The sequence below is a fragment of the Pantoea sp. Cy-639 genome, from assembly GCF_011752525.1.
Lineage (GTDB): Bacteria > Pseudomonadota > Gammaproteobacteria > Pseudomonadales > Pseudomonadaceae > Aquipseudomonas.
This window is the reverse complement of record NZ_VWXI01000005.1, coordinates 225461-282205: the sequence shown is the minus strand read 5'-3', so window position 1 is coordinate 282205 and position 56745 is coordinate 225461. Positions and strand designations below refer to the sequence as shown.

Annotated in this window: 54 protein-coding genes and 1 other RNA gene (2 of these 55 only partly in view); 41 read left to right on the top strand and 14 right to left on the bottom strand. The window is 63.9% G+C overall.

All coding sequences use genetic code 11. The features are described 5' to 3' along the window. Both F3J43_RS09055 and yaaA read right to left on the bottom strand, forming a co-directional pair. Positions 1-1150, bottom strand: partial view of a nucleotide sugar dehydrogenase gene (locus tag F3J43_RS09055; protein ID WP_166884930.1) — the 5' portion only. Its footprint begins 167 nt before the window's first position; the window shows 1150 of its 1317 coding nt (coding positions 1-1150); the start codon lies at positions 1148-1150; its stop codon lies beyond the left edge, outside the window. A gap of 773 nt (positions 1151-1923) precedes the next feature. Next, positions 1924-2703 carry a peroxide stress protein YaaA gene (gene yaaA / locus F3J43_RS09050; protein WP_166884928.1) on the bottom strand — a complete coding sequence of 260 codons (780 nt, stop codon included), beginning with the start codon at positions 2701-2703 and terminating at the stop codon, positions 1924-1926. 111 nt (positions 2704-2814) lie between these two features. Here yaaA and F3J43_RS09045 point away from each other — a divergent pair, with 111 nt between their 5' ends. The 5 genes from F3J43_RS09045 (at position 2815) to moaE (ending at position 6971) form a co-directional block, all read left to right on the top strand. After that, positions 2815-3957: a polysaccharide deacetylase family protein gene (locus F3J43_RS09045; protein ID WP_205297723.1), complete on the top strand. Its 1143-nt coding sequence runs from the start codon at positions 2815-2817 to the stop codon at positions 3955-3957. A gap of 313 nt (positions 3958-4270) precedes the next feature. Continuing rightward, a complete protein-coding gene (locus tag F3J43_RS09040; protein ID WP_166884926.1) occupies positions 4271-5671 on the top strand; it encodes a PhoH family protein in 1401 nt (466 codons plus the stop codon). Between the two features lie 114 nt (positions 5672-5785). Beyond that, a complete protein-coding gene (moaC, locus tag F3J43_RS09035; protein WP_166884924.1) occupies positions 5786-6256 on the top strand; it encodes a cyclic pyranopterin monophosphate synthase MoaC in 471 nt (156 codons plus the stop codon). Then, the gene (locus F3J43_RS09030; protein WP_166884922.1) at positions 6256-6501 is read left to right on the top strand and encodes a MoaD/ThiS family protein; all 246 of its coding nucleotides are present in this window, start codon (positions 6256-6258) and stop codon (positions 6499-6501) included. The genes moaC and F3J43_RS09030 overlap by 1 nt, the downstream gene beginning before the upstream one ends. Beyond that, on the top strand, positions 6498-6971 hold the full coding sequence (gene moaE / locus F3J43_RS09025; protein WP_502706601.1) for a molybdopterin synthase catalytic subunit MoaE: 474 nt from the start codon (positions 6498-6500) through the stop codon (positions 6969-6971). Before F3J43_RS09030 ends, moaE begins: the two co-directional genes overlap by 4 nt. 183 nt (positions 6972-7154) lie before the next feature. Here moaE and rhlB read toward each other — a convergent pair whose 3' ends face one another. Further along, positions 7155-8624, bottom strand: coding sequence for an ATP-dependent RNA helicase RhlB (rhlB, locus tag F3J43_RS09020; RefSeq protein WP_166884918.1), 1470 nt, complete (start codon positions 8622-8624; stop codon positions 7155-7157). A gap of 93 nt (positions 8625-8717) precedes the next feature. Beyond that, entirely contained in the window at positions 8718-9374 is a 657-nt protein-coding gene (locus tag F3J43_RS09015) for an alpha/beta hydrolase (protein ID WP_166884916.1), read from the bottom strand. 335 nt (positions 9375-9709) lie between these two features. Between F3J43_RS09015 and F3J43_RS09010 the strand changes: the two genes are divergently transcribed. From F3J43_RS09010 to F3J43_RS08995, 4 genes are all read left to right on the top strand, one after another. Next, positions 9710-10738, top strand: coding sequence for an amino acid ABC transporter substrate-binding protein (locus tag F3J43_RS09010; RefSeq protein ID WP_166884914.1), 1029 nt, complete (start codon positions 9710-9712; stop codon positions 10736-10738). Positions 10739-10804: 66 nt separating this feature from the next. Beyond that, the gene (locus F3J43_RS09005; RefSeq protein WP_166884912.1) at positions 10805-11983 is read left to right on the top strand and encodes an amino acid ABC transporter permease; all 1179 of its coding nucleotides are present in this window, start codon (positions 10805-10807) and stop codon (positions 11981-11983) included. Between the two features lie 37 nt (positions 11984-12020). Then, positions 12021-13091 carry an amino acid ABC transporter permease gene (locus F3J43_RS09000; protein WP_205297745.1) on the top strand — a complete coding sequence of 357 codons (1071 nt, stop codon included), beginning with the start codon at positions 12021-12023 and terminating at the stop codon, positions 13089-13091. Positions 13092-13149: 58 nt separating this feature from the next. Continuing rightward, on the top strand, positions 13150-13866 hold the full coding sequence (locus F3J43_RS08995; protein WP_502706605.1) for an amino acid ABC transporter ATP-binding protein: 717 nt from the start codon (positions 13150-13152) through the stop codon (positions 13864-13866). 30 nt (positions 13867-13896) lie between these two features. On the opposite strand, the gene algW is transcribed toward F3J43_RS08995, so the two are convergent. Further along, a complete protein-coding gene (gene algW, locus F3J43_RS08990; RefSeq protein WP_166884906.1) occupies positions 13897-15057 on the bottom strand; it encodes a Do family serine endopeptidase AlgW in 1161 nt (386 codons plus the stop codon). Between the two features lie 289 nt (positions 15058-15346). On the opposite strand from algW, the gene F3J43_RS08985 reads away from it, so the two are divergent. The 3 genes from F3J43_RS08985 to cysN all read left to right on the top strand — a co-directional run bounded on the left by F3J43_RS08985 (position 15347) and on the right by cysN (position 19109). Then, a complete protein-coding gene (locus tag F3J43_RS08985; RefSeq protein ID WP_166884904.1) occupies positions 15347-16105 on the top strand; it encodes a Nif3-like dinuclear metal center hexameric protein in 759 nt (252 codons plus the stop codon). Positions 16106-16274: 169 nt separating this feature from the next. After that, the gene (gene cysD, locus F3J43_RS08980; protein WP_166884901.1) at positions 16275-17192 is read left to right on the top strand and encodes a sulfate adenylyltransferase subunit CysD; all 918 of its coding nucleotides are present in this window, start codon (positions 16275-16277) and stop codon (positions 17190-17192) included. A gap of 15 nt (positions 17193-17207) precedes the next feature. After that, positions 17208-19109, top strand: coding sequence for a sulfate adenylyltransferase subunit CysN (gene cysN / locus F3J43_RS08975; RefSeq protein ID WP_166884899.1), 1902 nt, complete (start codon positions 17208-17210; stop codon positions 19107-19109). Between the two features lie 155 nt (positions 19110-19264). On the opposite strand, the gene F3J43_RS08970 is transcribed toward cysN, so the two are convergent. Further along, positions 19265-19744: an Lrp/AsnC family transcriptional regulator gene (locus F3J43_RS08970; protein WP_166884897.1), complete on the bottom strand. Its 480-nt coding sequence runs from the start codon at positions 19742-19744 to the stop codon at positions 19265-19267. A gap of 127 nt (positions 19745-19871) precedes the next feature. Between F3J43_RS08970 and F3J43_RS08965 the strand changes: the two genes are divergently transcribed. Further along, entirely contained in the window at positions 19872-21068 is a 1197-nt protein-coding gene (locus F3J43_RS08965) for a methionine gamma-lyase (protein WP_166884895.1), read from the top strand. A 36-nt stretch (positions 21069-21104) separates the two neighbouring features. Then, positions 21105-23783 (top strand): alpha-ketoglutarate dehydrogenase, encoded by a 2679-nt coding sequence (gene mdeB / locus F3J43_RS08960; RefSeq protein ID WP_286184406.1) that lies wholly within the window; start codon positions 21105-21107, stop codon positions 23781-23783. Positions 23784-24072: 289 nt separating this feature from the next. Here the strand turns inward: mdeB and F3J43_RS08955 are convergent, their stop codons facing one another. Next, positions 24073-24510: a Z-ring associated ZapG family protein gene (locus F3J43_RS08955; RefSeq protein WP_166884892.1), complete on the bottom strand. Its 438-nt coding sequence runs from the start codon at positions 24508-24510 to the stop codon at positions 24073-24075. Between the two features lie 135 nt (positions 24511-24645). Here F3J43_RS08955 and F3J43_RS08950 point away from each other — a divergent pair, with 135 nt between their 5' ends. From F3J43_RS08950 to zapE, 3 genes are all read left to right on the top strand, one after another. Next, positions 24646-25281: an alpha/beta hydrolase gene (locus tag F3J43_RS08950; protein WP_166884890.1), complete on the top strand. Its 636-nt coding sequence runs from the start codon at positions 24646-24648 to the stop codon at positions 25279-25281. Between the two features lie 25 nt (positions 25282-25306). Continuing rightward, a complete protein-coding gene (locus tag F3J43_RS08945; RefSeq protein ID WP_166884888.1) occupies positions 25307-26656 on the top strand; it encodes a tryptophan--tRNA ligase in 1350 nt (449 codons plus the stop codon). 127 nt (positions 26657-26783) lie between these two features. Beyond that, positions 26784-27878, top strand: a complete 1095-nt coding sequence (gene zapE, locus F3J43_RS08940) for a cell division protein ZapE (protein WP_166884886.1) — start codon at positions 26784-26786, stop codon at positions 27876-27878. 74 nt (positions 27879-27952) lie between these two features. On the opposite strand, the gene F3J43_RS08935 is transcribed toward zapE, so the two are convergent. Next, positions 27953-28948 carry a GlxA family transcriptional regulator gene (locus F3J43_RS08935; RefSeq protein ID WP_166885012.1) on the bottom strand — a complete coding sequence of 332 codons (996 nt, stop codon included), beginning with the start codon at positions 28946-28948 and terminating at the stop codon, positions 27953-27955. A gap of 135 nt (positions 28949-29083) precedes the next feature. Then, a complete protein-coding gene (locus F3J43_RS08930; protein ID WP_166884884.1) occupies positions 29084-30124 on the bottom strand; it encodes an NADP(H)-dependent aldo-keto reductase in 1041 nt (346 codons plus the stop codon). Positions 30125-30381: 257 nt separating this feature from the next. Between F3J43_RS08930 and rplM the strand changes: the two genes are divergently transcribed. From rplM to F3J43_RS08895, 7 genes are all read left to right on the top strand, one after another. After that, on the top strand, positions 30382-30810 hold the full coding sequence (rplM, locus tag F3J43_RS08925) for a 50S ribosomal protein L13 (protein WP_003260798.1): 429 nt from the start codon (positions 30382-30384) through the stop codon (positions 30808-30810). A gap of 14 nt (positions 30811-30824) precedes the next feature. After that, positions 30825-31217 carry a 30S ribosomal protein S9 gene (gene rpsI, locus F3J43_RS08920; RefSeq protein ID WP_003260797.1) on the top strand — a complete coding sequence of 131 codons (393 nt, stop codon included), beginning with the start codon at positions 30825-30827 and terminating at the stop codon, positions 31215-31217. A gap of 266 nt (positions 31218-31483) precedes the next feature. Then, positions 31484-32077 carry a ubiquinol-cytochrome c reductase iron-sulfur subunit gene (petA, locus tag F3J43_RS08915; protein WP_166884882.1) on the top strand — a complete coding sequence of 198 codons (594 nt, stop codon included), beginning with the start codon at positions 31484-31486 and terminating at the stop codon, positions 32075-32077. Beyond that, positions 32074-33288, top strand: coding sequence for a cytochrome b (locus F3J43_RS08910; RefSeq protein WP_205297722.1), 1215 nt, complete (start codon positions 32074-32076; stop codon positions 33286-33288). Before petA ends, F3J43_RS08910 begins: the two co-directional genes overlap by 4 nt. Further along, a complete protein-coding gene (locus tag F3J43_RS08905) occupies positions 33288-34067 on the top strand; it encodes a cytochrome c1 (RefSeq protein WP_166884878.1) in 780 nt (259 codons plus the stop codon). Before F3J43_RS08910 ends, F3J43_RS08905 begins: the two co-directional genes overlap by 1 nt. A gap of 117 nt (positions 34068-34184) precedes the next feature. Beyond that, positions 34185-34808, top strand: a complete 624-nt coding sequence (locus F3J43_RS08900) for a glutathione S-transferase N-terminal domain-containing protein (protein ID WP_166884876.1) — start codon at positions 34185-34187, stop codon at positions 34806-34808. Positions 34809-34819: 11 nt separating this feature from the next. Then, complete coding sequence (locus F3J43_RS08895) at positions 34820-35239, top strand: ClpXP protease specificity-enhancing factor (protein WP_166884873.1); 420 nt, start codon at positions 34820-34822, stop codon at positions 35237-35239. Between the two features lie 66 nt (positions 35240-35305). On the opposite strand, the gene F3J43_RS08890 is transcribed toward F3J43_RS08895, so the two are convergent. From F3J43_RS08890 to F3J43_RS08870, 5 genes are all read right to left on the bottom strand, one after another. Further along, positions 35306-35524 carry a YgdI/YgdR family lipoprotein gene (locus F3J43_RS08890; RefSeq protein WP_166884871.1) on the bottom strand — a complete coding sequence of 73 codons (219 nt, stop codon included), beginning with the start codon at positions 35522-35524 and terminating at the stop codon, positions 35306-35308. Positions 35525-35584: 60 nt separating this feature from the next. Beyond that, positions 35585-36163, bottom strand: a complete 579-nt coding sequence (locus F3J43_RS08885) for a BON domain-containing protein (RefSeq protein ID WP_166884868.1) — start codon at positions 36161-36163, stop codon at positions 35585-35587. Further along, complete coding sequence (locus tag F3J43_RS08880) at positions 36160-36747, bottom strand: phosphoheptose isomerase (protein WP_502706604.1); 588 nt, start codon at positions 36745-36747, stop codon at positions 36160-36162. Before F3J43_RS08880 ends, F3J43_RS08885 begins: the two co-directional genes overlap by 4 nt. A 94-nt stretch (positions 36748-36841) precedes the next feature. Further along, positions 36842-37213 carry a YraN family protein gene (locus F3J43_RS08875; protein WP_166884865.1) on the bottom strand — a complete coding sequence of 124 codons (372 nt, stop codon included), beginning with the start codon at positions 37211-37213 and terminating at the stop codon, positions 36842-36844. Continuing rightward, positions 37213-39030: a penicillin-binding protein activator gene (locus F3J43_RS08870; RefSeq protein WP_166884863.1), complete on the bottom strand. Its 1818-nt coding sequence runs from the start codon at positions 39028-39030 to the stop codon at positions 37213-37215. The genes F3J43_RS08875 and F3J43_RS08870 overlap by 1 nt, the downstream gene beginning before the upstream one ends. Positions 39031-39217: 187 nt before the next feature. On the opposite strand from F3J43_RS08870, the gene rsmI reads away from it, so the two are divergent. The 17 genes from rsmI to ftsZ form a co-directional block, all read left to right on the top strand. After that, entirely contained in the window at positions 39218-40093 is an 876-nt protein-coding gene (rsmI, locus tag F3J43_RS08865; protein ID WP_166884861.1) for a 16S rRNA (cytidine(1402)-2'-O)-methyltransferase, read from the top strand. 67 nt (positions 40094-40160) lie between these two features. Then, an RNA gene (gene rnpB, locus F3J43_RS08860) (RNase P RNA component class A) lies at positions 40161-40520 on the top strand. Between the two features lie 310 nt (positions 40521-40830). Beyond that, on the top strand, positions 40831-41286 hold the full coding sequence (mraZ, locus tag F3J43_RS08855) for a division/cell wall cluster transcriptional repressor MraZ (RefSeq protein WP_011535546.1): 456 nt from the start codon (positions 40831-40833) through the stop codon (positions 41284-41286). Positions 41287-41288: 2 nt separating this feature from the next. Next, on the top strand, positions 41289-42230 hold the full coding sequence (gene rsmH, locus F3J43_RS08850; protein WP_502706603.1) for a 16S rRNA (cytosine(1402)-N(4))-methyltransferase RsmH: 942 nt from the start codon (positions 41289-41291) through the stop codon (positions 42228-42230). A 41-nt stretch (positions 42231-42271) separates the two neighbouring features. Beyond that, complete coding sequence (gene ftsL, locus F3J43_RS08845) at positions 42272-42520, top strand: cell division protein FtsL (protein WP_286184405.1); 249 nt, start codon at positions 42272-42274, stop codon at positions 42518-42520. Continuing rightward, positions 42517-44250, top strand: coding sequence for a peptidoglycan D,D-transpeptidase FtsI family protein (locus F3J43_RS08840; protein WP_166884855.1), 1734 nt, complete (start codon positions 42517-42519; stop codon positions 44248-44250). The genes ftsL and F3J43_RS08840 overlap by 4 nt, the downstream gene beginning before the upstream one ends. Continuing rightward, positions 44250-45713 carry a UDP-N-acetylmuramoyl-L-alanyl-D-glutamate--2,6-diaminopimelate ligase gene (locus tag F3J43_RS08835; protein WP_166884853.1) on the top strand — a complete coding sequence of 488 codons (1464 nt, stop codon included), beginning with the start codon at positions 44250-44252 and terminating at the stop codon, positions 45711-45713. Before F3J43_RS08840 ends, F3J43_RS08835 begins: the two co-directional genes overlap by 1 nt. Then, positions 45706-47073 (top strand): UDP-N-acetylmuramoyl-tripeptide--D-alanyl-D-alanine ligase, encoded by a 1368-nt coding sequence (locus tag F3J43_RS08830; RefSeq protein ID WP_166884850.1) that lies wholly within the window; start codon positions 45706-45708, stop codon positions 47071-47073. The genes F3J43_RS08835 and F3J43_RS08830 overlap by 8 nt, the downstream gene beginning before the upstream one ends. Further along, the gene (gene mraY / locus F3J43_RS08825) at positions 47073-48155 is read left to right on the top strand and encodes a phospho-N-acetylmuramoyl-pentapeptide-transferase (protein ID WP_166884848.1); all 1083 of its coding nucleotides are present in this window, start codon (positions 47073-47075) and stop codon (positions 48153-48155) included. The genes F3J43_RS08830 and mraY overlap by 1 nt, the downstream gene beginning before the upstream one ends. A 12-nt stretch (positions 48156-48167) precedes the next feature. Further along, on the top strand, positions 48168-49508 hold the full coding sequence (murD, locus tag F3J43_RS08820; protein ID WP_205297738.1) for a UDP-N-acetylmuramoyl-L-alanine--D-glutamate ligase: 1341 nt from the start codon (positions 48168-48170) through the stop codon (positions 49506-49508). Then, entirely contained in the window at positions 49505-50719 is a 1215-nt protein-coding gene (ftsW, locus tag F3J43_RS08815) for a putative lipid II flippase FtsW (protein ID WP_166884844.1), read from the top strand. The genes murD and ftsW overlap by 4 nt, the downstream gene beginning before the upstream one ends. Continuing rightward, the gene (gene murG, locus F3J43_RS08810; protein ID WP_166884842.1) at positions 50709-51788 is read left to right on the top strand and encodes an undecaprenyldiphospho-muramoylpentapeptide beta-N-acetylglucosaminyltransferase; all 1080 of its coding nucleotides are present in this window, start codon (positions 50709-50711) and stop codon (positions 51786-51788) included. The genes ftsW and murG overlap by 11 nt, the downstream gene beginning before the upstream one ends. Further along, the gene (gene murC, locus F3J43_RS08805; RefSeq protein ID WP_166884839.1) at positions 51781-53229 is read left to right on the top strand and encodes a UDP-N-acetylmuramate--L-alanine ligase; all 1449 of its coding nucleotides are present in this window, start codon (positions 51781-51783) and stop codon (positions 53227-53229) included. Before murG ends, murC begins: the two co-directional genes overlap by 8 nt. Further along, positions 53226-54182: a D-alanine--D-alanine ligase gene (locus F3J43_RS08800; protein WP_166884837.1), complete on the top strand. Its 957-nt coding sequence runs from the start codon at positions 53226-53228 to the stop codon at positions 54180-54182. Before murC ends, F3J43_RS08800 begins: the two co-directional genes overlap by 4 nt. A gap of 6 nt (positions 54183-54188) precedes the next feature. Continuing rightward, positions 54189-55058 carry a cell division protein FtsQ/DivIB gene (locus tag F3J43_RS08795; RefSeq protein ID WP_166884835.1) on the top strand — a complete coding sequence of 290 codons (870 nt, stop codon included), beginning with the start codon at positions 54189-54191 and terminating at the stop codon, positions 55056-55058. Between the two features lie 14 nt (positions 55059-55072). Further along, complete coding sequence (gene ftsA / locus F3J43_RS08790) at positions 55073-56341, top strand: cell division protein FtsA (RefSeq protein ID WP_166884832.1); 1269 nt, start codon at positions 55073-55075, stop codon at positions 56339-56341. Positions 56342-56396: 55 nt separating this feature from the next. Then, on the top strand, positions 56397-56745 hold the beginning of the coding sequence (gene ftsZ, locus F3J43_RS08785) for a cell division protein FtsZ (RefSeq protein ID WP_134691050.1). 848 nt of this gene lie beyond the right edge of the window; 349 of the gene's 1197 nt are visible here — the first part of the coding sequence; its start codon is at positions 56397-56399; its stop codon lies off the right edge, out of view.

Below are 56745 nucleotides of genomic sequence, written 5' to 3'. Positions count from 1 at the left end.
AATCGGCATTGAGCAGCGAGGAGACATGGGGAATCTTCGACTCGATGTAGTCCTTGTTGGCGCCATGCACGCGGGCGTACTCGACGTTCTGGTCGTAGATGTCGAGCTGGTAGCCCTTGCCGATCAGGCGCTCGGCCAGTTCCACCAGCGGGCTTTCGCGCAGGTCGTCGGTGCCGGCCTTGAAGGACAGGCCGAGCAGGGCGACCCGGCGCTTGTCGTGGCTTTCGATGATGTCGAAGGCGTTCTGTACCTGGGACTCGTTGCTGCGCATCAGCGAGTCGAGCAGTGGGGCGCGCACATCGAGGCTGGCGGCGCGGTAGGTCAGGGCGCGCACGTCCTTGGGCAGGCACGAGCCGCCGAAGGCGAAGCCGGGGCGCATGTAGTACTGCGACAGGTTCAGCGCCTTGTCCTGGCAGACCACGTCCATCACCTCGCGGCCATCGACGCCGACTGCCTTGGCGATGTTGCCGATCTCGTTGGCGAAGGTGACCTTGGTGGCATGCCAGACGTTGCAGGTGTACTTGATCATCTCGGCCACTTCGACCGGCTTGCGGATGATCGGCGCGTCGAGCGCTTCGTACAGGGCCTGCAGCACGTCGCCGCTGGCGCTGTCGAGCTCGCCGATGACGGTCATCGGTGGCTGGTCGTAGTCCTTGATCGCGGTGCTTTCGCGCAGGAACTCGGGGTTGACCGCGACGCCGAAGTCGACGCCGGCCCGCTTGCCCGAGCAGTCCTCGAGGATCGGGATCACCACGTTCTTGACCGTGCCCGGCAGCACGGTGCTGCGGACCACGACGGTGTGACGGCTGGCCTTGTCGCGCAGGACGTAGCCGATCTCGCGGCACACCGACTCGATGTATTCCAGGCCCAGGTCGCCGTTCTTCTTGCTCGGGGTTCCGACGCAGATCATCGACACGTCGCTGGCGCGGATGGCCTCGGCAAAGTCGGTGGTGCCACGTAGGCGGCCGCTGGCGATGCCTTGCTGCAGCAGTGCTTCCAGGCCGGGCTCGACGATGGGCGACTTGCCCTTGTTGATCAGGTCGATCTTGGCGCTGGACACGTCCACGCCGATCACCTCATGGCCACGTGCCGAAAGGCAACCGGCACAGACTGCACCCACATAACCCAAACCAAAGATGCTGATACGCATCGCATTCACCTCGTGTGTTTATCACGCCAGCCCTTGCTGGAAGAGCCGACTGGGTTGATTGACCAGCAGTTTTAGGGCGCACGGGTCCATGGCGAAATGACACTTCACCGAACGCAGGCATGAATAAATCCTGAGCACAAAAACTTATGCGCTCGAAGTTGGCAGTCAAAAGCCAGTATTTAAAAAGGCGTGCCCTGAAATGCAGCCGTCTTTATTGCAGGCCGTATTTAACGAACTGCTGTGCTTGTTTTTTCAATTGGAAAAACCTTTTGAAATCAACCACTAGGACGATTTTTTAGGGGCGCGACTCTCCTCTGTGAACAGGGCTTTCGGGTATTCCCGTGACGCCTGCCTGACGGTTATGGAGTGGTAGTGGATACCGCTCGCTGTCATCTGTAAGTCATCTCTCACGCTGCGCGCTTGAAAATCGTTACGGGTGCTATGAGCCATTGCGGCCGATAGAAGTTCCAGCGTGGATTTTGTCTTGATGAAGAATTTCTAAATATTTCTTCAGTTGAAAATACTTTCAATCTGATGGCACGAGACGGTTTTATTCCCATATATAAAGGACGAAAACGAGACGGGATGCTCATATGCCAGCATGCGAAAATATTTTCGCAAAACTCGTCAAAAAACTACGAACGGGCTTATGGCATTTTGCGATAAGGGTAGGCCTGGTGTTTTTTTGGCGTCTGTTATTTGGCGATTTCGGGGTGGGAGAGTGCCCCGTTGCAGGGCCAGGGCGGGATGGGGCGCCAAGCGCCCCAGGGCCATCAGCCTTCGGCGTGATCGCGCAGGAATACCAGATGATCCGGCTTGGACTGCTCGGCACTGTAGTAGTAGCCCTGCGCATCGAAGCGCTTGAGCTGCTCGGGATCGGCGATGCGTTCCTGGATCACGAAGCGGCTCATCATGCCGCGGGCCTTCTTGGCGTAGAAGCTGATGATCTTGTACTGGCCGTTCTTCAGGTCCTTGAAATCGACGTCGATCACCCGCGCCTTCAGCGCGCTCTTCTTCACGGCACTGAAATACTCGTTGCTGGCCAGGTTGAGCAGCACGTCGTCACCTTGCTCGGCCAGGGCCTGGTTCAGCCACTCGCTGATGCGTGTGCCCCAGAAGGCATACAGGTCCTTGCCACGGGCATTGGCCAGCTTGGTGCCCATCTCCAGGCGGTAGGGTTGCATCAGGTCCAGCGGGCGCAGCAGGCCATACAGGCCCGAGAGCATGCGCAGGTGGTCCTGGGCGTAGGTGAAATCGTCCTCGCCGAGGCTCTGGGCGTCGAGTCCGGTGTACACGTCGCCCTTGAACGCCAGCAGCGCCTGCTTGGCGTTGGCCGGGGTGAAGTCCGGGGTCCAGCTGCCGAAGCGTGCGGCGTTGAGGCCGGCGAGCTTGTCCGAGAGATGCATCAGCTCGGCGATCTGCGCCGGCGTCAGCTCGCGCAACTGCTGGATCAGTGCCTGGGAGTCGTCCAGATACTGGGGCAGGGTATGGCGCTGGGTTACCGGCGGGGTGTCGTAGTCGAGGGTCTTGGCGGGGGAAATCACCGTCAGCATCGGGTCGGCTCCTGAATTCGTCGGGCAATTCTACGGGCCTGGCCAGGCAACGCCAAACTATGGCGACGATAGTCACGGAACATCGGCGGGCGGCGCGCTATAGTGCGCGCCATGCATCTGCGGAGACTGTTCATCGTGCGTATCGCTTTCGTCCTTTTTGCCAGCCTGCTGAGCCTTGCCGCGCAGGCCGCTCCTGAGGACTTCGTCAGCCTCGACCGCAGCCTGTGGCCGGAACAGTTGGACAGCCCGGCGCTGTTCGATGTCGCCTCGCGGGCCGAGATCCTCTCGTTCGCCCAGGTGCTGCACGAAAGCGAGATGCTCGACGAGAACGCCCTGGCTCAGCGCCTTGGGCTGCGTCAGGTCAACCTGGCGGTGGTCCGTTCGCTGCGGGCGCGAATGTGGCAACGCCTGTGGCAGGGTTACCAGCAGGCGCAGCAGAGCTGCGAGCAGGATGCCTCGTTCTGCTATCCGGTGGCGTCGATGACCGACCTGCGTATGCAGGCCGCCACGTTCGCTGCTGATGTCGGCACGTTCTATACCGGATGGGTCGAGCCCAGCCATCAGTTCCATGTCCGCTACCTGGACGAGCAGTTGCGCAAGGCGGCGTTGTATCCGCAGACCTCCAGCGAGGTGGAGAAGCTCTCCGGGCGCGAGCGCAACGGTGACGAGCTCAACGATCGGATGTTCCTGCTGACCTTCGCCGGCGGCCCCGGCCCCGAAGGGGGCAGTACCGATGCGATGCTCGATTACCTGCGCCGGCAGAAGCTCGACGGGATCTTCTTCGTGCTCGGCAACCGTCTGCAGCAACGTCGCGACAGCGGTCCGCTGGCTGGGCTGTATGCTGGCCAGTGCGTGGGGATCCAGGGCTGGGAGTACCGCTCCCATGCCCAGTGGCAGGGCTGGCAGGATTCGCTGCGACGCAGCCAGGCACGGGTCCAGGCCGACCTGCCGGAGCAGTACGTGCCGTTGTTCCGTCCGCCCTACGGGCAGCGCCGCAGCGATGGTGAGGGGTTCATGGCCAGCCAGCAGTTGCAGGTGTCGCTGTGGGACATCGATGCCCAGGACGACGGCCCGCTGACTGCCGCGGCCTCGGCGCAGCGGGTGCTGACGCTGATGCTGCTGTGGCGCAAGGGGGTGATCCAGTTCCACGACAACCTGCCCAAGGCCCAGCCGGCCGTGGAGTGGTTGCTGCAGCACACGGCGCAGAGCGGAATCGGTTGGCAGGATTGCCAGGCCTACGGCCAGAAGGAGTGAGGCGTGCGCCCATCGCCGGGAGCGGCATTGGCACTGCCTGACCTCTGACTTTAGTCCCGCCCGGGCTTGCCGCCAACCGCAGTTCGTCATTTCGAAAAATAAACTTCACCTGAGCGTAAAAAGTCTTTTTTCGGTCATGGTTTTTGCGGTATCAAGGAGCCAGACAGCCGAATCCTGCAGCACAGGTGGCGTCATCCAGGCCCTCCTTGCCAGGTGCGCTCCCCGCCCGTAACAACGCGGATACGGGGAGAACGGCAGTCACTTTGCGGCGCAGCCGTGTGCGCCGTGTGGCTTTCACATAAGGTGACCGAGTATGGATGACCAAGGACGCACCCCCTCCTCCAACCAGCCAATCCTGTATGTGCTCGATACCAACGTCCTGATACACGACCCCAACGCCCTGCTCAATTTCGAGGAGCACCACGTCGCCATACCGATGACGGTGCTGGAGGAACTCGACAAGCTCAAGACCGGCAAGCACACCATCGCCGCCGAATGTCGCCAGGCCATTCGCCTGATCGACCAGACCCTCGGTGACGCCTCGCCCAGCGCTGTCGAGCAGGGCGTGCCGATCCAGCGTGGCAAGAGCGGGCCCAAGGGCTTCCTGTCCATCCTCATGAGCACGCGCAACGAACCCAACCGCCTGCTCCCCGAGAACCTCGCCGACAACATCATCATCAACCAGTTGCTGGACCTGCGCGCCAAGCGCGCCGACCTGGACGTGATCCTGGTCACCAAGGACATCAACATGCGCCTGAAGGCGCGCGCCTGCGGGATCGCTGCCGAGGACTACAGCACCGACCAGTTGGTCGACGACGTGTCCTTGCTGTCCAAGGGCTACCACTCGGTGAGCGGCTCGTTCTGGGACCGCGTCAGCAAGGTCGACACCCGCCAGGAGCGTGGGCGCACCTGGCACCGGGTGCAACTGACCGAGCCCCTGCCGGCGGCGGCGGTGCACATCAATGAGTTCATCATCGACGAACAAGGATTCGTCGGTTGGATCAAGGGCGTGCGCGAACATGAACTGCTGCTGCTCGACCTGCACCAGGAGCCGTTGCTGCACCAGGAGGCCTGGGGGCTGAAACCCCGGGACATCCACCAGAGCCTGGCGCTGTTCGCCTTGCTCGACCCGGATATCCACCTGGTCAACCTCACCGGCGCCGCCGGTTCCGGCAAGACCATCCTGGCGCTGGCGGCGGCCATCGAGCAGACCATGGTCAGCAAGCGCTACCGGCGCATCATCGCCACCCGCAGCGTGCAGGGGCTGGACCAGGAAATCGGCTTCCTGCCGGGTACCGAGGCGGAGAAGATGGAGCCCTGGCTGGGCGCCATCACCGACAACCTCGAGGCCTTGCACATGGATGACGAGAGCACCCATGGCAGCGTCGAGTACATCCTCGAGCGCGTGCCGTTGCAGTTCAAGTCGCTGAACTACATCCGCGGGCGCAGCTTCCAGCAGAGCCTGATCCTGATCGACGAGTGCCAGAACCTCACGCCGCACCAGATCAAGACCATCATCACCCGTGCCGGGACCGGCTCGAAGGTGGTCTGCCTGGGCAACCTGGCGCAGATCGACACCCCCTACCTGTCGGCCACCAGCTCTGGGCTGACCTACCTCACCGAACGCTTCAAGGACTTCCCCCACGGCGTTCACATCACCTTGCAGGGCGTGCCGCGCTCGGTACTGGCCGAGTACGCCGAGTCGCACCTGTAACCCTGCCTGCCAACCAGCCCGCTCCCCTCGTGGGAGCGGGCTGTGCGCTTCTGCCCTCTGCTCAAAGCTGACCTGCGGGTTTACACTCTGCATTCCCTTCCCAGGAGCAGAGCAGTGCTGACCCATCTTGATTCCCAGGGGCGCGCCAACATGGTCGACGTCACCGAAAAGGCCGTGACCGCGCGCGAGGCCTTGGCCGAGGCGCGGGTGCGCATGTTGCCGGCCACGCTGCGCATGATCGTCGATGGCGAGCATCCCAAGGGCGACGTGTTCGCCGTGGCGCGCATCGCCGGCATTCAGGCGGCGAAGAAGACCAGCGACCTGATCCCGCTGTGCCATCCGCTGATGCTCACCAGCGTCAAGGTCGAGCTGGCCGCCGAAGGCGAAGACGTGGTGCACATCGTCGCCCGTTGCAAGCTGGCCGGGCAGACCGGCGTCGAGATGGAAGCGCTGACCGCCGCCAGCGTCGCTGCGCTGACCCTCTACGACATGTGCAAGGCAGTCGACAAGGGCATGGTCATCGAGCAGGTGCGCCTGCTGGAGAAGACCGGCGGCAAGAGCGGCCACTACAAGGTGCAGGGCTGATGAAGGTCAAGGTCATGTATTTCGCCCGCTACCGTGAGGTGCTGGGCGTCGATGGCGAACGCCTGGAGGGCGACTTCAAGGTGCTGGGCGATGTGCGCCAGGCCCTGCTGGGCAAGGGCGGGCACTATGAGGTGCTGGCCGAACAGAACCTGATGTGCGCGCGCAACGAAGAGCTGTGCAGGCTCGACGAGACGCTGGAGGAGGGCGACGAGGTCGCGTTCTTCCCGCCGGTGACCGGAGGTTGAGCATGAGCGTACGGGTACAGGAAGCGGCGTTCGACCCCGGGGTCGAGGTCAACGCCATGCATGCCGCCAACGTCGGCGTGGGCGCGGTGGTCGGTTTTGTCGGCTACGTGCGCGACTTCAACGATGGCCGGGATGTGGCGGGGATGTTTCTCGAGCATTATCCGGGCATGACCGAGAAGGCGCTGGGCAAGATCGTGGTCGAGGCCGAGGGCCGTTGGCCGCTGCTCAAGGTCGAGGTGCTGCACCGTATCGGCACGCTCGAGCCGGGCGAGCCGATCGTCTTCGTCGGTGTGGCCAGCGCGCACCGGCAGGCGGCGTTCGACGCCTGCAACTTCATCATGGATTACCTGAAGACCCGGGCGCCGTTCTGGAAGAAGGAAAATACCCAGGATGGGCCGCGCTGGGTGGAAGGCAAGCAGAGCGACCAGGACGCGGCCGGGCGCTGGGACTCAATGCCAGGCGCTGTGTGAAAAGCCTGATACTCGGTGACCTTGCGTTGAAAACAACCTCGCCTGAACAGCCCATAGGGTGATCGTGGGAGCGGGCTTGTCCCGCGACAGGGCCGGTCCCGACAACGGTGTTGTCTGAACGGATGCTATCGCGGGGCAAGCCCGCTCTCAGGTTTTGCCTTGCGCTGTGGCATGTGCCGTCGATCAATGATGCTTGCGCGGCACCGGCTTCAACAGCTCGTCCGGCGGCATCTCGCACTTGATCTTGCGTCCCAGCAGTTCCTCGATCGCCGGCAACTGGTAGGAGTCGTCCTCACCGGCAAAGCTGATCGACACACCGCTGGTTCCCGCCCGGCCAGTGCGACCGATACGGTGCACGTAGTCGTCCGGGTCTTCCGGCAGGGTGAAGTTGATCACATGGCTGATGCCGTCGATGTGGATGCCACGACCGGCCACATCGGTCGCCACCAGCACGCTGATGCGACCTTCACGGAAGTTTTCCAGGGTACGGATACGCTTGTGCTGCGGCACGTCGCCCGACAGCTGGGCGGCGTTGATGCCGTCGCGCACCAGTTTTTCCTCGATGCGCCGCACCTCGTCCTTGCGGTTGGCGAACACCATCACCCGCTCCCACTTGTTCTGCGTGACCAGGTTGTACAGCAACTTGTACTTGTCGCTGCCGGCCACGGCGTAGACGTGCTGCTCGACGGTCTCGCTGGCCACGTTCTCCGGCTCGATCTCGACGATGGCCGGGTTGGTGGTCCATTGCTTGGCCAGGTTCATCACGTCGTCGGTGAAGGTGGCCGAGAACAGCAGGGTCTGGCGTTCGCTCTTGGGCGGGGTCTGGCGGATGATCTGGCGGACCTGGGGGATGAAACCCATGTCGAGCATGCGGTCGGCCTCGTCCAGCACCATCACCTCGACCATGTCCAGGTGCACTTCGCCGCGCTGGTTGAAGTCCAGCAGACGGCCAGGGGTGGCCACCAGGATGTCGCAGTGGCGTGCCTCGAGGGCCTTGAGCTGCTTGTCGAAGTCCATGCCGCCGACGAAGCTCATCACGTTCAGGCCGCTGTACTTGGTCAGGGCCTGGGCGTCCTTGGCAATCTGCACCACCAACTCGCGGGTCGGGGCGATGATCAGCGCCCGCGGCTCGCCCATGTAGCGCTCCTTGGGCGGCGGCACCTGCTGCAATTGCGAAATGATCGAGATCAGGAACGCGGCGGTCTTGCCGGTGCCGGTCTGGGCCCGGCCAATGGCGTCCTGGCCACGCAGGGTGTAGCCGAGCACCTGGGCCTGGATCGGCGTGCAATAGGGGAAGCCGAGGTCGTGGATGGCGTGCATCAGCTCGTTGGACAGCTTGAAGTCGTGGAAGCGGGTCTTGCCTTCCTGCGGCTCGACCACGAAGTCCTCCGGCTTCCACAGGCTGGCCTGGGGCTTGGGCTTGCGTTCACGGCGTGGCTTGTCCCGGGGCGGCTGTTCGGCACGCGGCGGCTCGGCGTCGGTCGGCGTGGTGGGTTGCGACTCGGCCTTGGGCTTGGCGGCTGGCTTGGGTCGGGGAGCCTGGCGGGCCGGAGCCTGGGCGGCAGCCGGCTGCGGGGCCGGCGCGGGGGGGATCGCGGCGACGGGCTCGGCGGCGTCTCCCTTGGCGAATATTTTCTTGAGTGCCTTGAGCACGGTCGTCTCGTCAACTGGTTAAGGAATGTACGCCGGGCAGTGTAATGCAAGAACCGGGCGCGGCGTAGTGGAATGCTCCGCTGGGCTACACGCTTACTGCAGCTGGCGGCTGAGCCAGTCGTGGATATCGTTCAGTTCCTCGACCACCACCTCGTGCTCCATCGGGTACTCGTACCAACGGGCAGCGACGCCCCAGGCATTGAGATGCTCGAAGGCGGTGCGCCCCATGGACGGAATCACCACCGGGTCGTGCACGCCATGCAGGCACAGTGCCGGGGTGCGCTGCTGGCAGGCGCTCAGTTGCTGGCCGTCGGTGAAGGTCGGGGCGTAGGTCGACAGGGCGATCACCCCGCCCAGGGCTTCCTGCCACTTTATATAGGCGGTGTGCAGCACTACCGCGCCGCCCTGGGAGAAGCCGGCGAGGAAGATGCGGCTCAGGTCCACGCCCTTGGCGCGCTCGGCCTCGACCAGGGCGATGACCTGCTCGGCCGACGCGTCCAGTTGCGCCTCGTCGATGGCCCGCGCCGGGGTCATCGCCTTGATGTCGTACCAGCTGGGCATCTCGTAGCCGCCGTTGATGGTCACCGGGCGGGTCGGGGCCTGGGGCATGACGAAGCGGGTGCTGTGCAGGCGTTCCTGGAGGAATTCGGCCACGGGTAGAAAGTCGTAACGGTCCGCGCCCAGGCCGTGCAACCAGATCACACAGGCATCGGCGGTCTTCTGTGGTTCGAGAATCAGCGGGTGGGTCATGATTGCTCCAAATGCGTGCGCACGTATCGAATGCGTGCGTAAAAGGAAGGCGATGAAGGTTAATGCCAGAAAAAGATGTCGCAACTCTACAACTTTTCCGACTTGACGACCGCTTAATCGCTTTAGCCGTCGACTGTGGTACGCGCCTTGCTATGTATCGAGTGATGCGAAAGGGTGGCCGTTGTCGGTAACACCCCTCGCATGGATTGAAGGCTGTCGCAGAACAGCCCATTGCGCCAATTGACCCAAGAACAAGCCAACAAGGGGTCGGATGCACCCCACAAGGGTGCGGTGCAATTCCGGCTCATACAACAAGAGCGATGTGGAGGTTGTTGATGAAGAGGTTGCAATCCACCCTGGCGGTTCTCTCCGCTGCCGCCGCGCTGGGCGCCACCAGCTTCGCCCAGGCCGGCGCCACCCTGGATGCGGTGCAGAAGAAAGGCTTCGTCCAATGTGGCGTGAGCGATGGTTTGCCGGGGTTCTCGGTGCCTGACGCCAAGGGCGACATCGTCGGTATCGACGCCGATGTCTGCCGCGCCGTGGCCGCCGCCGTGTTCGGCGACGCGAAGAAGGTCAAGTTCAGCCAGCTCAACGCCAAGGAGCGTTTCACCGCGCTGCAGTCCGGCGAAGTCGACGTGCTCTCGCGCAACACCACCTGGACCAGCTCGCGCGATGCCGGCATGGGCCTGGTGTTCACCGGCGTTACCTATTACGACGGCGTCGGCTTCCTGGTCAACAAGAAGCTCGGCGTCTCCAGCGCCAAGGAGCTCGATGGCGCCACCATCTGCATCCAGGCCGGTACCACCACCGAGCTGAATGTCTCCGACTACTTCCGCGCCAATGGCCTGAAGTACACCCCGATCACCTTCGACACCTCCGACGAGAGCGCCAAGTCGCTGGAGTCCGGGCGTTGCGACGTGCTCACCTCGGACAAGTCGCAGCTGTACGCGCAGCGCTCCAAGCTGGCTGCGCCGGGCGACTACGTGGTCCTGCCGGAGACCATTTCCAAGGAGCCGCTGGGTCCGGTGGTGCGCAAGGGCGACGAAGAGTGGTTCGGCATCGTCAAGTGGACGCTGTTCGCCATGCTCAACGCCGAAGAGGCTGGTATCACCTCGAAGAACGTCGAGGCCGAGGCCAAGTCCACCAAGAACCCCGACGTCGCCCGCCTGCTCGGCGCCGACGGCGAGTATGGCAAGGACCTCAAGCTGCCCAAGGACTGGGTGGTACAGATCGTCAAGCAGGTCGGCAACTACGGCGAGGTCTTCGAGAGGAACCTCGGCAAGAGCAGCCCGCTTCAGATCGATCGTGGCCTGAACGCCCTGTGGAACAACGGCGGCATCCAGTACGCGCCACCCGTGCGCTGATGGCGGCCCCCGCGGCGGCATCCTGCCGCCGCGGGTCGTTCGAATCCCTACTTGTCGGGGCACTTCATGCAAAATCGAATTGGCGCACGGAAGGGGCTTTCCCTGAGCGATCCACGGGTGCGCGCGTGGCTGTTCCAGATCCTCACCGTGGCGTTGGTGGCCGGGCTGGGCTGGTACCTGTTCCACAACACCCAGACCAACCTGCAACACCGGGGCATCACCTCGGGTTTCGACTTTCTCGAGCGCAGCGCCGGCTTTGGCATCGCCCAGCACCTGATTCCCTACGTGGAGTCGGACAGCTACGCCCGGGTGTTCGTCATCGGCCTGCTCAACACCTTGCTGGTGACCTTCATCGGTATCATCCTGGCCACCTTGCTGGGCTTCGTCATCGGGGTGGCGCGGTTGTCGTCGAACTGGATGATCAACAAGCTGGCGACGGTGTACGTGGAGACCTTCCGCAACATTCCGCCGCTGTTGCAGATCCTGTTCTGGTACTTCGCGGTGTTCCTCACCCTGCCGGGGCCGCGGGGCAGCATCAACCTGCAGGACACTTTCTTCATCAGCAACCGTGGCCTGAACATGCCCGGGGCCTCGCTGGCCGAGGGGTTCTGGCCGTTCGTCGCGGCGTTGGTGCTGGCGCTTGCCGCGATCGTGCTGATGGCGCGCCATGCCAAGCGGCGCTTCGACGAAACCGGCGAGCCGTTCCACACCTTCTGGGTCGGCCTGCTGTTGCTGATCGGCATCCCCGGCATCTGCGCCTTGCTGTTCGGCAGCCCGGTGCACTGGGAGGTGCCGCAGCTCAAGGGCTTCAACTTCGTCGGAGGCTGGGTGCTGATTCCCGAACTGCTGGCCCTGACCCTGGCGCTGACCCTCTACACCGCAGCGTTCATCGCCGAGATCGTGCGCTCGGGGATCCGTTCGGTCAGCCATGGCCAGACCGAGGCAGCCCGCTCGCTCGGCCTGCGCGAGGGGCCGACCCTGCGCAAGGTGATCATCCCCCAGGCACTGCGGGTGATCATTCCGCCGCTGACCAGCCAGTACCTGAACCTGGCGAAGAACTCGTCGCTGGCGGCCGGCATCGGCTACCCGGAGATGGTCTCGCTGTTTGCCGGTACCGTGCTCAACCAGACCGGCCAGGCCATCGAGGTGATCGCCATCACCATGAGCGTCTATCTCGTCATCAGCATCAGCATCTCGTTGCTGATGAACGGGTACAACAAGCGCATCGCGCTGATCGAACGCTGAGGGTCCATCCGTGACAGCCCATGTTTTCAAACCCGACATGCCACCACCGGTGAAAACCGTCGGCGTGCTCGCATGGTTGCGTGCCAACCTGTTCTCCAGTTGGATCAACACCCTGCTGACCCTGTTCGCCGTGTACCTGGTGTGGCTGATTGTGCCACCGCTGCTGCACTGGGCGTTCATCGACGCCAACTGGGTCGGGACCACCCGTGCCGACTGCACGAAGGAGGGCGCCTGCTGGGTGTTCGTGCAGCAGCGCTTCGGCCAGTTCATGTATGGCTACTACCCCAGCGAACTGCGCTGGCGTGTCGACCTGAGCGTATGGCTCGCGGTAATCGGCGCCGCGCCGCTGTTCATCCAGCGGTTTGCGCACAAGGCCATCTACGGCCTGGGCTTCCTGGTGCTGTATCCCGTGCTGGCCTACACCCTGCTGCACGGCGGCCTGCTCGGCCTGAGCAACGTCGCCACCAGCCAATGGGGTGGGTTGATGCTGACCCTGGTGATCGCCACCGTGGGCATCGTCGGCGCCTTGCCGTTGGGCATCCTGCTGGCCTTGGGCCGGCGTTCGCGGATGCCGGCGGTGAAGGTGGTCTGCGTGACCTTCATCGAGTTCTGGCGCGGGGTGCCGCTGATCACCGTGCTGTTCATGTCGTCGGTGATGCTGCCGTTGTTCCTGCCCGAGGGCATGAGCTTCGACAAGCTGCTGCGGGCGATGATCGGCGTGATCCTGTTCCAGTCGGCGTACATCGCCGAGGTGGTGCGCGGTGGTCTGCAGGCCATCCCCAAGGGGCAGTACGAGGCCGCCGCGGCCATGGGCCTGGGTTACTGGCGGGCGATGGGCCTGGTGATCCTGCCCCAGGCGCTCAAGCTGGTGATCCCCGGCATCGTCAATACCTTCATCGCCCTGTTCAAGGACACCAGCCTGGTGATCATCATCGGCCTGTTCGACCTGCTCAACAGCGTCAAGCAGGCTGCGGCCGACACGGCCTGGCTGGGCATGGCGACCGAGGGCTATGTGTTCGCCGCCCTGGTGTTCTGGATTTTCTGTTTCGGTATGTCCCGCTACTCCATGCACCTGGAGCGCAAGCTGGACACTGGCCACAAGCGTTAGGAGTCTCGACATGAGTGAAGCGATCAAGCAGTCCGCCGGCCCCGAGGGCATCATCCAGATGCAGGGTGTGAACAAGTGGTACGGCCAGTTCCATGTGCTCAAGGACATCAACCTCAACGTGCGCCAGGGCGAGCGCATCGTGCTGTGCGGGCCGTCGGGCTCGGGCAAGTCGACCACCATCCGTTGCCTCAATCGCCTGGAGGAGCACCAGCAGGGGCGCATCGTCGTCGATGGTGTCGAGCTGACCAACGACCTCAAGCAGATCGAGGCGATTCGTCGCGAGGTGGGCATGGTGTTCCAGCATTTCAACCTGTTCCCGCACCTGAGCATTCTCGAGAACTGCACCCTGGCGCCTATGTGGGTGCGCAAGCTGCCCCGGCGCAAGGCCGAGGAAATTGCCATGCACTATCTGGAGCGGGTGCGCATTCCCGAGCAGGCGCACAAGTACCCGGGGCAGTTGTCCGGTGGTCAGCAGCAGCGGGTGGCGATCGCCCGGGCGTTGTGCATGAAGCCGAAGATCATGCTGTTCGACGAACCGACCTCGGCGCTGGATCCGGAGATGGTCAAGGAGGTGCTCGATACCATGGTCAGCCTGGCCGAGGACGGCATGACCATGCTCTGCGTGACCCATGAGATGGGTTTTGCCCGGACCGTGGCGAACCGGGTGATCTTCATGGACAAGGGCGAGATCGTCGAGCAGGCGGCGCCGGATGATTTCTTCGACCGGCCGCGCAGTGACCGCACGCGGCTGTTCCTCAGCCAGATCCTGCACTGAACTGAGAGAAGGCGCCGCTCCTGCCGGGGGTTACTTCTCTTCCTTGACCGCCACCGGCGCCGGTGGCGGACGCAGCCCCACTTCGGCCACCAGTTTGATCTGCTGGCCGTTGCGCAGCACTTCGATGGTGATCTTCTCGTTGGGCTTGATCCGTGCCACCTGGTTCATCGACTTGCGCCCGTCGCCGGCCGGTTCGCCGTTGATGCTCAGGATCACGTCACCCAGCTGCAACCCGGCGCGTGCTGCCGGGCCCTCGCGGAAGATGCCTGCCACGACGATGCCCGGGCGCCCCTGCATGCCGTAGGACTCGGCCAGATCCTCGCTCAGCGGCTGCACCTCGATGCCCAGCCAGCCACGGATCACCTGGCCGTGCTCGACGATCGACTTCATCACCTCGAGCGCCAGCTTGATCGGGATGGCGAAGCCGATGCCCTGGGAACCACCGGACTTGGAGAAGATCGCCGTGTTGATGCCGACCAGGTTGCCGTTGGCGTCGACCAGCGCACCGCCGGAGTTGCCCGGGTTGATCGCCGCGTCGGTCTGGATGAAGTCTTCGTAGTTGTTCAGGCCCAGCTGGTTGCGGCCGGTGGCGCTGATGATGCCCATGGTCACGGTCTGGCCGACGCCGAACGGGTTGCCGATGGCCAGGCAGACGTCGCCGATGCGGATGCTGTCGGAACGGCCGATGGTGATCGCCGGCAGGTTCTTCAGGTCGATCTTCAGCACTGCCAGGTCGGTCTCGGGATCGCTGCCGATCACCCGGGCGAGGGTCTCGCGACCGTCCTTGAGCGCCACGACGATCTGGTCGGCACCGCTGGTGACGTGGTTGTTGGTCAGCAGGTAGCCTTCGGGGCTCATGATCACCGCCGAACCCAGGCTCGACTCCCAGCGCCGCTGCTTGGGCAGGTTGTCGCCGAAGAAGCGGCGGAACTGTGGGTCCTCGAACAGCGGGTGGGCGGTCTTGTTCACCACCTTGGTGGTATAGAGGTTGACCACTGCGGGAGCGGCGAGGGTCACGGCGTCGGCGTAGGAGACCGGGCCCTGCATGATCCGCGAAGTCTGCGGCGCCTGTTGCAGGTTGACGTCCTGGCTCGGCAGGCCGACCCATTGCGGGAAGCTCTGGATGACCAGCAGGGCGATCAGCACGCCGGTGAGCAGGGGCCAGCCGAAGTAACGCAGAGCCTTGAACATGAATGAGTCCTGGGAGTAGGGCGGGGGCGCCGCAGAGCGGCCTGGGCGCAAGCGCGCGCGATCATACACCTGAAAAAGTCGATCGGCGACGGCTTCGCCATCGGGGCCTGCGTGCGCCCATATCCGTGCTCTGCGGGTGGCAGGGGGGCGTGGGCGCGGGCTGGCACCGCGAATGGCATGATTGCCCAGGCTGCCGCGCCGGTTTGCGTGTAACCGGCGACGGCCCATAATGGCGGCCATTATAGGGCCTGATGCCCAGCCGCAACGCCGAATTCGAGGAGATTTTTCCATGGCCGTCGCCCTCAATACCCTGGTCGAGGAAGCCGAGCGCTATCTGTCCAGCGCGAAAATCCAGGATTACTGCCCCAACGGCCTGCAGGTCGAGGGGCGCCCGCAGGTCAGCCGCATCGTCAGCGGCGTCACCGCCAGCCAGGCGCTGCTGGACGCCGCCGTCGAGGCCGAGGCCGACCTGGTGCTGGTGCATCATGGCTACTTCTGGAAGGGCGAGAACCCGTGCATCACCGGGATCAAGCAGCGTCGGCTGAAGACCCTGCTCAAGCACGACATCAGCCTGCTGGCGTTCCACCTGCCGCTGGACGTGCACCCGGAGGTAGGCAACAACGTCCAGTTGGCACGCCAGCTGGACATCACTGTCGAAGGGTCGCTGGACCCGAACAACCCCAAGGTGGTCGGCCTGGTCGGCTCGCTGGCCGAGCCGGTATCGGTGCGTGACTTCGCCCGGCGCGTGCAGGAGGCGCTGGGGCGTGAGCCACTGGTGGTCGAGGGCGAGCAGATGATTCGTCGGGTCGGCTGGTGCACCGGCGGCGGACAGGGCTACATCGATACCGCCATCGCTGCCGGGGTGGACCTGTTCCTCAGTGGCGAGGCGTCCGAGCAGACCTTCCACAGCGCGCGGGAGAACGGCATCAGCTTCATCGCCGCCGGCCACCATGCCACCGAGCGCTACGGTGTACAGGCGCTGGGCGACTACCTGGCACGGCGCTTTGCCGTCGAGCATCTGTTCATCGATTGCCCGAACCCGATCTGACGGCTCTCCAACCTCCTGCAAACGCGGGTGCGCACGGCCAAACCCGCAGTCATATCGTTAGATTGTTTCGATCTAGGCAGCCTCCTAAATAGAATCAGGCGCTGTGATAAAGTGGCTCGCTCGAACACGGCCCGCAGGCCGTCCATAAGATCGTTTTTCGTGAGTAGCCATGGTCGACAATCTGACGCACTTGAAACAGCTGGAGGCGGAGAGCATCCATATCATCCGCGAGGTGGCCGCCGAGTTCGACAATCCGGTGATGCTGTACTCGATCGGCAAGGATTCCGCGGTCATGCTGCACCTGGCGCGCAAGGCCTTCTTCCCGGGCAAGCTGCCGTTCCCGGTGATGCACGTCGACACCCAGTGGAAGTTCCAGGAGATGTACCGTTTCCGCGACAAGATGGTCGAGGAAATGGGCCTGGACCTGATCACCCACGTCAACCCCGAGGGCGTGGCGCAGGGCATCAACCCGTTCACCCATGGCAGTTCCAAGCACACCGACATCATGAAGACCCAGGGCCTGAAGCAGGCGCTGGACAAGCATGGCTTCGACGCCGCCTTCGGTGGCGCGCGCCGCGACGAAGAGAAGTCGCGGGCCAAGGAGCGTGTCTACTCGTTCCGTGACAGCAAGCATCGCTGGGACCCGAAGAACCAGCGTCCGGAACTGTGGAACCTCTACAACGGCAAGGTCAACAAGGGCGAGTCGATCCGTGTGTTCCCGCTGTCGAACTGGACCGAACTGGACATCTGGCAGTACATCTACCTCGAAGGCATCCCGATCGTGCCGCTGTACTTCGCCGCCGAGCGTGAAGTGATCGAGAAGAACGGCACCCTGATCATGATCGACGACGAGCGCATCCTCGAGCACCTCAGCGACGAGGAGAAGGCGCGCATCGTCAAGAAGAAAGTGCGTTTCCGTACCCTTGGCTGCTACCCGTTGACGGGGGCCGTCGAGTCCGAAGCCGAAACCCTGACCGATATCATCCAGGAAATGCTTCTGACCCGTACGTCCGAGCGCCAGGGCCGTGTCATCGACCACGATGGCGCAGGCTCGATGGAAGACAAAAAACGCCAAGGCTACTTCTAATTTCAGGGTTTCATCATGTCGCACCAATCCGATCTGATCAGCGAGGACATCCTCGCCTACCTGGCCCAGCACGAACGCAAGGAACTGCTGCGTTTCCTGACCTGCGGTAACGTCGACGATGGCAAGAGCACCCTGATCGGGCGCCTGCTGCACGACTCGAAGATGATCTACGAGGACCACCTCGAGGCCATCACCCGCGACTCGAAGAAATCCGGCACCACCGGTGAAGAAGTCGACCTGGCGCTGCTGGTCGATGGCCTGCAGGCTGAGCGCGAGCAGGGCATCACCATCGATGTCGCCTATCGCTACTTCTCCACCGCCAAGCGCAAGTTCATCATCGCCGACACCCCGGGCCACGAGCAGTACACCCGCAACATGGCCACCGGCGCGTCCACCTGCGACCTGGCGATCATCCTGGTCGACGCCCGCTACGGTGTGCAGACCCAGACCCGCCGACACAGCTATATCGCCTCCCTGCTGGGCATCAAGCACATCGTCGTCGCGGTCAACAAGATGGACCTCAAGGGCTTCGACGAGCAGGTGTTCGAGTCGATCAAGGCCGACTACCTGAAGTTCGCCGAAGGCATCAACCTCAAGCCTTCGAGCCTGCACTTCGTGCCGATGTCGGCGCTCAAGGGCGACAACGTGGTCAACCGCAGCGAGCGTTCGCCGTGGTACACGGGCCCGGCGCTGATGGAGATCCTCGAGACCGTCGAGATTGCCGGTGACCGCAATGTCACCGACCTGCGTTTCCCGGTGCAGTACGTCAACCGGCCGAACCTGAACTTCCGCGGCTTCGCCGGCACCATCGCCGGTGGCGTGGTGCACAAGGGTGACGAGATCGTCGTGCTGCCGTCGGGCAAGAGCAGCCGGGTCAAGTCCATCGTCACCTTCGAAGGCGAACTGGAAAACGCCGGGCCAGGCCAGGCGGTGACCCTGACCATGGAAGACGAGATCGACATCTCCCGCGGCGACCTGCTGGTGCATGCCGACAACGTGCCGCCGGTGACCGACCAGTTCGACGCCATGCTGGTGTGGATGGCCGAGGAGCCGATGCTCCCGGGCAAGAAGTACGACATCAAGCGCGCCACCAGCTACGTGCCGGGCTCGATCGCCAGCATCACCCATAAGGTCGATGTGAACACCCTCGAGCAGGGTGTCGCCAGCTCGCTGCAACTGAACGAGATCGGTCGGGTCAAGGTCGCCCTGGACAGCGCCATCGCCCTGGACGGCTATGACAGCAACCGCACCACCGGTGCCTTCATCGTCATCGACCGTCTGACCAACGGTACCGTCGGTGCCGGCATGATCATCGCCCCGCCGGTCCTGCCGCACGGCAGCAGTGGCCAGCATGGCAAGCTGGCGCATGTGTCCACCGAGGAGCGCGCCCTGCGTTTCGGCCAGCAACCGGCCACCGTGCTGTTCAGCGGCCTGTCCGGTGCCGGCAAGAGCACCCTGGCCTACGCCGTGGAGCGCAAGCTGTTCGACATGGGCCGCGCGGTCTATGTGCTCGACGGCCAGAACCTGCGCCACGACCTGAACAAGGGCCTGCCACAGGACCGTGCCGGGCGTACCGAGAACTGGCGCCGCGCCGCCCATGTGGCGCGCCAGTTCAACGAAGCCGGCCTGCTGACCCTGGCCGCGTTCGTCGCGCCCGATGCCGAAGGCCGCGAGCAGGCCAAGGCGCTGATCGGCAAGGAGCGCCTGGTGACCGTCTATGTCCAGGCATCGCCGCTGGTCTGCCGCGAGCGCGACCCGCAGGGCCTGTATGCTGCCGGTGGCGACAATATCCCAGGCGAAAGCTTCCCGTTCGATGTGCCACTGGATGCCGACCTGGTGATCGATACCCAGGCGCTCAGTGTCGATGAAGGCGTGAAGCAGGTGCTGGACGTGCTGCGTCAGCGCGGCGCGATCTGATCCTTCGCAGAGCATGAAAAACCCGCTTCGGCGGGTTTTTCATTGTTCGGGGCCGGCAAGAACGTCGCTTGCGAGGGGCTGGGGCTGCCTTGCAGCTCTTTCCGACCGGTCCGCCGCCTCGGCAAGGCCGCTCCTGCAGGCGCTCTTCCGAAAGGCTAGATATGTTTCTCCGACACCGGAATCACCCGCCGCTCCTTCACCGCCTTGTACGAGAAACTTGAATAGATTTCCTTCACCCCGGGCAGTCGCTGCAGGACTTCGCGGGTGAACTCGCCAAACGACTCCAGGTCCCGTGCGAGGATCTCCAGCAGGAAGTCATAGCGCCCGGAAATATTGTGGCAGGCGACGATCTCGGGGATCTCCATCAGCCGTTTCTCGAAAGCCAGGGCCATGTCCTTGGTGTGCGAGTCCATCATGATGCTGACGAACGCCGTCACGCCGAAGCCTAGCGACTTGGGCGAGAGAATGGCCTGGTAGCCGGTGATGTAGCCGTTGTCTTCGAGCAGCTTGACCCGTCGCCAGCAAGGCGAGGTGGTCAGGGCGACCTGGTCGGCGAGTTCGGCGACGGTCAGGCGTGCGTTGTCTTGCAGGGCGGCCAGAAGCGCGCGATCGGTGCGGTCTAGGAGCGAAGGCATGTCTTGCCCTCCAGTAGCTGTTTTTGTTGTTTTTCTTTCAATAACGGCAGGGAAGCGTGGGCTAATTTGGAAAAAACGCGGCAGCCCGGTGGCATAAGCTTATAGCAAACCACAAGAGGCTGTTGCCATGCGCGACTCCAACAACAACACCGGTTTTTCCACGCGGGCGATCCACCACGGCTACGACCCGCTGTCCCATGGCGGCGCACTGGTGCCGCCGGTCTACCAGACCGCCACCTATGCCTTTCCCACTGTCGAGTACGGCGCCGCCTGTTTCGCCGGGGAGCAGGCCGGGCACTTCTACAGCCGTATTTCCAACCCGACCCTGAGCCTGCTGGAACAGCGCATGGCCTCGCTCGAAGGCGGCGAGGCCGGGCTGGCACTGGCCTCGGGGATGGGTGCGATCACCGCCACCCTGTGGACCCTGCTGCGTCCGGGGGATGAACTGATCGTCGGCAGTACCCTGTATGGCTGCACGTTCGCCTACCTGCACCATGGCATCGGCGAGTTCGGCGTGAAGATCCGTCATGTCGACCTCAACGACACCCAGGCCCTGAAAGCCGCGATCACGCCCCGCACGCGGATGATCTACTTCGAGACCCCGGCCAATCCCAACATGCAACTGGTGGACATCGCCGCGGTAGTCGAGGCCGCCCGTGGCCATGACCTGAGCATCGTGGTCGACAACACCTATTGCACGCCGTACCTGCAGCGCCCTCTGGAACTGGGGGCCGATCTGGTGGTGCATTCGGCCACCAAGTACCTCTCCGGCCATGGTGATATCACCGCCGGCCTGGTGGTCGGGCGCAAGGCGCTGGTCGACCGGATCCGCCTGGAAGGGCTCAAGGACATGACCGGCGCGGTGCTTTCGCCGCACGATGCGGCCTTGCTGATGCGCGGCATCAAGACCCTGGCCCTGCGCATGGACCGTCACTGCGCCAATGCCCGTCAGCTCGCCGAGTACCTGCTTCACCAGCCACAGGTCGAGCTGATCCACTACCCAGGCCTGCCGTCTTTCGCCCAGTACGCCCTGGCCCAGCGCCAGATGCGCCTGCCCGGCGGGATGATCGCCTTCGAACTCAAGGGCGGCATCGAGGCCGGACGGCGCTTCATGAACGCGCTGCAACTGTTCAGCCGCGCGGTGAGCCTGGGCGACGCCGAGTCGCTGGCCCAGCACCCGGCGAGCATGACCCATTCCAGCTATACCCAGGAAGAGCGTGTCGAACACGGCATCTCGGAAGGGCTGGTGCGCCTGTCGGTGGGCCTTGAGGACATCGACGACCTGCTCGCCGACATTCGCCAGGCCCTGGCGGCTTGTGCCTGAATGGCCACGGACGAGGCTTGCGCGATGGTAGCGATGATGAACCCGAACGAGCCGTTGACGGCCCTGGATGCAGTGCTGGACAGCGATCCGGCGGAAACCGCCGAATGGTGCGAGGCACTGACCTCGACCCTGGCCCACTGCGGGCCGGCGCGGGCGCGCTACTTGCTGCAGCGCCTGCAGGCCCATGCCCTGGAGCTGGGCCTGGCGCGCGAGGCACAGGCGTTCTCGGCCTACCGCAATACCTTGCCGGTGGAGCAGCAGGGCACTTATCCCGGCGACCTGGAACTGGACGAGCGGATCACCGGGATCCTGCGCTGGAATGCCCTGGCCATGGTGGTGCGGGCCAATCATGCCTATGGTGAGCTGGGCGGGCATATCGCCAGCTATGCCTCGGCGGCGGAGATATTCGAGGTCGGCTTCCAGCACTTCTTCCGCGGTGAAGTGGGCGGGGCGCAGCGCACCGGCGACCTGGTGTTCTTCCAGCCACACTCGGCACCGGGCATTTATGCCCGGGCGTTTCTCGAGGGCCGCCTGAGCGAGGCGCAACTGGCCAACTACCGCCAGGAGGTCGCGGGTAACGGCCTGTGCTCCTATCCCCACCCCTGGCTGATGCCCGACTTCTGGCAGTTCCCCACCGGTTCCATGGGCATCGGCCCGCTCAATGCGATCTACCAGGCGCGCTTCATGCGTTATCTGCAGCACCGCAGCCTGCTCGACACCTCGGCACGGCATGTGTGGGGCGTGTTCGGCGATGGCGAGATGGACGAGCCGGAGTCGACCGCCGGGCTGACCCTGGCGGCCCGCGAGGGGCTGGACAACCTGACGTTCATCGTCAACTGCAACCTGCAGCGCCTGGACGGTCCGGTACGCGGCAACGGCCAGATCATCCAGGAGCTCGAGGCGCTGTTCAGCGGTGCCGGCTGGAACGTGATCAAGGTGCTATGGGGTTCGGAATGGGATGCGCTGTTCGCCCGTGACCACGAACATGCCCTGCTGCGCCGGCTGGCGGCGACCCCCGATGGCGAGTTCCAGACCCTGGGTGCCAAGGACGGGCGCTACAACCTCGAGCACTTCTTCAACCAGGACCCGACGTTGCAGCGCCTGGTGGCGCATATGAGCACCGACGAGATCAACGCGCTCAAGCGCGGTGGCCACGACTTTCGCAAGCTGCACGCTGCCTACGCCGCCGCCAAGGCGTGCAAGGGCCGGCCCACGGTAATTCTGGCCAAGACCAAGAAGGGCTATGGCATGAGCAGTGCCGGTGAGTCGCGGATGACCGCGCATCAGGCCAAGAAACTGGATGTGCAGGCGCTGCTGGCGTTCCGTGACCGTTTTCACCTGCCGTTGTCGGACGAGGCGGTGGAGCAGTTGCGCTTCTATCGACCGGCCGAGGACAGCCCGGAAATGCGCTATCTGCGCGAGCGTCGTCAGGCGCTGGGTGGGCCGTTGCCGGTTCGCCGCAGCGATTGCCTGCCGTTGCCTCTGCCTGCGCTGGAGGCGGTGGCTGGTTTCGCGCTGCATGCCGATGGCAAGGAAATGTCCACCACCATGGCGGCCGTACGCCTGCTCGGCAACTGGCTCAAGGCGCCTGGACTTGGGCCGCGGGTAGTACCGATCGTTGCTGACGAGGCGCGTACTTTCGGCATGGCCAGCCTGTTCCGGCAGATCGGCATCTATGCCCCTCAGGGGCAGTGTTACGAGCCCGAGGATGCCGGTTCGCTGCTGGTGTACAAGGAGGCGCGCGACGGTCAGTTGCTGGAGGAGGGTATCACCGAGGCAGGGGCGATCTCCTCATGGGTTGCCGCTGCCACCGCCTATGCGGTGCATGGCGAGGCGATGCTGCCGGTGTACATCTATTACTCGATGTTCGGTTTCCAGCGGGTCGGCGACCTGATCTGGGCGGCCGCCGACCAGCGGGCCCGCGGGCTGCTGCTGGGCGCTACGGCCGGGCGCACCACGCTGGGTGGCGAGGGGCTGCAACACCAGGACGGTTCCAGCCTGGTGATGGCATCGATGGTGCCCAACTGCCGGGCCTGGGATCCGTGCTTCGCCGGCGAGCTGGCGGTGATCCTCGATCATGCCGCACGGCGCATGGTGGTCGAGCAGCGGGACGAGTTCCATTACGTGGCGGTGATGAACGAAAACTACCCACAACCCTCGTTGCCGGATGAGGTGCGCGAAGACGTGTTGCGTGGCATGTATCTGTATACCCAGCATCAGGCGCAAGACCCGTTGGGGCGGGTGCGGTTGCTGGGCTCCGGGGCGATCCTGCGGGAGGTCATCGCGGCAGGCGGATTGCTGGCGAACGACTGGCAGGTGGACTGCGAGGTGTTCAGCGTCACCAGTTTCAGCGAGCTGGCGCGTGATGCACGGGATGCGCGGCGGGCTGCGCTTGGCGGCGTCGAGGAGGACTGCCACTTGCGCCGTTGCCTGTCCGGTGATGCTCCGGTGATTGCGGCCAGCGACTATGTACGTGCCTGGCCGCAGTTGATCGCCGAGTATGTGCAGGCACCGTTTCTCTCCCTGGGCACCGATGGGTTCGGGCGCAGCGATACGCGCCAGCAACTGCGGCGTTTTTTCGAGGTGGACCGGCATGCGCTGGTGATGGCGGCCTTGTATGGCCTGGTGCGTCAGGGGCAGTTGCCGCGCGATGTGCTTGAGCAGGCAGCGCTGCGCTATTCGCTGCACACCGAGGGGGCGCCCTGGTATCGCTGATATCGGGTCGAGGTCAGGGCATGGCCGGGCCTGTTTCCCTCTGCTGCTGCCCGCCAGGCTAAGGCATCTTGATCGGGCTGGCCATGTGGCCAGATCAACGTATAGGAGTCTTTGTCATGGAAGCAGCAATTCGACCTGTAGCAGTGAGCATTTCTCGTGTCAGCGGTGGTGACGATGAGAGCGTTCTGCCTTGGCGCAAGCCCTGATCTGACGTGACGGACGTTGCCTGGGCAACGTTTTCAGACGCATGAAAAAGGCCTCTTGCGAGGCCTTTTTCATGTCATCAGGATCAACGCTTGAGGCCGTAGCTCTCATCGAGCATGCCCGGTGCGTTCGGCGACTTGGGTGCGTAGTCGCGCGGCACTTCGGCGGTGTCCTTCGGTGGCGTCAGGCGATCGCGCGGGCCCTGCGCGGCATCCGAATGCAGCGCGGCCAGCAGACGCTGACGGGTCAGTTCGTCGAGGGCCAGGCGGTTGGCACCGTCGGCCAGGTGATCCTGGACGTCCTGGTAGCTCTGGGTGAGCTTCTTGACCAGCGACGCGGTGCTGTTGAAATGGGTGACCACTTCGTTCTGGTAATTGTCGAAACGCTGCTGGATGTCGTCCAGCTGGCGCTGCGTATTGCTGGGGGCCGCGTTGGGCAGCAGGCGGGCCAGCGCGAAACCGACGACGACACCGACGACCAGGGCCAGGGTCGGCAGCAACCAAACAAGGAGCGAGTGTTCCACGAGTCCTTCCTCTATAAACGGCTTTGCTTTACGTTAACGGCTCAGACCTGCGCTGTATACCGCGAGCGATCGCAAATCAGAACAGAATTCCTCAGCTAGACGAGTCGACCCTCCCCGAGGTCACGGAGTAGTGCCTTGCTTATCCGCGAAACACCCTTGTTCATCGATGGCCCGTGCGGCCAGCTGGAAGCCTTGTACCTGGACGTGGCCGACGCCCGTGGCGCGGTGCTGATCTGTCATCCCAACCCGGTCCAGGGCGGCACCATGCTCAACAAGGTGGTCTCGACCCTGCAGCGCACCGCCCGCGACGCCGGCTACATCACCCTGCGCTTCAACTACCGCGGTGTCGGCCAGAGCGCCGGCAGCCACGACATGGGCGCGGGCGAAGTAGCCGATGCCGAAGCGGCCGCGGCCTGGTTGCGTGAGCAACATCCGCAGCTGCCCGTGGTGCTGATGGGCTTCTCCTTCGGCGGCTTCGTCGCTGCCAGCCTGGCCGGTCGCCTCGAGGCCCAGGGCTGCAAGCTGCAGCACCTGTTCATGATCGCCCCGGCGGTGATGCGCCTGAGCGAGCAATTCCCGCTGCCTGGGCAGGTCGCCCTCACCGTGGTCCAGCCGGACACCGACGAAGTGGTCGATCCGCAGTTGGTCTACGATTGGTCCGACGCCCTGACGCGCCCCCATGAGCTGCTGAAAGTGGCAGAATGCGGACACTTCTTCCATGGCAAGCTGACCGATCTGAAGGATCTGGTGCTGCCGCGTCTTTCGAACTGAGCCAAGCCTGAATAAGCGAACCCCCATGACCACGCGCATTCTCACCGGTATCACCACCACCGGCACCCCGCACCTGGGCAACTACGCCGGCGCCATCCGCCCGGCCATCCTCGCCAGCCAGCAGCCCGGTGCCGACTCGTTCTACTTCCTGGCCGACTACCACGCCCTGATCAAGTGCGACGACCCGCAGCGCATCCAGCGCTCGCGCCTGGAAATCGCCGCCACCTGGCTGGCCGGCGGCCTGGACCCGGACAAGGTCACTTTCTACCGCCAGTCCGACATTCCCGAGATCCCCGAGCTGACCTGGCTGCTGACCTGCGTCGCCGCCAAGGGCTTGCTCAACCGCGCCCATGCCTACAAGGCATCGGTGGACAAGAACGTCGAGGCCGGCGAAGACCCGGACGCCGGCGTCTCCATGGGCCTGTTCAGCTACCCGGTGCTGATGGCCGCCGACATCCTGATGTTCAACGCGCACAAGGTGCCGGTCGGTCGCGATCAGATCCAGCACGTGGAAATGGCCCGCGACATCGGACAGCGTTTCAACCACCTGTTCGGCCAGGGCAAGGACTTCTTCGCCCTGCCCGAGGCGGTGATCGAGGAAACCGTGGCGACCCTGCCGGGCCTGGACGGTCGCAAGATGTCCAAGAGCTACGACAACACCATTCCGTTGTTCACCAGCGCCAAGGACATGAAGGACGCGATCTCGCGCATCGTCACCGACTCCCGCGCGCCGGGCGAGGCGAAGGATCCGGACAACGCCCACCTGTTCACCCTGTTCCAGGCCTTCTCGAGCCCGGCGCAGTCCGCCGAGTTCCGCGACGAACTGCTGCAAGGGCTGGGCTGGGGCGAGGCCAAGCAGCGTCTGTTCCAGCTGCTCGATGGCCAGTTGGCCGAGAAGCGCGAGCACTACCATCAGTTGATCGCACGCCCGTCCGACCTCGAGGACATCCTCCTGGCCGGCGCCGCCAAGGCCCGCAAGATCGCCACGCCGTTCCTCGAGCAGTTGCGCGAGGCGGTTGGCCTGCGTTCGTTCCGCACCGCCGTTCAGGCCAATGCCGAGGTGAAGAAAAAGGCTGCCAAGAGCGCGCGCTTCGTCAGCTTCCGTGATGAGGACGGCAGTTTCCGCTTCCGCCTGCTGGCCGCCGATGGCGAGCAACTGCTGCTGTCGCGCAGCTTCGCCGATGGCAAGAGCGCTGGCGCGGTGAGCAAGCAGTTGCAGCAGGGCGGTGAGGCCGATGTGCGCGTCGAAGGCCTGGGCTTCTCGCTCTGGCTGGATGGCGAGCAGGTGGCCGAGGGGCCGCGGTTCGACAATGCCGAGGCCCGTGACGCAGCCATCGTCAGCCTGCGCGAGGCGCTTGCGCCACAGCTGGACTAAGTCGGGCCTCTGTAGGACCAGCCTTGCGAATTGGGGTTGGGGCGACCATCGTCATATGTATGATTGCCATCAGGCGGGCCGGTCGCTACAGTGACGGCCCGTTTTTTGTTGCCTCGCTAACGAAATCATGACGCCCCTAGAACGATACCAAGCAGATCTGAAACGTCCCGACTTCTTCCATGACGCGGCGCAGGAAACTGCGGTGCGTCACCTGCAGCGCCTGTACGACGACCTGGTACACGCGCAGAACAACAAGCCGGGCATGTTCGGCAAGTTGTTCGGCAAGAAGGAGCAGACGCCGGTCAAGGGCCTGTACTTCTGGGGCGGGGTAGGGCGAGGCAAGACCTACCTGGTCGACACCTTCTATGAAGCGCTGCCGTTCAAGCAGAAGATGCGCACGCACTTCCACCGCTTCATGAAGCGTGTCCACGAAGAGATGAAGACCCTCAAGGGCGAGAAGAATCCGCTGACCATCATCGCCAAGCGCTTCAGCGAAGAAGCCAAGGTGATCTGCTTCGACGAGTTCTTCGTCTCCGACATCACCGACGCCATGATCCTCGGCACGCTGATGGAAGAGCTGTTCAAGAACGGCGTCTCGCTGGTGGCAACCTCCAACATCGTCCCGGACGGCCTGTACAAGGATGGCCTGCAGCGCGCGCGCTTCCTACCGGCCATCGCGATGATCAAGCAATACACCGACGTGGTGAACGTCGACAGCGGCGTGGACTACCGCCTGCGCCACCTGGAACAGGCCGAACTGTTCCACTACCCGCTCGACGAGGCGGCCCACCAGAGCATGCGCGCCAGCTTCAAGGCGCTGACGCCCGAGTGCACCCAGGCCGTCGAGAACGACGTGCTGATGATCGAGAACCGGCCGATCAACGCCCTGCTGACCTGCGACGACGTTGCCTGGTTCGACTTCCGGGCTTTGTGCGACGGCCCGCGCAGCCAGAACGACTACATCGAACTGGGCAAGATCTTCCACGCCGTGCTGCTGAGCAACGTCGAGCAGATGGGCGTGACCACCGACGACATCGCCCGTCGCTTCATCAACATGGTCGACGAGTTCTACGACCGTAACGTGAAGCTGATCATCTCGGCCGAGGTGGAGCTCAAGGACTTGTATACCGGTGGACGCCTGAGCTTCGAGTTCCAGCGCACCCTGAGCCGCTTGCTGGAAATGCAGTCCCACGAATTCCTGTCGCGCGCCCACAAGCCGTAGAGTCACGCAGCAAACCATCGCGGGGCAAGTCCGCTTCCACTGGCTGGTGGGAGCGGGCTTGCCCCGCGATGGTTTCAGGCTTCCTGCATGAACTGCTGTCGATACTGGTTCGGCGACAGTTCCGTATGCTGGCGGAACAGCCGGGCGAAGAAGCTCGCATCGTCGTAGCCCACCTCGTAGCTGATGGTCTTGATGCTCTTGCGCGTACTCGACAGCAGGCCCTTGGCGGTCTCGATGCGCAGGCGCTGCAAGTAGTGCAGCGGCTTGTCGCCGGTGGCGCTCTGGAACCTGCGCATGAAGTTGCGGATGCTCATGCCATGGTTGCGCGCCACGTCCTCGAAGCGGAACTTGTCGGCGAAGTGCTCCTCCAGCCAGTGCTGGATCTGCAGGATGATCAGGTCCTGGTGCAGCTTCTGCCCGCCGAAGCCCATGCGCCCGGGGGTATAGCTGCGCTGCACTTCGTAGAGGATGTCGCGGGCCACGGCGCGGGCGACGTTGGCGCCGCAGAAACGCTCGATCAGGTAGATATACAGGTCGCAGGCCGAGGTGGTGCCGCCGGCGCAGTACAGGTTGTCGGCATCGGTCAGGTGCTTGTCCTGGTTCAGGCGGATCTTCGGGAAGCGTTCGGCGAAGTTGGCGAAGAAGCGCCAGTAGGTGGTCGCCTCCTTGCCGTCGAGCAGGCCTGACTCGGCCAGCCAGAACACGCCACTGGCCTCGGCGCACAGCACGGCGCCGCGGGCATGCTGCGCGCGCAGCCAAGGCAGGACCTGCGGGTAGCGTTGCAGGAGGTTGTCGAAGTCGTCCCAGAATGCCGGGAGGATGATCACATCGGCATCGTTCAGGCCGCCGTCGACCGGCAACTGCACGTTGCTGAAACTGTCCACGGGCAAGCCGTCCGGGCTCACCAGGCCGATTTCGAACATCGGCTGCAGGCCCAGGCCCAGTTGCTTGCTGTAGCGCAGGCTGGCCAGGTGGAAGAAATCCTTGGCCTGCATCAGTGTCGAGGCGAACACTTTATCAATGGCCAGGATGCTGACGCGCCGCAAGGGCGCGGAGGGTTGGGTAAACATCATTGTCATTGTTCTTATAGGGTAGAGTGGTCAATCACCGGCTGGATCGTCTTATTTTTTGGCGATTGTGTCTACCCCGTATTCCCCATCGCAGGGCAAGCCCGCGCCCGCCTCAAAGCAGGCGCGAGCGTCGGCTCAAGGCGCCGGATTCGGTTGCTCCTGGTGAATCGCCTCGATCGCCGCCAGCAACTCGTCGCCGAGGTTCAGCGCCTGGCTGTCGATATTGCTGCGCAACTGCTCCAGGGTGGTCGCGCCAATGATGTTGCTGGTCACGAACGGCTGCTGGGTGACGAACGCCAGGGCCATCTGCGCCGGGTCCAGGCCATGCTCGCGGGCCAGTTGCACATAGCGGCTGCAGGCGGCCACGGTCTGCGGGTTGGAGTAGCGGGCGAAGCGGCTGAACAGGGTCAGGCGACCCTTGGCCGGACGTGCGCCATGCTCGTACTTGCCCGACAGCATGCCGAAGGCCAGTGGCGAGTAGGCCAGCAGCCCGCACTGTTCACGAATCGCCACCTCGGCCAGGCCCACCTCGAAACTGCGATTGAGCAGGTTGTAGGGATTCTGGATCGACACCGCCCGTGGCCAGCCGCGGGTCTCGGCCAGGTGCAGGAACTTCAGGGTGCCCCATGGTGTTTCGTTGGACAGGCCGACATGGCGGATCTTGCCGGCGCGTACCTGCTCGTCCAGCACCTCGAGGGTCTCTTCCAGGGGGGTGAACAGGTCGTGGGGCAGGTGCTGGTAGCCGAGCTTGCCGAAGAAGTTGGTGCTGCGTTCGGGCCAGTGCAGCTGGTACAGGTCGATACGGTCGGTGCGCAGGCGCTTGAGGCTCTCGTCCAGTGCCGTGACGATGTGCTGGCGGTTGTGCTTGAGCTGGCCGTCGCGGATATGGCTGATGCCGTTGCCGGGCCCGGCGACCTTGCTGGCGAGGAACCAGTCGTCACGGTCGCCATTGGCGGCGAACCAGTTGCCGATGATGCGCTCGGTGGCGGCGTAGGTTTCCGGACGTGGCGGTACCGGATACATCTCGGCGGTATCGATGAAGTTGATGCCGCTGGCCTTGGCCAGGGTGATCTGGGCAAAGGCCTCGTCCTGCGTGTTCTGCTCGCCCCAGGTCATGGTGCCCAGGCACAGGGCGCTGACAGTGAGGTCGGTACGACCGAGCTTGCGGTATTCCATCGAAGGGACGCTCCAGGCAAAGAAGCCCATAAAAGCAGGTTGAAATTTTCGGCGCAATCTGGATAATCGTGCAGCTCTTCGCGTGGCGGAAGTGATGCACCACCACGAGAGAAGAACCTTTGTCGAACATTGGCGTGCCCGACCCGAGCCCCCAAAAGCGTCAGCGTTCGGCTGCGCGCTTGCCCTTGGCAAGCTGTGCACTATCCAGTAAGATTCGCCGTCTATTTTTCGCTGGGCGGCCTCTGAGGCTTTAGAGAATGAAAACTTTTACTGCTAAACCGGAAACAGTAAAGCGCGAGTGGTTCGTAGTCGACGCCGCTGGTCAGACCCTGGGTCGTCTGGCTACCGAAATCGCTAGCCGCCTGCGTGGCAAGCACAAGCCAGAATACACCCCTCACGTTGACACCGGCGACTACATCGTCGTCATCAACGCCGAGCAAGTGCGTGTAACTGGTGCCAAGTCTTCCGACAAGATGTACTACTCCCACTCCGGCTTCCCGGGCGGTATCAAGGAAATCAACTTCGAGAAGTTGATCGCCAAGGCCCCTGAGCGTGTCATCGAAACCGCGGTCAAAGGCATGCTGCCGAAGAACCCGCTGGGTCGCGACATGTACCGCAAGCTGAAAGTGTACGCGGGTGCAGCTCACCCACACACTGCTCAGCAGCCTCAAGAACTGAAGATCTAACGGGATAGTTCATTATGTCGGCGACTCAAAACTACGGCACTGGCCGTCGCAAGACCGCAACCGCTCGCGTTTTCCTGCGTCCAGGTACCGGTAACATCTCCATCAACAACCGTTCCCTGGACGTGTTCTTCGGCCGCGAAACCGCTCGCATGGTTGTTCGCCAGCCGCTGGAACTGACCGAGACCGTTGAGAAGTTCGACATCTACGTCACCGTTTCCGGTGGTGGTGTCAGCGGTCAGGCCGGTGCGATCCGCCACGGTATCACCCGTGCCCTGATGGAATACGACGAAACCCTGCGTGGCGCTCTGCGTCGTGCTGGTTACGTCACCCGCGACGCTCGTGAAGTTGAGCGTAAGAAAGTGGGTCTGCGTAAAGCGCGTAAGCGTCCTCAGTACTCCAAGCGTTAATACCGCTTCGGCAGTCAAAAAAAGCCCGGTTCCATTTTTGGAACCGGGCTTTTTTTATGTCTTGAACTAACCTGTTGGCTAGTCCGTGGCCGTTTGTCGCATAGACACAGATCAAGCAAAGCGAGGGTAGTGGCCCGACGAGCGGGTAATCACCTTGTCAGTGTGTGGATTTGTTCCTTACCATTGCGGCCAATTTTTAGTGCCACAGACACACCTAAGTAGATGCCTGTAAAAACAGGCCAAGCAAGCTGATGGGAGAGGACTGAATGAGCAATGACGGCGTCAACGCAGGCCGGCGCCGCTTCCTCGTAGCCGCGACATCCGTGGTCGGGGCAGCGGGAGCAGTGGGGGCTGCGGTACCGTTCGTGGGGTCATGGTTTCCCAGTGCCAAGGCGAAGGCCGCCGGCGCACCGGTGAAGGTCAATATCGCCAAGGTCGAGCCCGGGCAGCAGATGGTGGCCGAGTGGCGTGGGCAACCGGTGTTCATCGTGCGGCGAACGCAAGAAATCCTCGCCAATCTGAAGAAAATCGAAGGCGACCTGTCCGACCCGCAGTCCAAGGCTTCGGAGCAACCGGCCTACGTCGATCCCGAGGTGCGCTCGATCAAGCCGGAGATCCTGATCCTGGTCGGCCTGTGCACCCACCTGGGCTGCTCGCCGACATTCCGTCCCGAAGTCGCTCCGGCCGACCTGGGGCCGAAGTGGGTGGGGGGCTATTTCTGTCCCTGCCACGGCTCGCACTACGACCTGGCCGGACGCGTCTACAAGTCCCAGCCGGCGCCTCTCAACCTGCCAGTGCCACCGCACTCGTACGAGTCGGATGACATCATTGTCATCGGCGTCGACCAGGAGAAAGCATGATGAGCAAGTTCATGGAGTGGATCGATGCGCGCTTCCCCGCGACCAAGATGTGGGAAGAGCATCTGAGCAAGTATTACGCGCCCAAGAACTTCAACTTCCTGTACTTCTTCGGCTCCCTGGCACTGTTGGTGCTGGTCAACCAGATCGTCACCGGCGTGTGGCTGACCATGAGTTTCACCCCGTCGGCCGAAGAGGCATTCGCCTCGGTCGAGTACATCATGCGTGACGTCGAGTACGGCTGGATCCTGCGCTACCTGCACTCCACCGGTGCCTCGGCATTCTTCATCGTGGTCTACCTGCACATGTTCCGCGGGTTGCTCTACGGCTCCTACCAGAAGCCGCGTGAACTGGTCTGGCTGTTCGGCATGCTGATCTACCTGGCGCTGATGGCCGAGGCCTTCATGGGCTACCTGCTGCCTTGGGGGCAGATGTCGTACTGGGGCGCCCAGGTGATCATCTCGCTGTTCGGTGCGATCCCGGTGATCGGCAACGACCTGACCCAGTGGATCCGTGGCGACTACCTGATCTCGGGCATCACCCTGAACCGCTTCTTCGCCTTGCACGTGGTGGCGCTGCCGATCGTGATTCTTGGTCTGGTGGTGCTGCACATTCTGGCGCTGCACGAAGTGGGTTCGAACAACCCCGATGGTGTCGACATCAAGAAGAAAAAGGACGAGAACGGCGTTCCGCTCGACGGCATTCCGTTCCACCCGTACTACACCGTCAAGGATATTGCCGGCGTCGTGGTGTTCCTCTTCGTGTTCTGTGCCGTGGTGTTCTTCTTCCCGGAAATGGGTGGCTATTTCCTGGAAAAACCGAACTTCGAGCAGGCCAACGCCTTCAAGACGCCTGAGCATATCGCCCCTGTCTGGTACTTCACGCCGTTCTACGCGATTCTGCGCGCGGTGCCTGACAAGCTGTTCGGGGTCATCGCCATGGGCGCCGCGATCGCCGTGCTGTTCGTGTTGCCCTGGCTCGACCGCAGCCCGGTCCGCTCCATGCGCTACAAGGGCTGGCTGAGCAAGGTCTTCCTGCTGGTGTTCTGTGTGGCCTTCATCATTCTCGGCGTGCTGGGCGTCCTGGCGCCGACGCCCGGGCGAACCTTGCTGTCGCAGGTCTGTACGGTGCTGTATTTCGCCTACTTCCTGCTGATGCCGTTCTACACAAGGCTCGAGAAGACCAAACCGGTTCCGGAAAGGGTGACTGGCTGATGAAAAAGTTGATTGCAGTATTTTTGCTGGCATTGATGCCTGGCCTGTCCTTCGCCGCCGAGCATGGCCCGGATCTGGACAAGGTCGATATCGACCTGAGTGACAAGGCTGCCCTGCAGGATGGCGCGCGTACCTTCACCAACTATTGCATGGGCTGCCACAGCGCCAAGTTCCAGCGTTACGAGCGGGTTGCCGACGACCTGGGCATTCCCCATGAGCTGATGCTCGAGAAGCTGGTGTTCACGGGTGCCAAGATCGGCGACCACATGCAGATCGGCATGCAGCCCAACGATGCCAAGGTCTGGTTCGGTGCCGCGCCCCCCGACCTGACCCTGGTCGCGCGGGTGCGTGGCAACGACTGGCTGTACAGCTACCTGCGCAGCTTCTACGAGGACAAGTCGCGCCCTTGGGGTGTGAACAACAAGGTCTTCCCCAATGTGGGCATGCCTAACGTCCTGGTCGGGCTGCAGGGCAACCAGGTGATCGGTTGCAAGCAGGTGCAGACCGTGGTCGATGGCAAGAAGCAGTTCGACCCGCTGACCGGTAGCCCGCTGACCCATGAGGCGTGCGACCAGCTGACCGTCGAGGAGAAATCCGGTACCCTGACCGCCGAGCAGTTCGACGAGAAGGTCAAGAACCTGGTGACCTTCCTGGCCTATTCGGCCAACCCGGTCAAACTGGAAAGTCAGCGCATCGGTACCTATGTGCTCCTGTACCTGGCTTTCTTCTTCGTATTCGCCTATTTGCTCAAGCGTGAATACTGGAAGGACGTGCACTGATCACGCAGTAGTTTCTGGTAGTTGAACGCGCCCGGGGTGCCCCAGCGACAAGGCTGGGGCACCCCGGGCGCGTTTTCATTTACAGTTTCACGAGCATCCCGTGCGAGGAGGCGCTACATGGGCGCAACCAACAGGTTAGCCTGCTATTCCGACCCCGCTGATCATTACTCCCACCGGGTGCGCCTCGTGCTCGCGGAGAAAGGCGTCGCGGTGCAGATCATCGATGTCGACACCAAGCGCCTGCCCCCGCGGCTGGTCGAGGTGAACCCCTACGCCAGCCTGCCGACCCTGGTCGATCGCGACCTGGCGCTGTATGAATCGACCGTGGTGATGGAATACCTCGATGAGCGTTATCCGCATCCGCCGTTGATGCCGGTGTACCCGGTGGCGCGCGGTAACAGCCGTTTGCTGATGCATCGCATCCAGCGCGACTGGTGCACGCTCGCCGATACCGTGCTCGATTCGCGCAGCAGCGATGCCGCTCGTGCCCAGGCGCGCAAGGAGCTGCGCGAGAGCCTGACCGGCGTGGCGCCGCTGTTCGGCGAAATGGCCTGCTTCATGAGTGAGGAGCAGAGTCTGGTCGATTGTTGTCTACTACCCATCCTCTGGCGCTTGCCGGTGATGGGTATCGAATTGCCGCGGCAGGCCAAGCCGCTGCTGGATTACATGGAGCGACAGTTTGCCCGCGAGTCTTTCCAGGCAAGCCTGTCCGCTGCTGAACGTGAAATGCGCAAAGTTTAATGAGGAGCCGTATGAACTCCAGTCGCCCCTATCTGGTTCGCGCGCTGTACGAGTGGATCGTCGACAACGATTGCACGCCCCACATGCTGGTCAATGCCGAGTATCCGGCGGTCCAGGTCCCCCAGGGTTTCGCCAATGATGGCCAGATCGTCCTGAATATTTCGCCCAGTGCTGTACGTAGCCTGCACATGGACAACGAGGCGGTGAGCTTCGAAGGGCGTTTTGGAGGCGTCTCCCATTCACTGTATGTGCCGATTGGCGCGATTCTGGGCATTTACGCCCGGGAGAACGGGCAGGGCATGGTCTTCGAGCTCGAGCCACCGTTCGACGATGAGGACGACCTGCAGGATGATGAAACCGGGGCGGATGATGATCTGCCGCCGGAGCCGCCACGCCCGAGTGGCCGGCCAAGCCTGAAGGTGGTCAAGTAACCTTCCGGCTGACCGGGCAACAAAAAAGGCGATCCCTGGGGATCGCCTTTTTTGTTGCCGCTGCGCTTACAGATCCTTGATGCTTTGCACCTGATCCTTGTTGATGCGGGTCGGCTTGCCGTCGAGTTGCTTGAACTCATAGAAGCCGGAGTTGCGGTCGAATTTCGGCGTGTCGGTGGTCTGCAGTTCACGACCATCGTTGAGGGTGATCACGCTCGGGGTGGAGCAGCCGGCCAGGGTGGCGAAGGCGCCGAGCAACAGGGCGGGCAGCAGGAACTTCTTCATGGGGTACTTCCTGGATCAGGGTTGAAGGGCGAGGGCGACAGTGCCGCCCTCGCGGGGTAATCAGTCGATGTACTCGAACAGCTTGACGATCTTCTGCACGCCGGAGACGCCTTGCACCACGTTGGTGGCGGCGTTGGCCTCTTGCTGGCGGACCAGGCCGAGCAGGTAGACGATGCCGTTTTCGGTGATCACTTTGATGCGCGAGCTGGGCACGTTCTCGTCGGTGAGCATCTGGGTCTTGATCTTGGTGGTCAGCCAGGCATCGTTGTTGCGCGCAAGGATCGACGAAGGCTGCATGACCTGCAGCTCGTTATGCACCTTCTTGACCCGCTGCACCTGGCCGGCAGTCTGCTCGGCGAGGGACTTGAGGTCGGCGCGTGGCGTTTGTCCGGCGAGCAGAACCACGCCGTTGTAGCTGCTGACGACGATGTGCGAACCCTTGTCCAGATCCGGGTTGGCCTTGGCGATGTTGACCGAGACCTTGGTCTCGATCAGCGAGTCGTCGATCTTGCTGCCGATGGTGCGGGTGCCGCGGTCGTCCTCGATGGGCGAGTTGCGGGTCGAGGTCAGGACCGAACTGCAGCCGGACAGGCCCAGGCACAGGGTGAGGGCCATCAGGCCGAGACGCTTGGGGATCATTCTTCACTCCCGAACAGTTGGCTGTCGATCAGGTCGCACAGGCAATGGATCGCCAGCAGGTGGACTTCCTGGATGCGCGCGGTGACCGTCGAGGGTACGCGGATCTCCACGTCCTCGGGCAACAGCAGCGACGCCATGCCGCCGCCGTCGCGTCCGGTCAGGGCTACGACAATCATTTCGCGGTCATGTGCGGCCTGGATCGCCTGGATCACGTTGGCCGAGTTGCCGCTGGTGGAGATCGCCAGCAGGACGTCGCCGGGCTGGCCCAGGGCGCGGATCTGCTTGGAGAAGACTTCGTTGTAGCTGTAGTCGTTGGCGATCGAAGTGAGCGTGGAGCTGTCTGTGGTCAGGGCAATGGCTGGCAGGCTCGGGCGCTCGCGCTCGAAGCGGTTGAGCAGCTCCGAGGAGAAATGCTGGGCATCGCCGGCCGAGCCGCCGTTGCCGCAGGCGAGCATCTTGCCGTCGCTGAGCAGCGCGTTGACCATGACCAGGCTGGCCTGCTCGATGTGAGGTGCCAGGATGTCCATTGCCTGTTGCTTGGTGTCGATGCTGGCCTGGAACAGCCGGCGAATTCGGGATTGCATGTCCATCTGGTGTGACCTTAAGAGGGGCGGTGGCCGGCGCGACGCGCGACAGGGACCAGCCCGCGAAACATAGAGCAAAAAAATCGGAACGGGTTCAGCACTCGAAGGCGTTTTTCAGCCATTGCAGCGGTTCGCCCCCGTGGCCTTGGCCTTGCAGGGCGATAACGTCGAAGCGGCAGGGATGATTGGCCCAGCGGGGTTCATTCTGCAGGAAAAGGCTGGCGGCTAGCGCCAGTCGCTTCTGCTTGCGCCCATCGATACTGCCGAGGGCGCCGCCGAAGTTCGCGTGCAACCGATAGCGGACTTCGACGAATACTACTGTATCGGCATCGAGCATGACCAGATCGAGCTCGCCACCCTTGCATCGCCAGTTGCGCGTCAGCAGTTGCAGACCATGTCCTCGAAGCAGCTCGAGGGCATGGTCTTCAGCGGCTTGCCCGGCGCAGGAGGGCGATGCGCCGGGCATCAGCGCGGGGTATCCGGCAGGCGCTTGACCTGGCCGCCGGAGAACTCGGCCCAGGGCAGTTGGCGTTCGACGCGTTGTGCGGCGTTGATGCTCAAGCTGCCGGACAGGCCTTCGACACGGTTGTCCGGCAGGGCCTTGAGCTGGCCAAGGCGCGGTGCCAGGCTGTAGGCGTCGACACCCATGGCGTACAGGCGGCCGAGGCTGCCTGCGGCCTGCGGCCACTGCTGCACCACCTGCTGGCGCAGGCTGTTGGTGTTGTCGAGCAGCCAGGGCGTTTCGCAGAAGCGGATGCCGTTCATGTCGTTGTACTGGTTGACGTCACCGCTGGCGCTGTAAAGGTTGGAGGTGGCGTAGACCGGCACGTCGCCAGCGTACTGGAAGTTCAGGGTCGGCTTGATCTGCTGGGCCTGCTGCGGAGTGGCGGCGAGGAAGATGAAGTCGATGTCCTGGCGGCGCGAAGGTTGGGCGGCGATGCTGCCGCCCACGGTGCTTTGCAGGCTCTTGGCACGGCCTTCGCTCTGGCGCAGCTGGAACAGGTCGGCGATCTGCTGGGCCAGGGCGACCGGCTGGGCGATGCGCTCGGCTGCAAGCAGGGTGCCGCCGTTGCTTTCCCAGTCCTGGCGGAAGGCGGCGAGCACACGGTCACCCCATTCGCCACGCGGTACCAGGGCCACGGCGCGGACCTTGCCATCGGCGCGGGCGCGACGGGCCACTTCGCGGGCTTCGTCTTCGGCGGCGAGGCCGAACTGGAACAGCTGGGCCGGGGCCTTCTGGCCTGCGTCGGCGTAGTTCAGGGCCAGGGTGGTGATCGGCAGTTGCGGGTAGTCGGCGAGTTTCTTGACCAGTGGCTTTTCCAGCGGGCCAACGACCAATTGGACGCCAGCAGCCTGGGCCTGGCGGTAGAAGTCGTCCAGGGAGGTGATGCGCGAGCTGTCGAAGACCTGCACGGCTGGTGCTGGCTGTCCGCCTTGCTGGGCCTGGAAGTGGGCGGCCATGAAACCGTCGCGCAAGGCGCGGGCGACACCGGCCAGTTGGCCCTCCTGAGGCAGCAGCAGGGCAATCTTGGTCAGTGGTTGGCTGGCCAGTTCCTTGAGTTTGACCAGGGCTGCAGGCAGTTGCTTGGCGGCCGGGTGGTCCGGGTGCTGCTTGCGCCAGTTGTCGATGGCGCTCTGCTGTTGCTCCAGGGTGCCGGCGCTTTTGACGGCCAGGGCCAGGCTGGTCCAGCCGGCGAGGGTCTCGTCGTTGCTGCTCTGTTGCAACTGCTCGGCCGGCAGTGCGGCGACCAGGGCCCAGATGGCATCGTTGTTGGCGCTGGCAGCCTGGTCGCTGAGCAGCGGGGCGAGCAGCACGCGCTGCTGGGCGGCGGCCAGGGTCTGGCCGTCGGCCTCGAGGGCGGCGGCGTGGACGTTGTAAGTGCGTGCCTGCTGGGCTGGCGGCAGTTCGCCGACGCGTTGCAGGCTAGGGTGAGACAGGGCTGTCAGGGCCGCCTTGGGTTGCTTGCGGCTCATGGCCAGTTCGGCGGCCAGGGTGCTGGCGAACACCTGTTGGGCTGGCTTGAGCGAGTCCAGCGGGACCTGCTCGAGGATGCGTGCCGAGCGAGGGAAGTCCTTCTGCCGGTAGGCCAGGTCAGCGGCGCTCAAGCGCAGCAGTGCGGCATCTTCCGCGGACTTGCTGGAGGCGGCCTTGTCGAGCAGTTGCTCGATGCTGGCGTCCGGGGTGCGTGGCAATTCGCCCAGGCTGGATGAGGGCGAGCTGGCACAGGCTGCCAGCAAGGCAGCGAGGCAGAGGGCTGTGAGCAGCCGCAGGCAAGCGATCATGTAAAGGTCCTGTTACTCGATCAAGTTGGCCGACGATTGTACCCAAGCGCGGTGCGGGGTGCGAACTCGCCGAAGGGCAACCTTCACTATAGGCGGCTCTCGATGGCTGGCGGGCGAAGTTCTTTGCGCCCTGTTGCCGGCGCTCGGGCTACAATGGCGCCTTTGATCCGAAATGCAGGTGTGCGCAGTGACTGATGTTGCAGGGGCTTCCAAAACCACCGTGGGTACGCTGTATGTCGTCGCCACGCCGATCGGCAACCTCGATGACATGAGTGCCCGGGCGTTGAAGGTGCTGGCCGATGTGAGCCTGATTGCCGCGGAGGATACTCGTCACTCGGTGCGCCTGATGCAGCACTTCGGTATCGATACGCCGCTGGCGGCCTGCCATGAGCACAACGAGCGCGACGAGGGTGGCCGTTTCATCACTCGGCTGCTGGCCGGGGATGATGTGGCGCTGGTGTCCGACGCTGGCACGCCGCTGATTTCCGACCCTGGCTACCATCTGGTGCGCCAGGCGCGCGCTGCCGGTGTGCAGGTGGTGCCGGTACCGGGAGCCTGCGCGCTGATTGCCGCGCTGTCCGCCGCTGGCTTGCCTTCGGATCGCTTCATCTTCGAAGGCTTCCTGCCGGCCAAGGCAGCCGGGCGCCGCGCGCGGCTGGAGCAGGTCAGGGAAGAGCCGCGCACGCTGATCTTCTATGAGGCGCCGCATCGCATCCTGGAGTGCCTGGAGGATATGGAGGCGGTATTCGGCGGTGAGCGCCCGGCATTGCTGGCGCGTGAGATCACCAAGACCTTCGAGACCCTCAAGGGCTTGCCGTTGGCCGAGCTGCGGGCGTTCGTGCAGGGCGACAGCAATCAGCAGCGTGGCGAGTGTGTGGTGCTGGTGGCTGGCTGGAGCGCGCCAGAGGATGAAGATGCGATCGGCAGCGAGGCGCAGCGCGTGCTCGACTTGCTGCTGGCGGAGTTGCCGCTCAAGCGTGCCGCAGCGTTGGCGGCGGAAATCACCGGCGTGCGCAAGAACTTGTTGTACCAGTTGGCCCTGGAAAAGCAGAAATCCAACTAATGGCTTAATGACATTATTTATTCCGTCACTTGTTCTTGAGCGCGCCTGCCGGTAACCTTGGCGGCGGAGAGTCGATCGGACAGTCGCTGCCGTCTTTTGTTCCGCAAGAGGCGGGGGAGGAAAGTCCGGGCTCCGCAGGGCAGAGTGCCAGGTAACGCCTGGGAGGCGCGAGCCTACGGAAAGTGCCACAGAAAATAACCGCCTAAGCGCTTCGGCGCCGGTAAGGGTGAAAAGGTGCGGTAAGAGCGCACCGCACGACTGGCAACAGTTCGTGGCTAGGTAAACCCCACTCGGAGCAAGACCAAATAGGGTTCCTTATGGCGTGGCCCGCGTCGGAACCGGGTAGGTTGCTAGAGGCGTCCAGTGATGGCCGTCGTAGAGGAATGACTGTCCTCGACAAAACCCGGCTTACAGATCGACTCTCCACCCCCTCCCTTCCTGCTTGAATCGATAGCAGATGTGTCCTGGTAATACCGAAAAATTCTTACTCTTAATAAATCACTTTAACTTCACTCCCTATCCGCTTGAGTGGGTTTGATTTTTCCTGTCGTTTTTCCCTCTCTGACAATCCTTTCACATTCCATTGTTGAGCTAAATCGCCGTCCTGTAAGGGATTTCCTTGTGAACGTGCCTTGACGGTGTAGCGAACGGATTCCTATAGTGTGCGCAAGTGGCAGAAAGTGGGATGAAGTGGGTTTTCTGACACAAAAAAGCTAACATTGTGGGGAATCGCAGCCGTGTTCCGCGGAGCTAACGCCGTCAGCCTCGATGCCAAGGGTCGACTCGCAATGCCGAGTCGGTACCGTGACGAGCTCGATTCGCGTTGCAATGGTCAGTTGATCGTGACCATCGACGCGGTTGACCCCTGCTTGTGTGTTTATCCCCTCGACGAGTGGGAACAGATAGAAGCCAAGTTGCGTGCATTGCCATCGTTGCGTGAGGAAAACCGTCGCCTTCAGCGTCTGCTGATCGGCAACGCGGTTGACCTGGAGCTCGATGGCAGCGGGCGTTTCCTGGTGCCGCCCCGCCTGCGTGAGTACGCCAAGCTGGACAAGAAGGCGATGTTGGTGGGGCAACTGAACAAATTCCAGCTGTGGGATGAGGATGCCTGGAACGCGGTTTCGGCAGCCGACCTTGCAGCTATTCAACAACCGGGCGCCATGCCCGACGACTTGCGTGACCTGATCCTGTGACCATAGATAGCGGCTTCAACCACATCACCGTCCTGCTCGACGAAGCTGTCGAGGCATTGGCCTTGCGCGCCGACGGTTGCTATCTGGACGGCACCTTCGGGCGTGGCGGCCACAGTCGCCTCATCCTCAGCAAGCTCGGGCCGCAAGGGCGACTGCTGGGGTTCGACAAGGATCCTCAGGCGATTGCCACCGGGCAAGCGCTGGCGGCCGAAGACGGCCGCTTTGTCATTGTGCAGCGCAGCTTTGCCGAACTGGGTTCGGAAGTTGCCGAGCGTGGTCTGGACGGCAAGGTCAGCGGCATCCTGCTCGACCTGGGCGTTTCCTCGCCGCAGTTGGATGACCCCGAGCGCGGCTTCAGCTTCCTCAACGACGGCCCGCTGGACATGCGCATGAATCCTGGGCAGGGCATCAGCGCCGCGGAGTTCGTCGCCACCGCGCCCGTTGAAGAAATTGCCCGTGTGTTCAAGGAATACGGCGAAGAGCGCTTTGCCGGACGCATGGCGCGTGCCGTGGTCGAGCGTCGTGAGAAGCAGCCGTTCACCCGCACCGCCGACCTGGCCGAAGTGCTCAAGGTCGCCAACCCGGCATGGGAAAAGGGCAAGAATCCGGCGACCCGAGCCTTCCAGGGCTTGCGTATCCACGTCAACAACGAGCTGGGCGATCTCGAGGCAGGCCTCGAGGCGGCGATCGATGCGCTGGAGATCGGCGGTCGCCTGGCGGTGATCAGCTTCCACTCCCTCGAGGACCGCATCGTCAAGCTGTTCATGCGCAAGCTGGTCAAGGGCGAGGCCGACAACCTGCCGCGCAACCTGCCGGTGCAGCACAAGGCGTTCGAGCCGAAGATCAAGCTCATCGGCAAGGCGCAGTTTGCCTCCGACGCGGAGCTCAAGGCCAACCCGCGGGCGCGTAGCGCCGTGATGCGGGTGGCGGAGAAGCTGCGTTGAGTCGGCTTTTTGCCAAGCCTTTGCCAGGCGGGAGCTTCCTGATGCTCCTGCTGTTTGTCGGCGTCCTGGTTTCGGCCATCGCCGTGTCCTACAGCGCCCATTGGAATCGGCAACTGCTCAACACCCTGTACGGTGAGCTCAGCGAGCGCGACAAGGCGCAGGCCGAGTGGGGCCGGCTCATTCTCGAGCAGAGTACCTGGACCGCCCATAGCCGGATCGAGACGTTGGCCAGCGAGCAGTTGAAAATGCGCGTGCCGGCCGCCAACGAAGTGCGGATGGTGGCGCCATGATGAAGCTCGAAGGCGCACTCTACCCCTGGCGCTTCCGGGTGGTGATCGGCTTGCTGGTATTGATGGTCGGCGCTATCTGCTGGCGCATCATCGACCTGCAGGTGGTCGACCGCGACTTCCTCAAGGGCCAGGGCGATGCCCGCAGCCTGCGCCACATCCCGATCCCGGCGCACCGGGGCCTGATTACCGATCGCAACGGCGAGCCGCTGGCCGTCAGTACGCCAGTGACCACCCTGTGGGCCAACCCCAAGGAAATGCAGGTCGCCAAGGACCGCTGGCCGCAACTGGCAGCTGCCTTGGGGCAGAACGCCCAGCAACTGACCGAGCGCCTGACTCAGCAGGCCAACAAGGAATTCATCTATCTGGTCCGTGGCCTGACCCCGGAGCAGGGCCAGCAGGTGCTCGACCTGAAAGTGCCGGGCGTCTATGGCCTGGAAGAGTTCCGCCGGTTCTATCCGGCTGGTGATGTCACCGCGCACATGGTCGGTTTCACCGACCTGGACGACCACGGGCGTGAAGGGGTGGAGCTGGCCTATGACGAATGGCTCGCCGGCGTGCCTGGCAAGCGGCAGGTGATCAAGGACCGGCGTGGTCGGTTGATCAAGGACATCCAGGTTACCAAGAACGCCAAGGCCGGGAAGACCTTGGCGTTGTCGATAGACCTGCGCCTGCAGTACCTGGCCACGCGCGAGCTGCGCAACGCCATTGCCGAACAGGACGCCAAGGCCGGTAGCCTGGTGATCATGGACGTCAAGACCGGCGAGGTCCTGGCGATGGTCAACCAGCCGACCTACAACCCGAACAACCGCCGCAGCATGTTCCCCGCCGCGATGCGCAACCGGGCGATCATCGACGTGTTCGAGCCGGGCTCGACGGTCAAGCCGATTTCGATGAGCGCCGCGTTGCAGAGCGGCCGCTGGAAGGTCACCGACAAGGTCGAGGTGTATCCGGGCAGCCTGCAGATCGGCCGCTACACGATCAAGGACGTGTCCAGGAGCGAAGGCCCGATCCTCGACCTGACCGGCATCCTGATCAACTCGTCCAACGTCGGCATGAGCAAGATCGCCTTCGACATCGGTGGCGAGGCGATCTACCGGGTCATGTCCCAGGTCGGCCTGGGCCAGTACACCGGCCTTGGTTTCCCCGGCGAACGCGTCGGCAACCTGCCCAACCACCGCGAGTGGCGCAAGGCCGAGACCGCGACCCTGTCGTATGGCTATGGCGTGTCGGTGACCGCCCTGCAGCTGGTGCATGCCTACGCTGCCATCGCCAACGACGGCAAGATGGTGCCGCTGTCGATTCTCAAGGTCGACAAGACCCCGGAGTCGGTACAGGCAATCCCCAAGGAAACCGCCGAGACCGTGCAGGGCATGTTGCAGCAGGTGATCGAAGCGCCGCGTGGCGTTTTCCGCGCCCAGGTGCCGTTCTATCACGTGGGCGGCAAGTCCGGTACGGCGCGTAAGGCCACGGTCGGTTCCAAAGGCTACACCGAGAACGCCTACCGTTCGCTGTTCGCCGGCTTCGGTCCGATGAGCGACCCGCGCTACGCCATCGTCGTGGTCATCGACGAGCCGAGCAAGGGCGGTTATTTCGGTGGCCTGGTCTCGGCCCCCGTATTCAGCAAAGTGATGTCGGGCACCCTGCGCCTGATGAACGTGCCGCCGGACAACCTGCCGCCGTCCTCGACGCAGCAAGCCAGCGCAGTACCCGCCAAGGGAGGGCGTGGTTGATGACAATGCCATTGAGCAAACTGTTCGCCCACGCCAGCCGTGATCCGTTGATCCGCGAACTGACCCTGGACAGCCGCGCAGTGCGTCCGGGCGACCTGTTCCTGGCTGTGCCTGGCGCCAAGGTCGATGGCCGCGCGCACATCGCCGATGCCCTGGCCCGTGGCGCGGCGGCGGTGGCCTATGAAGAGCAAGGCGCCAGTGTACTGCCGATCACCGACGCGCCACTGATTCCGGTCAAGGGGCTGATCGCCCAGCTGTCGCAGATCGCCGGGCGTTTCTATGGCGAGCCGAGCCGTCAGCTCGAGCTGGTCGGGGTAACCGGCACCAACGGCAAGACCAGCGTCACCCAGTTGCTGGCCCAGGCGCTCGACGCCCTCGACCAGCGCTGCGGTCTGATCGGCACCCTGGGTACCGGCTTCTACGGCGAGCTGCAAAGCGGCCGCCTGACCACGCCGGACCCGATTGCCGTGCAGGCGACCCTGGCTGATCTGAAAAGCGCTGGTGCCAAGGCCGTGGCCATGGAAGTGTCTTCCCATGCTCTCGAGCAGGGCCGGGTGGCTGCGCTTGATTTCGATATTGCGGTGATGACCAACCTGTCGCGCGATCACCTCGACTACCACGGCAGCATGGAGGCCTACGAGGCCGCCAAGGCCAAGCTGTTCGCCTGGCCGAGCCTGCGCGCCCGGGTGGTCAACCTGGACGACGATTTCGGCTGCCGCCTGGCCGCGGCTGAAGTGCCTTCGCGCCTGATCAGCTACAGCTTGCTGGACCCAGCGGCGACGCTGTTCTGCAAGCAGGCCAGCTTCAGCGACGATGGCGTGCGTGCGGTGATCGTCACCGCGCAGGGCGAGCATGTCTTGCGCAGCCGTCTGCTGGGCCGTTTCAACCTGAGCAACATGCTCGCGGCCGTGGCCACTTTGCTGGCACTGGATTACCCGCTGGACGAAATTCTCAAGGTCACCCCCCAGTTGCAAGGGCCGATCGGTCGCATGCAGCGCCTGGGTGGTGGTGACAAGCCGCTGGTGGTGGTTGATTACGCGCACACCCCGGACGCCCTGGAAAAGGTGCTCGAGGCCCTGCGCCCGCACGCCCACGGCAAGCTGTTGTGCCTGTTCGGCTGCGGCGGCGACCGTGACGCTGGCAAGCGCCCGTTGATGGCCGAGGTGGCCGAGCGCCTGGCTGACCGGGTGTTGGTCACCGACGACAACCCGCGTACCGAAGATCCTCAGCGCATCTTCGACGACATTCGCCCAGGTTTCGCCAAGCTCGCCGACGTCGAATTCGTTGCCGGTCGTGGCGAGGCCATTGCCCGCCTGATCGCCAGCGCCAGTGCCGACGACGTGATCGTGCTGGCCGGCAAGGGGCACGAGGACTACCAGGAAATCAATGGCCAGCGCCATGATTTCTCCGACCTGATCGAAGCCGACAAGGCACTTGCAGCCTGGGAGGCGCCACATGCTTGAGCCGATGCTGCTCAGCCAGCTCACCGATGCCCTGAAGGCGCGCCTGGCAGGCGCCGACGCCAGCTTCACCGGCGTCAGCATCGACAGCCGCAGCGTGGTCGCCGGCCAGTTGTTCGTCGCCCTGACCGGGCCACGCTTCGACGGCCACGACTACCTGGCGGACGTAAAGGCCAAGGGCGCCGTCGCCGCGCTGGTCGAGCGTGAAGTCGCCGACGTCGACCTGCCACAACTGCTGGTCGCCGACTGCCGGGTGGCCCTGGGCCAGTTGGGCGCGCTGAACCGTGCCGGCTTCGACAAGCCGGTCGTGGCCATCACCGGTTCCAGTGGCAAGACCACGGTCAAGGAAATGCTGGCCGCGATCCTGCGGACCCGCGGCCCGGTGCATGCCACCCGTGGCAACCTGAACAACGACCTCGGCGCGCCATTGACCCTGCTGGAAATCGCCCCGGAGCACAGCGCCGCGGTGATCGAACTGGGCGCTTCGCGCATTGGCGAGATCCGCTACACCGTCGGCTTGACCCAGCCGCAGGTGGTCATCATCAATAACGCAGGTACCGCCCATGTCGGCGAGTTCGGCGGCCCGGAAAAGATCGTCGAGGCCAAGGGCGAGATCCTCGAGGGCCTGGGCGAGGGCGGTACGGCCATCCTCAACCTGGCCGACAAGGCGTTCGACATCTGGCGCAAGCGCGCGGGTAACCACCGCGTCGTCAGCTTCGCGCTGGACAACCCGCAAGCCGACTTCCATGCCAGCGCTATCGGCCGCGATGCCCGTGGTTGCCCATCGTTCACCCTGCATGGCCCGGATGGCAGCGTCCTGGTGCAGTTGAACCTGCTGGGCACGCACAACGTCAGCAACGCCCTGGCCGCCGCGGCCGCCGCCCATGCCGTTGGTCTGAGCATGAGCGGTATCGCCGCTGGCCTCGAGGCGGTACAACCGGTCAAGGGCCGTACCGTGGCGCAGATTGCGCCGAACGGCGTACGGGTGATCGACGACAGCTACAACGCAAATCCCACCTCGATGTGCGCGGCCATTGATATACTCGCCGGCTTTTCCGGCCGCACCGTCCTGGTGCTCGGGGATATCGGCGAACTGGGGCAATGGGCCGAGGAAGGTCACCGGCAAGTGGGCGACTACGCCCGCGGCAAGGTCGACGCGCTGTACGCGGTGGGCACCAACATGGCCCATGCGGTCCAGGCGTTCGGCGCCAATGGCCGTCATTTCGCTACTCAAGCTGAGCTGATCGACGCCGTGCGCGGCGAATCTGCCAGCAATACCACCATTTTGATCAAGGGCTCGCGCAGCGCTGCGATGGAAAACGTCGTGGCGGCATTGTGCGGTGCCAGCGGGGAGAAACATTAATGCTGCTGCTGTTGGCCGAGTATCTGCAACAGTTCTACAAGGGCTTCGCGGTCTTCCAGTACCTGTCCCTGCGCGGGATCCTGGGTGTGCTGACCGCGTTGTCCCTGGCCCTGTGGCTGGGCCCATGGATGATCCGTACCCTGCAGATCCGCCAGATCGGCCAGGCCGTGCGTAACGACGGCCCGCAATCGCACTTGTCCAAGTCCGGCACCCCGACCATGGGTGGCGCGCTGATCCTCTCCGCCATCGGCATCAGCACCCTGCTGTGGGCCGACCTGAGCAACCGCTACGTGTGGGTGGTACTGATCGTCACCCTGGCGTTCGGCGCCATTGGCTGGGTCGACGACTACCGCAAGGTGATCGAGAAGAACTCCCGCGGCCTGCCGAGCCGCTGGAAGTATTTCTGGCAGTCGGTGTTCGGCCTGGCGGCGGCGATCTTCCTGTACAAGACCGCGCCGACCAGTGTCGAGACCACGCTGATCATCCCAATGCTCAAGGACCTGGCTATCCCGCTGGGCGCCGGGTTCATCGTGCTTACCTATTTCGTCATCGTCGGCTCGAGCAACGCGGTCAACCTGACCGACGGCCTCGATGGCCTGGCGATCATGCCGACCGTGATGGTCGGTGGTGCCCTGGGCATCTTCTGCTACCTGTCGGGTAACGTGAAGTTCGCCGAATACCTGCTGATTCCCTATGTGCCAGGCGCCGGTGAACTGATCGTGTTCTGCGGCGCGTTGATCGGTGCCGGTCTGGGCTTTCTGTGGTTCAACACGTATCCGGCCCAGGTGTTCATGGGCGACGTCGGCGCCCTGGCGCTGGGCGCGGCCCTGGGCACCATCGCCGTGATCGTGCGCCAGGAGATCGTGCTGTTCATCATGGGCGGCGTGTTCGTCATGGAAACCCTGTCGGTGGTGATCCAGGTGGCTTCCTTCAAGCTGACCGGCAAGCGCGTGTTCCGCATGGCACCGATTCACCACCACTTTGAACTCAAGGGCTGGCCCGAGCCGCGCGTGATCGTCCGCTTCTGGATCATCACCGTGATCCTGGTGCTGATCGGCCTTGCCACCCTGAAACTGAGGTAAACGAGCGTGTCACTGATCGCTTCCGACCAATTCCGCATCGTTGTCGGCCTCGGCAAGAGCGGCATGTCCCTGGTTCGCTTCCTGGCGAGCCGGGGCGTTGCCTTTGCGGTCGCCGACACCCGCGAGCAACCGCCGGAACTGGAAACCCTGCGCCGTGACTATCCGCAGGTGGAAGTGCGCTGTGGCGAGCTGGATGTCGATTTCCTCTGCCGCGCCAGCGAGCTCTATGTCAGCCCCGGCCTTGCCCTGGCCACCCCGGCATTGCAGCAGGCGGCGGCGCGTGGCGTGAAGCTTTCCGGTGATATCGAGCTGTTCGCCCGCCAGGCCAAGGCGCCGATCGTCGCGATCAGTGGTTCCAACGCCAAGAGCACGGTGACCACCCTGGTCGGCGAGATGGCCGCCAAGGCAGGCAAACGTGTGGCAGTCGGCGGCAACCTCGGCACCCCGGCACTGGATTTGCTCGACGACAGCGTCGAGCTCTATGTGCTGGAGCTGTCGAGCTTCCAGCTGGAGACCACCGACCAGCTCAACGCCGAAGTGGCCACCGTGCTCAATGTCAGCGAAGACCACATGGACCGCTACAGTGGCCTGCCGGCCTATCACCTGGCCAAGCACCGGATCTTCCGCGGTGCCCGCCAGGTGGTGGTGAACCGCCAGGACGCCCTCAGCCGCCCGCTACCGGTCGAAGGCCGCCCGTGCTGGACCTTTGGTCTCAATGCGCCGGACTTCAAGGCCTTCGGCCTGCGTGAGGTCGACGGCGAGAAGCACCTGGCCTTTGAATTCCAGACCCTGATGCCGGTGCGCGAACTGAAGATCCGTGGCGCGCACAACCAGAGCAACGCCCTGGCAGCCCTGGCCCTGGGACATGCCGCTGGCCTGCCGTTCGCGCCGATGCTCGAGGCCCTGCGCGAGTTCAAGGGCCTGGCCCATCGCTGCCAGTGGATTCGCGAGCGCAATGGCGTGAACTGGTACGACGACTCCAAGGCCACCAACGTCGGTGCCGCCCTTGCCGCCATCGAGGGCCTGGGTGCCGATATCGAAGGCAAGCTGGTGCTGATTGCCGGCGGCGATGGCAAGGGCGCGGACTTCGCCGCCCTGCGCGAGCCAGTGCTGCAGCATTGCCGCGCGGTGGTGCTGCTCGGTCGCGATGCCGAGCGTCTGGCCGAGACCTTCAAGGACGGCGTGCAACTGGTGCGCGTGCAGAGCCTGGACGAGGCCGTGCAACGCTGCGCCGAACTGGCTTTGCCGGGCGACGCAGTGCTGCTGTCGCCGGCCTGCGCCAGCCTCGATATGTTCAGGAACTTCGAAGAACGCGGGCGCCTGTTCGCCCAGGCAGCGGAGGGGCTGGCATGATCTTCGGCATCCTCAAACCCTACCCGTCGCCACTGATCAGTGGCCGTGGCATCGACCTCGACTTCCCGCTGCTGGCCGGGTGCCTGGCCTTGCTCGGCCTGGGCCTGGTGATGATCACCTCGGCCTCCTCGGAAGTGGCCGCGGTGCAGTCGGGCAATCCGCTCTACCACATGTTCCGCCACCTGGTGTACGTCACCCTCGGCCTCGGCGCCGGGGCGCTGACCATGCTGGTGCCGATCGCCACCTGGCAGCGCATGGGCTTCATGATGCTGGTGGGTGCCTTCGGCCTGCTGGTCATGGTGCTGGTGCCAGGGATCGGCCGTGAAGTGAACGGTTCGATGCGCTGGATCGGCTTCAGCTTCTTCAACGTCCAGCCGTCGGAGATCGCCAAGGTCTTCGTGGTCATCTACCTGGCCGGCTACCTGGTACGCCGGCAGACCGAGGTGCGCGAGAGCTGGATGGGCTTCTTCAAGCCCTTCATCGTGCTGCTGCCGATGGCTGGCCTGCTGCTGATGGAGCCGGACTTCGGCGCCACCGTGGTGATGATGGGTGCCGCTGCGGCGATGCTGTTCCTCGGCGGTGTGGGCTTGTTCCGTTTCTCGTTGATGGTGGTGCTGGCGGTGATATCGGTGGTGGTGCTGGTACAGGCACAGCCCTACCGGATGGCGCGTCTGATCACCTTCACCGATCCCTGGTCCGACCAGTTCGGTTCCGGCTACCAGCTGACCCAGGCACTGATCGCGTTCGGACGTGGCGAGTGGCTGGGCGTGGGCCTGGGCAACAGTGTGCAGAAACAGTTCTACCTGCCCGAGGCGCACACCGACTTCGTGTTCTCGGTACTGGCCGAGGAACTTGGCGTGGTCGGCTCGCTGCTGACCATCGCGCTGTTCGTGTTCATCACCGTGCGCGCCTTGTACATCGGCCTGTGGGCCGAGAAGGCCAAGCAGTTCTTCGCCGCCTACATGGCGTTCGGGCTGTCGTTCCTGTGGATCGGCCAGTTCCTGATCAACATCGGCGTGAACGTCGGCCTGCTGCCGACCAAGGGCCTGACCCTGCCGTTCCTCAGTTACGGGGGCAGTTCCCTGGTGATCTGCTGCGCCTGCGTGGGGTTGTTGTTGCGGATCGAATGGGAGAGCCGCACGCACCTGGGCAGCGAGGAACACGAATTCAAGGAAAGTGACTTTGCCGAGGAGACCAGTCATGGCCGCTGACGGCAAGAACGTACTGATCATGGCCGGCGGCACTGGGGGCCACGTGTTCCCGGCCCTGGCCTGCGCCCGCGAGTTCCAGGCCCGTGGCTACCACGTGCACTGGCTGGGCACGCCGCGCGGCATCGAGAACGACCTGGTGCCCCAGGCCGGCCTGCCGCTGCACCTGATCCAGGTCAGCGGCTTGCGCGGCAAGGGCAAGCTGTCGCTGCTCAAGGCGCCATTCACCCTGCTCAAGGCGGTGCTGCAGGCGCGTCGGATCATCCGTGAGCTCAAGCCGGCCTGCGTGGTCGGCTTTGGCGGCTACGTGACTGGCCCCGGTGGTGTTGCCGCGCGGTTGTGCGGCGTGCCGCTGGTGATCCACGAGCAGAACGCCCGCGCCGGAACCACCAACCGCCTGCTGCTGCCGCTGGCCGCGCGAGTCTGCGAGGCCTTCCCGGATACCTTCGCCGCCAGCGACAAGCTGCGTACCACCGGTAACCCGGTGCGTCCCGAGCTGTTCATGGACGCCCAGCGCGCGCCCTTGGCCGAGCGTCGGGCACGCCTGTTGGTGATGGGCGGCAGCCTGGGCGCGGAACCATTGAACAAATTGTTGCCTAAGGCCCTGTCCGAAGTACCGCAGAGCCTGCGTCCCGAGGTGTTCCACCAGGCCGGCAAGCAGCATGGACCGGCCACCGCCGAGCGCTATCGCGAAGCGGGTGTCGAGGCCCAGGTCGAGCCGTTCATCAAGGACATGGCCCATGCCTATGGCTGGGCCGATATGGTGGTTTGCCGGGCCGGTGCCCTGACCGTCAGCGAACTCGCGGCGGCAGGCCTGCCCTCGATGCTGGTGCCCTTGCCCCACGCCATCGACGACCACCAGACCTACAACGCCCAATACCTGGCTCGGGAAGGCGCCGCCTTCCTGATGCCACAAGCGACAACTGGCGCAGCGCAACTCGCTGAACGCCTGAACGAGGTGCTGATGCAACCCGAGAAACTCAACGCCATGGCCGGCACTGCCCGCCGCCTGGCCAAGCCTGCTGCAACCAGCACCGTGGTCGATATCTGCCTGGAGGTGGCCCATGGTTGAGAGCCAGAAAGCCATGCCGCAACCGAAGATGGGCCGGATCCGTCGCATTCACTTCGTCGGTATCGGCGGCGTGGGCATGTGCGGCATCGCCGAAGTGCTGCTGAACCTGGGCTATGAAGTGTCCGGCTCCGACCTCAAGGAGTCGCCGGTCACCGAGCGCCTGCAGTCGTTCGGCGCGCAGATCTTCGTCGGCCACCGCGCCGAGAACGCCGCTACTGCCGATGTACTGGTGGTGTCCAGCGCGATCAACCCGGCCAACCCAGAAGTCGCCACCGCCCTCGAGCGGCGCATTCCTGTCGTGCCGCGCGCCGAGATGCTCGCCGAGCTGATGCGCTATCGCCATGGCGTGGCGGTCGCCGGCACCCACGGCAAGACCACCACCACCAGCTTGCTGGCCTCGGTGTTCGCGGCCGGTGGCCTGGATCCGACCTTCGTCATCGGCGGCCGCCTGACCGCAGCGGGCACCAATGCCCAGCTGGGTACCAGCCGCTACCTGATCGCCGAGGCGGATGAAAGCGACGCCAGCTTCCTGCACCTGCAGCCGATGGTCGCCGTGGTCACCAACATCGACGCCGACCACATGGCGACCTACGAGGGCGACTTCAACAAGCTGAAGAAGACCTTCGTCGAGTTCCTGCATAACCTGCCGTTCTACGGCCTGGCGGTTATGTGCCTGGACGACCCGGTGGTGCGCGAGATCCTGCCGCTGGTCAAGCGTCCGACCGTGACCTACGGCTTCAGCGAAGAGGCCGACGTGCGCGCCATCAATGTGCGCCAGCAGGGCATGCAGACCCACTTCACCGTGCTGCGCCGCGATCGCGAGCCGCTGGATGTCTCGGTGAACATGCCGGGCAACCACAACGTGCTCAATGCCCTGGCGACCATCGCCATCGCCACCGACGAAGGCATCACCGACGAAGCCATCGTTCAGGGGCTGTCCGGCTTCCAGGGTGTCGGCCGACGCTTCCAGGTGTACGGCGAGTTGCCGGTCGACGGCGGCAGCGTGATGCTGGTCGACGACTACGGTCACCACCCGACCGAGGTCGCCGCGGTGATCAAGGCTGTGCGTGGCGGCTGGCCGAGCCGGCGCCTGGTGATCGTCTACCAGCCGCACCGCTACAGCCGTACCCGTGACCTGTACGACGACTTCGTGCAGGTGCTGGGCGATGCCAACGTGTTGCTGCTGATGGAAGTCTACCCGGCCGGCGAAGAGCCGATCCCCGGTGCCGACAGCCGCCAGCTGTGCCACAGCATCCGCCAGCGCGGCAAGCTGGACCCGATCTACATCGAACGTGGCGCCGAGCTGGCGCCGCTGGTCAAGCCACTGCTGCGCGCCGGTGACATCCTGATCTGCCAAGGTGCCGGCGATGTCGGCGGCCTGGCCCCGCAACTGATGAAAAGCCCGCTGTTCGCAGGCGCCAAGCAGGAGAAGCCGCTGTGACCCGCGCCTACGACAAGCTGCATTCCACCCTCGACATCAAGGCCTTCGGCCGCGTCGCCGTGCTGTACGGCGGCAAGAGCGCCGAGCGCGAGGTGTCGCTGAAATCGGGCGCCGCGGTGATCGAGGCGCTGACCAGCGCCGGTGTCGACGTCGTCGCCATCGATGTCGGTGACGACCTGCTCAGCCGCCTGCAAAACGAAAAGATCGATCGCGCCTTCATCATCCTCCACGGTCGTGGTGGTGAGGACGGCAGCATGCAGGGCCTGCTCGAGTGCCTGGGCATTCCCTACACCGGCAGCGGCATCCTCGCGTCGGCGCTGGCCATGGACAAGCTGCGCACCAAGCAGGTGTGGCAGAGCCTGGGTATCCCGACCCCGCGCCACGCGGTGCTGGGCAGCGAGCAGGATTGCGTGGCCGCCAGTGCGGAACTGGGCTTCCCGCTGATCGTCAAACCTGCCCATGAAGGTTCGAGCATCGGCATGGCCAAGGTGAACAGCGAGCAGGAACTGGTCGCTGCCTGGAAGGACGCCGCCAAATACGATTCGCAGGTACTGGTCGAGCAATGGATCCACGGTCCGGAGTTCACCATCGCGGTGCTGCGTGGCCAGGTGCTGCCGCCGATCGCGCTGGGCACCCCGCACGTGTTCTACGACTACGACGCCAAGTACATCGCCAATGACACCCAGTACCGCATTCCCTGCGGCCTGGACAGTGCCAAGGAACAGGAACTGATCGACCTGACCGCGCGCGCCTGCGATGCCATCGGCATCGAGGGCTGGGGCCGGCTGGACGTGATGCAGGACGAGCAGGGCCGGTTCTGGCTGCTCGAAGTCAACACCGCACCGGGCATGACCGATCATAGCCTGGTGCCCATGGCGGCCCGCGCGGCCGGCCTGGATTTCCAGCAACTGGTGCTGGCGATCCTGGCCGACAGCGTAGCGACGCGAGGTTAAGCAGCCATGCAAGGCGCGATGATACGTCAGCAGCAACCCGTTACCGGCCGTAGCAAGCCGGTGCCGCGCGGTGCCAGCCGACTGGTGGCCGACGAGCCCGTATCGGCGCGCCTGCCCCGTCCAAGCTTCGGTGGCCTCAAGCGCCTGCTGTGGCCGGTGCTGCTGGTGGCCGCGGGCTTTGGCGCCTACGAGGGCGCCATCCGCCTGATGCCGTACGCCGACCGGCCGATCACCAAGATCGCCGTGCAGGGCGACCTCAGCTACATCAGCCAGCAGGCGGTGCAGCAGCGGATCGCGCCCTATGTGGCAGCGAGCTTCTTCACTGTCGACCTGGCGGCGATGCGGGTGGAACTCGAGCAGATGCCATGGATCGCCCACGCCGAAGTGCGTCGGGTGTGGCCGGACGAAGTGGTGATCCGCCTGGAAGAACAGCTGCCGGTAGCACGCTGGGGCGACGAGGCCTTGCTCAACAACCAGGGTCAGGCCTTCACCCCGCGCGAACTGGCCAACTACGAGCACCTGCCGCAGCTGTTCGGGCCGCAGCGGGCGCAGCAACAAGTCATGCAGCAGTATCAGGTATTGAGCCAGATGCTGCGCCCCATGGGCTTTTCCATCGCTCGCCTGGAGCTGCGCGAGCGAGGCAGCTGGTTCCTGACCACTGGCGCGGGCAGCGCCGGGCCAGGCATCGAGCTGCTGCTGGGGCGCGACCATCTGGTGGAGAAGATGCGCCGTTTCATTGCCATTTACGACAAGACGCTTAAAGACCAGATCACCAATATCGCCCGCATCGATCTGCGTTACGCCAACGGATTAGCGGTTGGCTGGCGGGAACCGAATGCACCGACGACGGCCCAACCCGCCGTTGCGAAGAATTAGAGAGAGGCAGGACCATGGCAAACGCGCATAGCGGCAAAATGATCGTCGGGCTGGACATCGGCACCTCCAAGGTGGTGGCGCTGGTGGGTGAAGTCGGCGAGGACGGTACCCTGGAGATCGTGGGCATCGGCACCCACCCATCGCGCGGCCTGAAGAAGGGCGTGGTGGTGAACATCGAGTCGACCGTGCAGTCGATCCAGCGCGCCGTGGAAGAGGCCCAGCTGATGGCGGGCTGCCGTATCCACTCGGCGTTCGTCGGTGTCGCCGGCAATCATATCCGCAGCCTGAACTCCCACGGCATCGTCGCCATCCGCGATCGCGAGGTGAGCCTGGCCGACCTCGAGCGCGTGCTGGACGCCGCCCAGGCCGTGGCCATCCCGGCCGACCAGCGGGTGCTGCACACCCTGCCGCAGGACTATGTGATCGACAACCAGGAGGGCGTGCGCGAGCCCCTGGGCATGTCGGGCGTGCGTCTTGAGGCCAAGGTCCACGTGGTCACCTGCGCGGTCAATGCGGCGCAGAACATCGAGAAGTGCGTGCGCCGCTGCGGCCTGGAAATCGACGACATCATCCTCGAGCAACTGGCCTCGGCCTACTCGGTGCTGACCGACGACGAGAAAGAGCTGGGCGTGTGCCTGGTGGATATCGGCGGCGGCACCACCGACATCGCCATCTTCACCGAGGGCGCGATCCGCCACACCGCGGTGATCCCGATCGCCGGCGACCAGGTCACCAACGATATCGCCATGGCCCTGCGCACGCCGACGCAGTACGCCGAAGAGATCAAGATCCGCTACGCCTGCGCCCTGGCCAAGCTGGCCGGTGCCGGCGAGACCATCAAGGTGCCGAGCGTCGGCGACCGTCCGCCGCGCGAACTGTCGCGCCAGGCCCTGGCCGAGGTGGTCGAGCCACGCTACGACGAACTGTTCACCTTGATCCAGGCCGAGCTGCGTCGCAGCGGCTACGAGGACCTGGTGCCGGCTGGCATCGTCCTCACGGGGGGGACCTCGAAGATGGAAGGCGCCGTGGAACTGGCCGAGGAAATCTTCCACATGCCGGTACGCCTGGGCGTGCCGCACAGCGTTCGGGGGCTCAGCGACGTGGTGCGCAACCCGATCTATTCGACTGGCGTGGGCTTGCTCACCTACGGTCTGCAGAAGCAGTCCGAGGACCTGTCCATGACCGGTATCAGCAACAGCAGCAACAGCAACAACAGCTATGGCGATGAACCCAAGGGTCCAGTGCTTGACCGGCTCAAGCGCTGGGTCCAGAGCAACTTCTGAGTTTCAAAGCAGTAGTGGTAGGCGCGACAACTAGAGAACTGTAAGGAGAGGGAAAATGTTCGAACTCGTAGACAACGTCCCGCAAAGTCCGGTCATCAAGGTGATCGGTGTCGGTGGTGGTGGTGGCAACGCCGTCAACCACATGGTCAAGAGCAACATCGAAGGCGTCGAGTTCATCTGCGCCAACACCGATGCCCAGGCGCTGAAGAACATCGGCGCGCGCACCATCCTGCAACTGGGTACCGGCGTGACCAAGGGCCTGGGTGCCGGCGCCAATCCGGAAGTCGGCCGCCAGGCCGCGCTGGAAGACCGCGAGCGCATCGCCGAGGTGCTGCAGGGCACCAACATGGTGTTCATCACCACCGGCATGGGCGGCGGTACCGGTACCGGTGCGGCGCCGATCA

Coding starts and splice junctions, on each gene's coding strand:
- F3J43_RS08870 (WP_166884863.1), bottom strand. CDS start 39,030: ATGATCGCTTGCCTGCGGCTGCTCACAGCCCTCTGCCTCGCTGCCTTG.
- petA (WP_166884882.1), top strand. CDS start 31,484: ATGAGCAATGACGGCGTCAACGCAGGCCGGCGCCGCTTCCTCGTAGCC.
- F3J43_RS08885 (WP_166884868.1), bottom strand. CDS start 36,163: ATGATCCCCAAGCGTCTCGGCCTGATGGCCCTCACCCTGTGCCTGGGC.
- algW (WP_166884906.1), bottom strand. CDS start 15,057: ATGTTCAAGGCTCTGCGTTACTTCGGCTGGCCCCTGCTCACCGGCGTG.
- F3J43_RS08965 (WP_166884895.1), top strand. CDS start 19,872: ATGCGCGACTCCAACAACAACACCGGTTTTTCCACGCGGGCGATCCAC.
- zapE (WP_166884886.1), top strand. CDS start 26,784: ATGACGCCCCTAGAACGATACCAAGCAGATCTGAAACGTCCCGACTTC.
- yaaA (WP_166884928.1), bottom strand. CDS start 2,703: ATGCTGACGGTGATTTCCCCCGCCAAGACCCTCGACTACGACACCCCG.
- mraY (WP_166884848.1), top strand. CDS start 47,073: ATGCTGCTGCTGTTGGCCGAGTATCTGCAACAGTTCTACAAGGGCTTC.
- F3J43_RS08905 (WP_166884878.1), top strand. CDS start 33,288: ATGAAAAAGTTGATTGCAGTATTTTTGCTGGCATTGATGCCTGGCCTG.
- murC (WP_166884839.1), top strand. CDS start 51,781: ATGGTTGAGAGCCAGAAAGCCATGCCGCAACCGAAGATGGGCCGGATC.
- F3J43_RS08795 (WP_166884835.1), top strand. CDS start 54,189: ATGCAAGGCGCGATGATACGTCAGCAGCAACCCGTTACCGGCCGTAGC.
- F3J43_RS09015 (WP_166884916.1), bottom strand. CDS start 9,374: ATGACCCACCCGCTGATTCTCGAACCACAGAAGACCGCCGATGCCTGT.
- ftsA (WP_166884832.1), top strand. CDS start 55,073: ATGGCAAACGCGCATAGCGGCAAAATGATCGTCGGGCTGGACATCGGC.
- F3J43_RS08830 (WP_166884850.1), top strand. CDS start 45,706: ATGCTTGAGCCGATGCTGCTCAGCCAGCTCACCGATGCCCTGAAGGCG.
- F3J43_RS08835 (WP_166884853.1), top strand. CDS start 44,250: ATGACAATGCCATTGAGCAAACTGTTCGCCCACGCCAGCCGTGATCCG.
- F3J43_RS08970 (WP_166884897.1), bottom strand. CDS start 19,744: ATGCCTTCGCTCCTAGACCGCACCGATCGCGCGCTTCTGGCCGCCCTG.
- F3J43_RS08910 (WP_205297722.1), top strand. CDS start 32,074: ATGATGAGCAAGTTCATGGAGTGGATCGATGCGCGCTTCCCCGCGACC.
- murG (WP_166884842.1), top strand. CDS start 50,709: ATGGCCGCTGACGGCAAGAACGTACTGATCATGGCCGGCGGCACTGGG.
- F3J43_RS08875 (WP_166884865.1), bottom strand. CDS start 37,213: ATGCCCGGCGCATCGCCCTCCTGCGCCGGGCAAGCCGCTGAAGACCAT.
- F3J43_RS08985 (WP_166884904.1), top strand. CDS start 15,347: ATGGCCGTCGCCCTCAATACCCTGGTCGAGGAAGCCGAGCGCTATCTG.
- F3J43_RS08880 (WP_502706604.1), bottom strand. CDS start 36,747: ATGCAATCCCGAATTCGCCGGCTGTTCCAGGCCAGCATCGACACCAAG.
- ftsW (WP_166884844.1), top strand. CDS start 49,505: ATGATCTTCGGCATCCTCAAACCCTACCCGTCGCCACTGATCAGTGGC.
- F3J43_RS09045 (WP_205297723.1), top strand. CDS start 2,815: ATGCATCTGCGGAGACTGTTCATCGTGCGTATCGCTTTCGTCCTTTTT.
- F3J43_RS09030 (WP_166884922.1), top strand. CDS start 6,256: ATGAAGGTCAAGGTCATGTATTTCGCCCGCTACCGTGAGGTGCTGGGC.
- F3J43_RS08945 (WP_166884888.1), top strand. CDS start 25,307: ATGACCACGCGCATTCTCACCGGTATCACCACCACCGGCACCCCGCAC.
- F3J43_RS09000 (WP_205297745.1), top strand. CDS start 12,021: ATGCCACCACCGGTGAAAACCGTCGGCGTGCTCGCATGGTTGCGTGCC.
- F3J43_RS08900 (WP_166884876.1), top strand. CDS start 34,185: ATGGGCGCAACCAACAGGTTAGCCTGCTATTCCGACCCCGCTGATCAT.
- cysD (WP_166884901.1), top strand. CDS start 16,275: ATGGTCGACAATCTGACGCACTTGAAACAGCTGGAGGCGGAGAGCATC.
- F3J43_RS08935 (WP_166885012.1), bottom strand. CDS start 28,948: ATGTTTACCCAACCCTCCGCGCCCTTGCGGCGCGTCAGCATCCTGGCC.
- F3J43_RS08995 (WP_502706605.1), top strand. CDS start 13,150: ATGCAGGGTGTGAACAAGTGGTACGGCCAGTTCCATGTGCTCAAGGAC.
- mdeB (WP_286184406.1), top strand. CDS start 21,105: ATGAACCCGAACGAGCCGTTGACGGCCCTGGATGCAGTGCTGGACAGC.
- ftsL (WP_286184405.1), top strand. CDS start 42,272: ATGCTCCTGCTGTTTGTCGGCGTCCTGGTTTCGGCCATCGCCGTGTCC.
- F3J43_RS08890 (WP_166884871.1), bottom strand. CDS start 35,524: ATGAAGAAGTTCCTGCTGCCCGCCCTGTTGCTCGGCGCCTTCGCCACC.
- rplM (WP_003260798.1), top strand. CDS start 30,382: ATGAAAACTTTTACTGCTAAACCGGAAACAGTAAAGCGCGAGTGGTTC.
- rpsI (WP_003260797.1), top strand. CDS start 30,825: ATGTCGGCGACTCAAAACTACGGCACTGGCCGTCGCAAGACCGCAACC.
- F3J43_RS09010 (WP_166884914.1), top strand. CDS start 9,710: ATGAAGAGGTTGCAATCCACCCTGGCGGTTCTCTCCGCTGCCGCCGCG.
- cysN (WP_166884899.1), top strand. CDS start 17,208: ATGTCGCACCAATCCGATCTGATCAGCGAGGACATCCTCGCCTACCTG.
- F3J43_RS09040 (WP_166884926.1), top strand. CDS start 4,271: ATGGATGACCAAGGACGCACCCCCTCCTCCAACCAGCCAATCCTGTAT.
- F3J43_RS08930 (WP_166884884.1), bottom strand. CDS start 30,124: ATGGAATACCGCAAGCTCGGTCGTACCGACCTCACTGTCAGCGCCCTG.
- F3J43_RS08840 (WP_166884855.1), top strand. CDS start 42,517: ATGATGAAGCTCGAAGGCGCACTCTACCCCTGGCGCTTCCGGGTGGTG.
- F3J43_RS09005 (WP_166884912.1), top strand. CDS start 10,805: ATGCAAAATCGAATTGGCGCACGGAAGGGGCTTTCCCTGAGCGATCCA.
- F3J43_RS08895 (WP_166884873.1), top strand. CDS start 34,820: ATGAACTCCAGTCGCCCCTATCTGGTTCGCGCGCTGTACGAGTGGATC.